Origin of the sequence: Nocardia sp. NPDC046763, assembly GCF_040645495.1 — a bacterium.
In the GTDB taxonomy this organism is placed as follows: Bacteria; Actinomycetota; Actinomycetes; order Mycobacteriales; family Mycobacteriaceae; genus Nocardia.
This window is the reverse complement of record NZ_JBEYYI010000022.1, coordinates 114,342-164,323: the sequence shown is the minus strand read 5'-3', so window position 1 is coordinate 164,323 and position 49,982 is coordinate 114,342. Positions and strand designations below refer to the sequence as shown.

The 49,982-nt window shown below is 69.2% G+C and carries 45 protein-coding genes and 2 pseudogenes (1 of these 47 only partly in view); 20 read left to right on the top strand and 27 right to left on the bottom strand.

The genetic code is table 11. From position 1 onward, the window contains the following. Positions 1-75: 75 nt before the first annotated feature. Entirely contained in the window at positions 76-690 is a 615-nt protein-coding gene (locus tag ABZ909_RS30545) for a TetR/AcrR family transcriptional regulator (protein WP_357006310.1), read from the bottom strand. 53 nt (positions 691-743) lie between these two features. Here ABZ909_RS30545 and ABZ909_RS30540 point away from each other — a divergent pair, with 53 nt between their 5' ends. Next, on the top strand, positions 744-1,592 hold the full coding sequence (locus ABZ909_RS30540) for an alpha/beta hydrolase (protein WP_357006308.1): 849 nt from the start codon (positions 744-746) through the stop codon (positions 1,590-1,592). Between the two features lie 61 nt (positions 1,593-1,653). Beyond that, complete coding sequence (locus ABZ909_RS30535; protein WP_357006307.1) at positions 1,654-2,571, top strand: alpha/beta hydrolase; 918 nt, start codon at positions 1,654-1,656, stop codon at positions 2,569-2,571. A 3-nt stretch (positions 2,572-2,574) separates the two neighbouring features. On the opposite strand, the gene ABZ909_RS30530 is transcribed toward ABZ909_RS30535, so the two are convergent. After that, positions 2,575-3,012, bottom strand: coding sequence for a hypothetical protein (locus ABZ909_RS30530; protein ID WP_357006305.1), 438 nt, complete (start codon positions 3,010-3,012; stop codon positions 2,575-2,577). A gap of 99 nt (positions 3,013-3,111) precedes the next feature. On the opposite strand from ABZ909_RS30530, the gene ABZ909_RS30525 reads away from it, so the two are divergent. Then, complete coding sequence (locus ABZ909_RS30525) at positions 3,112-5,415, top strand: LuxR C-terminal-related transcriptional regulator (RefSeq protein WP_357006303.1); 2,304 nt, start codon at positions 3,112-3,114, stop codon at positions 5,413-5,415. Positions 5,416-5,429: 14 nt separating this feature from the next. On the opposite strand, the gene ABZ909_RS30520 is transcribed toward ABZ909_RS30525, so the two are convergent. The 6 genes from ABZ909_RS30520 to ABZ909_RS30495 all read right to left on the bottom strand — a co-directional run bounded on the left by ABZ909_RS30520 (position 5,430) and on the right by ABZ909_RS30495 (position 13,037). Beyond that, a complete protein-coding gene (locus tag ABZ909_RS30520) occupies positions 5,430-5,951 on the bottom strand; it encodes a DinB family protein (protein ID WP_357006301.1) in 522 nt (173 codons plus the stop codon). A gap of 84 nt (positions 5,952-6,035) precedes the next feature. Continuing rightward, positions 6,036-6,890 carry an alpha/beta fold hydrolase gene (locus ABZ909_RS30515; RefSeq protein ID WP_357006299.1) on the bottom strand — a complete coding sequence of 285 codons (855 nt, stop codon included), beginning with the start codon at positions 6,888-6,890 and terminating at the stop codon, positions 6,036-6,038. Continuing rightward, complete coding sequence (gene hsaA, locus ABZ909_RS30510) at positions 6,890-8,050, bottom strand: 3-hydroxy-9,10-secoandrosta-1,3,5(10)-triene-9,17-dione monooxygenase oxygenase subunit (RefSeq protein WP_357006297.1); 1,161 nt, start codon at positions 8,048-8,050, stop codon at positions 6,890-6,892. Before hsaA ends, ABZ909_RS30515 begins: the two co-directional genes overlap by 1 nt. A 129-nt stretch (positions 8,051-8,179) precedes the next feature. Then, positions 8,180-10,198, bottom strand: a complete 2,019-nt coding sequence (locus ABZ909_RS30505) for an alpha/beta-hydrolase family protein (RefSeq protein ID WP_357006295.1) — start codon at positions 10,196-10,198, stop codon at positions 8,180-8,182. A gap of 276 nt (positions 10,199-10,474) precedes the next feature. Continuing rightward, the gene (locus tag ABZ909_RS30500) at positions 10,475-11,425 is read right to left on the bottom strand and encodes a LysR substrate-binding domain-containing protein (protein WP_357006292.1); all 951 of its coding nucleotides are present in this window, start codon (positions 11,423-11,425) and stop codon (positions 10,475-10,477) included. Between the two features lie 103 nt (positions 11,426-11,528). Continuing rightward, the gene (locus ABZ909_RS30495) at positions 11,529-13,037 is read right to left on the bottom strand and encodes an FAD-dependent oxidoreductase (RefSeq protein WP_357006289.1); all 1,509 of its coding nucleotides are present in this window, start codon (positions 13,035-13,037) and stop codon (positions 11,529-11,531) included. A 166-nt stretch (positions 13,038-13,203) separates the two neighbouring features. Here ABZ909_RS30495 and ABZ909_RS30490 point away from each other — a divergent pair, with 166 nt between their 5' ends. The 5 genes from ABZ909_RS30490 (at position 13,204) to xylB (ending at position 20,304) form a co-directional block, all read left to right on the top strand. Then, positions 13,204-15,594, top strand: coding sequence for a PEP-utilizing enzyme (locus ABZ909_RS30490; protein ID WP_357006287.1), 2,391 nt, complete (start codon positions 13,204-13,206; stop codon positions 15,592-15,594). A gap of 168 nt (positions 15,595-15,762) precedes the next feature. Then, entirely contained in the window at positions 15,763-16,677 is a 915-nt protein-coding gene (locus ABZ909_RS30485) for a tyrosine-protein phosphatase (protein WP_357006285.1), read from the top strand. A gap of 98 nt (positions 16,678-16,775) precedes the next feature. Next, positions 16,776-17,783: a glycoside hydrolase family 172 protein gene (locus ABZ909_RS30480; protein ID WP_357006284.1), complete on the top strand. Its 1,008-nt coding sequence runs from the start codon at positions 16,776-16,778 to the stop codon at positions 17,781-17,783. Positions 17,784-17,887: 104 nt separating this feature from the next. Continuing rightward, a complete protein-coding gene (locus tag ABZ909_RS30475) occupies positions 17,888-18,898 on the top strand; it encodes a zinc-dependent alcohol dehydrogenase family protein (RefSeq protein ID WP_357006282.1) in 1,011 nt (336 codons plus the stop codon). Positions 18,899-18,915: 17 nt separating this feature from the next. Then, entirely contained in the window at positions 18,916-20,304 is a 1,389-nt protein-coding gene (xylB, locus tag ABZ909_RS30470) for a xylulokinase (protein WP_357006280.1), read from the top strand. Here the strand turns inward: xylB and ABZ909_RS30465 are convergent. Continuing rightward, the gene (locus ABZ909_RS30465) at positions 20,295-20,465 is read right to left on the bottom strand and encodes a ribbon-helix-helix domain-containing protein (protein ID WP_357006278.1); all 171 of its coding nucleotides are present in this window, start codon (positions 20,463-20,465) and stop codon (positions 20,295-20,297) included. The two genes, xylB and ABZ909_RS30465, sit on opposite strands and share 10 nt — an antisense overlap. A 122-nt stretch (positions 20,466-20,587) precedes the next feature. Here ABZ909_RS30465 and ABZ909_RS30460 point away from each other — a divergent pair. Further along, positions 20,588-20,713: pseudogene (locus ABZ909_RS30460) on the top strand (PLP-dependent transferase); the annotation flags it as partial. Positions 20,714-20,717: 4 nt separating this feature from the next. Here the strand turns inward: ABZ909_RS30460 and ABZ909_RS30455 are convergent. From ABZ909_RS30455 to ABZ909_RS30440, 4 genes are all read right to left on the bottom strand, one after another. Next, positions 20,718-21,377, bottom strand: a complete 660-nt coding sequence (locus tag ABZ909_RS30455) for a TMEM175 family protein (protein ID WP_357006276.1) — start codon at positions 21,375-21,377, stop codon at positions 20,718-20,720. A gap of 34 nt (positions 21,378-21,411) precedes the next feature. After that, positions 21,412-22,887 (bottom strand): FGGY-family carbohydrate kinase, encoded by a 1,476-nt coding sequence (locus ABZ909_RS30450; RefSeq protein WP_357006274.1) that lies wholly within the window; start codon positions 22,885-22,887, stop codon positions 21,412-21,414. A gap of 1 nt (position 22,888) precedes the next feature. Further along, complete coding sequence (locus tag ABZ909_RS30445; protein WP_357006271.1) at positions 22,889-24,307, bottom strand: L-fucose/L-arabinose isomerase family protein; 1,419 nt, start codon at positions 24,305-24,307, stop codon at positions 22,889-22,891. A gap of 111 nt (positions 24,308-24,418) precedes the next feature. Continuing rightward, positions 24,419-25,258, bottom strand: a complete 840-nt coding sequence (locus ABZ909_RS30440; protein WP_357006269.1) for a glycosyl hydrolase family 32 — start codon at positions 25,256-25,258, stop codon at positions 24,419-24,421. 126 nt (positions 25,259-25,384) lie between these two features. Between ABZ909_RS30440 and ABZ909_RS30435 the strand changes: the two are divergent. Then, positions 25,385-26,402 (top strand): annotated as a pseudogene (locus ABZ909_RS30435) (winged helix DNA-binding domain-containing protein). A gap of 54 nt (positions 26,403-26,456) precedes the next feature. Here ABZ909_RS30435 and ABZ909_RS30430 read toward each other — a convergent pair. The 3 genes from ABZ909_RS30430 to ABZ909_RS30420 are packed head-to-tail and all read right to left on the bottom strand — an operon-like array spanning position 26,457 to position 29,857. Continuing rightward, the gene (locus tag ABZ909_RS30430) at positions 26,457-27,200 is read right to left on the bottom strand and encodes a succinate dehydrogenase/fumarate reductase iron-sulfur subunit (protein ID WP_357006266.1); all 744 of its coding nucleotides are present in this window, start codon (positions 27,198-27,200) and stop codon (positions 26,457-26,459) included. Positions 27,201-27,215: 15 nt separating this feature from the next. Next, complete coding sequence (locus ABZ909_RS30425) at positions 27,216-29,174, bottom strand: fumarate reductase/succinate dehydrogenase flavoprotein subunit (RefSeq protein WP_357006264.1); 1,959 nt, start codon at positions 29,172-29,174, stop codon at positions 27,216-27,218. Between the two features lie 2 nt (positions 29,175-29,176). Continuing rightward, the gene (locus tag ABZ909_RS30420; RefSeq protein WP_357006261.1) at positions 29,177-29,857 is read right to left on the bottom strand and encodes a succinate dehydrogenase cytochrome b subunit; all 681 of its coding nucleotides are present in this window, start codon (positions 29,855-29,857) and stop codon (positions 29,177-29,179) included. Between the two features lie 108 nt (positions 29,858-29,965). Between ABZ909_RS30420 and ABZ909_RS30415 the strand changes: the two genes are divergently transcribed. The 5 genes from ABZ909_RS30415 (at position 29,966) to ABZ909_RS30395 (ending at position 34,417) form a co-directional block, all read left to right on the top strand. After that, on the top strand, positions 29,966-30,139 hold the full coding sequence (locus ABZ909_RS30415; RefSeq protein WP_357006258.1) for a hypothetical protein: 174 nt from the start codon (positions 29,966-29,968) through the stop codon (positions 30,137-30,139). 208 nt (positions 30,140-30,347) lie between these two features. After that, positions 30,348-30,590, top strand: a complete 243-nt coding sequence (locus tag ABZ909_RS30410; RefSeq protein WP_357006256.1) for a ferredoxin — start codon at positions 30,348-30,350, stop codon at positions 30,588-30,590. Then, positions 30,587-31,978: an FAD-dependent oxidoreductase gene (locus ABZ909_RS30405; RefSeq protein ID WP_357006253.1), complete on the top strand. Its 1,392-nt coding sequence runs from the start codon at positions 30,587-30,589 to the stop codon at positions 31,976-31,978. The genes ABZ909_RS30410 and ABZ909_RS30405 overlap by 4 nt, the downstream gene beginning before the upstream one ends. 14 nt (positions 31,979-31,992) lie before the next feature. Beyond that, positions 31,993-33,264 carry a cytochrome P450 gene (locus tag ABZ909_RS30400; RefSeq protein ID WP_357006250.1) on the top strand — a complete coding sequence of 424 codons (1,272 nt, stop codon included), beginning with the start codon at positions 31,993-31,995 and terminating at the stop codon, positions 33,262-33,264. Positions 33,265-33,445: 181 nt separating this feature from the next. Then, positions 33,446-34,417 (top strand): LysR substrate-binding domain-containing protein, encoded by a 972-nt coding sequence (locus tag ABZ909_RS30395; protein WP_357006247.1) that lies wholly within the window; start codon positions 33,446-33,448, stop codon positions 34,415-34,417. A gap of 22 nt (positions 34,418-34,439) precedes the next feature. On the opposite strand, the gene ABZ909_RS30390 is transcribed toward ABZ909_RS30395, so the two are convergent. Continuing rightward, on the bottom strand, positions 34,440-35,204 hold the full coding sequence (locus tag ABZ909_RS30390) for a tyrosine-protein phosphatase (protein WP_357006246.1): 765 nt from the start codon (positions 35,202-35,204) through the stop codon (positions 34,440-34,442). Positions 35,205-35,211: 7 nt separating this feature from the next. Further along, positions 35,212-37,392 carry a pyruvate, phosphate dikinase gene (locus ABZ909_RS30385; protein WP_357006244.1) on the bottom strand — a complete coding sequence of 727 codons (2,181 nt, stop codon included), beginning with the start codon at positions 37,390-37,392 and terminating at the stop codon, positions 35,212-35,214. 408 nt (positions 37,393-37,800) lie between these two features. Here ABZ909_RS30385 and ABZ909_RS30380 point away from each other — a divergent pair, with 408 nt between their 5' ends. After that, positions 37,801-39,411, top strand: coding sequence for a FadD3 family acyl-CoA ligase (locus ABZ909_RS30380; RefSeq protein WP_357006242.1), 1,611 nt, complete (start codon positions 37,801-37,803; stop codon positions 39,409-39,411). Positions 39,412-39,433: 22 nt separating this feature from the next. On the opposite strand, the gene ABZ909_RS30375 is transcribed toward ABZ909_RS30380, so the two are convergent. The 7 genes from ABZ909_RS30375 to ABZ909_RS30345 form a co-directional block, all read right to left on the bottom strand. Then, entirely contained in the window at positions 39,434-40,036 is a 603-nt protein-coding gene (locus tag ABZ909_RS30375; protein ID WP_357006239.1) for a Dabb family protein, read from the bottom strand. Then, entirely contained in the window at positions 40,033-40,359 is a 327-nt protein-coding gene (locus tag ABZ909_RS30370; RefSeq protein ID WP_357006236.1) for a hypothetical protein, read from the bottom strand. The genes ABZ909_RS30375 and ABZ909_RS30370 overlap by 4 nt, the downstream gene beginning before the upstream one ends. Continuing rightward, positions 40,356-41,258: an LLM class F420-dependent oxidoreductase gene (locus ABZ909_RS30365; protein WP_357006233.1), complete on the bottom strand. Its 903-nt coding sequence runs from the start codon at positions 41,256-41,258 to the stop codon at positions 40,356-40,358. Before ABZ909_RS30365 ends, ABZ909_RS30370 begins: the two co-directional genes overlap by 4 nt. Before the next feature lie 387 nt (positions 41,259-41,645). Then, on the bottom strand, positions 41,646-42,461 hold the full coding sequence (locus ABZ909_RS30360) for an SDR family NAD(P)-dependent oxidoreductase (RefSeq protein WP_357006230.1): 816 nt from the start codon (positions 42,459-42,461) through the stop codon (positions 41,646-41,648). A 29-nt stretch (positions 42,462-42,490) separates the two neighbouring features. Then, positions 42,491-43,222: a glucose 1-dehydrogenase gene (locus tag ABZ909_RS30355; protein WP_354834892.1), complete on the bottom strand. Its 732-nt coding sequence runs from the start codon at positions 43,220-43,222 to the stop codon at positions 42,491-42,493. Between the two features lies 1 nt (position 43,223). Further along, positions 43,224-44,903: a 3-oxosteroid 1-dehydrogenase gene (kstD, locus tag ABZ909_RS30350; protein ID WP_357006227.1), complete on the bottom strand. Its 1,680-nt coding sequence runs from the start codon at positions 44,901-44,903 to the stop codon at positions 43,224-43,226. Between the two features lie 12 nt (positions 44,904-44,915). Continuing rightward, on the bottom strand, positions 44,916-45,680 hold the full coding sequence (locus tag ABZ909_RS30345) for a glucose 1-dehydrogenase (RefSeq protein WP_357006224.1): 765 nt from the start codon (positions 45,678-45,680) through the stop codon (positions 44,916-44,918). Between the two features lie 167 nt (positions 45,681-45,847). On the opposite strand from ABZ909_RS30345, the gene ABZ909_RS30340 reads away from it, so the two are divergent. The 4 genes from ABZ909_RS30340 to ABZ909_RS30325 all read left to right on the top strand — a co-directional run bounded on the left by ABZ909_RS30340 (position 45,848) and on the right by ABZ909_RS30325 (position 49,274). Beyond that, complete coding sequence (locus tag ABZ909_RS30340; RefSeq protein ID WP_357006221.1) at positions 45,848-46,975, top strand: LLM class flavin-dependent oxidoreductase; 1,128 nt, start codon at positions 45,848-45,850, stop codon at positions 46,973-46,975. 36 nt (positions 46,976-47,011) lie between these two features. Next, positions 47,012-47,767, top strand: a complete 756-nt coding sequence (locus ABZ909_RS30335; protein WP_357006218.1) for a glucose 1-dehydrogenase — start codon at positions 47,012-47,014, stop codon at positions 47,765-47,767. Positions 47,768-47,793: 26 nt separating this feature from the next. Beyond that, on the top strand, positions 47,794-48,747 hold the full coding sequence (locus ABZ909_RS30330; protein ID WP_357006215.1) for an alpha/beta hydrolase: 954 nt from the start codon (positions 47,794-47,796) through the stop codon (positions 48,745-48,747). Between the two features lie 74 nt (positions 48,748-48,821). Continuing rightward, entirely contained in the window at positions 48,822-49,274 is a 453-nt protein-coding gene (locus ABZ909_RS30325; RefSeq protein WP_357006212.1) for a DUF4189 domain-containing protein, read from the top strand. Between the two features lie 16 nt (positions 49,275-49,290). On the opposite strand, the gene ABZ909_RS30320 is transcribed toward ABZ909_RS30325, so the two are convergent. Further along, a complete protein-coding gene (locus ABZ909_RS30320; RefSeq protein WP_357006209.1) occupies positions 49,291-49,659 on the bottom strand; it encodes a DUF5313 family protein in 369 nt (122 codons plus the stop codon). Continuing rightward, positions 49,656-49,982, bottom strand: partial view of a MarR family transcriptional regulator gene (locus ABZ909_RS30315; RefSeq protein WP_357006335.1) — the 3' portion only. 159 nt of this gene lie beyond the right edge of the window; only the last 327 of its 486 coding nucleotides appear in the window; its start codon lies beyond the right edge, outside the window; the stop codon is at positions 49,656-49,658. Before ABZ909_RS30315 ends, ABZ909_RS30320 begins: the two co-directional genes overlap by 4 nt.

The window sequence follows — 49,982 nt, the reverse complement described above, 5'->3', positions numbered from 1 at the left end:
AATTCGGCGATACCGCATGCGTTGAGTGTCACCCCCGTCGAATTCATGCTTTGATTTTACCGCCGAATGGACATGCTAGGAACCCGAAATGTCCAGTATCCCTTGCCTTTTCACAATTTCGGACACACGAGCACCCATCGCTTTACCGGCCGCCAAAATCGGCTCTGTCGATCGCAGGGTCCGACTGAGAATGAAAGCTCCTTCCAGCGCACCGAGAATCGCAATCAGCAATTCCCGGGCGTCGGCCGCGTCCAGGCCACGGCGGATGAAATAGCCTGTGCCCTCGTCGATCCAGGAGTTTATGACTTCCGCTGCCACGTCACGGATTCCGGGTTCACTGTCGGCCACTTCCCCGGCCACGGTGCCGACCGGGCACATGTTCATCCAGCCGGCCTGCTCGATGGTTTCCGCGGCGGCGGTGAAGGCGGCCGGGACGGCTTCGCGGAGGTCGTCGTGGGCGTCCATCAGGAGCGGTAGCAGCTGGATGTAGGCGGCGCCCGAGACGCGCAGGGCCTCGGCGGCGATGGCCGACTTCCCGGCGGGGAAGTGGTGGTAGAGCGAGCCCATCGGGGCGCCCGACGCCGAGGTGATCTGTTTGACGGTGATCGCGCTGTAGCCCTGGACGCGCATGAGCTCGGCGACGGCGGTGACCAGGCGATCCCGGGTGGTGGTTGACAGCTTCTCGCTCACCCGTCCAGACTAGAGCAAACACACTAGAGCATGTGCTCTAGAGGGGAGATATCATGCCGACTGTCGAGCTGAGTGCGGGACGGGTGCACTACGCCGAGCGGGGCGAGGGGCCACCGGTGGTGTTGTTGCACGGGCTGCTGATGAACCACACGGTGTGGGACGAGGTGATCGGCAAGCTGCCCGAGGGCTTCCGTTACCTGTTGCCGGATCTGCCGCTCGGGTCGCATCCGGAGCCTTTGCGCGAGGGCGCGGATCTGACCATGCGCGGGCTCAATCAGCTGATCGCGGATTTCCTGGCCGCCCTGGACCTGCGCGACGTCACCCTGGTGCACAGCGACTGGGGCGGCGGGCTCTTCCTCACCGCCTACGGCCTCGACGAGCGCGTCGGCCGGTTGATCGTGCTGCCCTGCGAGGCCTTCGCCAACTTCCCGCCCGGCCTGCCCGGCAAGACCGCCATCGTGGGTGCGGCGCTGCCCGGTGGAATCACGCTGGCGCTCAGGCAGTTACGCGTCCGGTGGCTGCGCTCCTCACCGCTGCTGTTCGGCTGGATGGCGCGCTACCCGCTCAGCGACGAGATCATCCGCGGCTGGACCGATCCCGGCCTGCGGGACAAGCGGATTCAGCGCGATCTGCTCGCCTACGCCCGATCCCGCCGCAACAAGGCCGAGCTCATCGCGAATACCGAAGCGCTGCACGACTTTCCGGGTGAGGCGCTGATCCTGTGGTCGTCGGCCGGCAAGGTGATGCCGCGCGAGCACGGCCGGCGTCTGGCCGAGCTGATTCCCAAGGCTCGCCTGGTCGAGATCGACGACGCCTACGTCCTGTCGATGCTGGATCAGCCGGATGCCGTCGCCGCCGCCATGTCCGCCTTCCTCACCGGCGCGGTCATCGAACACAGCTGAGGGCATTGGTCCGATTCGGTATGGTCGAGGCCGCAGTCGGACTACCGCACGGGAGGCGCTGATGCCCAGCTTGCTCAGTCGGGCGGTGCCCGCGTATCTGCGGGTCGTCCGGGCCAATCGGCCGTTCATCAGCGCCGAAGGTGCGCGCGAGCACATTCGGGAACGCAGCCTCCGGCCCCAGGCCTACGGCCCGCCGCGCCTGTTGCGTTCGGATGTGACCATCGAGGTGCGCCGGGAGAACGGCTGGCCGATCTACACCCTCACGCCCCGATCCGGCCACGCCCGAGGCAATGTCGTGTACTGCCACGGCGGTGGCTGGGTCAATGAGGTCGCCCGGCAGCATTGGCAGCTGGCCGCGGATGTCGCGGCCGAGGCGGGCACGACGGTGACGGTGCCGATCTATCCGCTCATCCCCTATGGCACCGCCGACCAGGTGATCCCGGCCTTCGCGAACCTTGTTCGCGCCAATCGGGACCAGTACGGCGAGGTCTGCCTGGCGGGAGATTCGGCGGGCGGCCAGATCGCGTTGTCCACGGCGGTCCTGCTCCGCGACGAGCAGCAACCGGCTGCGCCTCGGACAGTGTTGATTTCACCCGCCCTGGACCTGAGCCTGAGCAATCCGGAGATCCTCACCATCCAGTCCGAGGATCCCTGGCTCGGACGCGATGGCGGCCTGGTTCTGGGCGACCACTGGCGCGGCTCGCTCTCGATCACCGACCCGCTGGTCAGCCCGCTGTTCGCCGACTTCACCGGTCTCGGCCCACTCACCGTCTTCTGCGGCACCCGCGACATCCTCCTGCCCGACACCCGGATCATGGTGGGCAAGGCCCGGGCCGCCGGTGTCGAGGTCGACTATCACGAGGCGCCCGAACTGGTCCACGTCTATCCCCTGACGCCGACTCCCGAAGGCAGCGAGGCGCGCATGCTGATCATCGACGCCCTGCGCGGCGCACTGACCCCGGCAACCTCCCCAGCCTGAACCTCAGCCGGGTTTCCCTGTCCCGGGCGCGTTTTCGGCCAACCACCGTCGTGCCCTGGCCACCGAGGCGCGCGAAAGCCAGGCGTCCTGCACGACCTCGGTGAGCTCCCGCAGGCTCAGTTCGGGAATTCGACTGCCGCGCACCAGGACCGAGAGATGCCCCTGGAAGTGCGGGGTGGTGAAGAACGGTGAATCCGGGTCCTGGGTGAGGGCCAGTTTGTCGTCCTCCGACGGCACCCAGAAGATGATGACGTCGTCGTACCGCTCTCCCGTCCCCGGGTCGGCGGCGTCCGGGCGCGGGGTCCGGAAGTAGACGAAGGACTTGCGGCCGACCTGGTAGACGGGGTTACCCGCGGGCCCGTGCTCGACGGTGACGTGCGGCATACCGGTCGCCAATTCGTGGACGTCCGCCAGGCGGGCTCGGCGCGTTCGGCTCGGCACCCGGTCGAGTGTATCGCCGCACACATCTGGAACGGCCGCGAGCTGCGTTTATGCGTACCTGCTGGCACAGAATGCGGCAAATCACATAGGTTTAACGCCATGGCGCGGCGTGTCAATGGAAACCTCCCCGAAGAGGTAACTAGCTTCGTCGGCCGCCGCGAAGAGCTGGCTACTTCGAAGCGCCTGCTGCCCACCACCCGGGTGCTCACTCTGCTGGGTCCCGGCGGCATGGGGAAGACCCGCCTGTCACGACAGATCGGGCACCTCGTCGCACGCGCGTTCCCCGACGGCGCGTGGCTGGTCGAGCTGGCCGATGTGCAGGATCCGGCGCTGGTCACGCTGAGCGTCGCCGAGGCGTTGAATCTGCGCGACGAATCCACCGCTCCCCTGCCCCGGCTCACCGAATTCCTGGCCGACAAGCGGCTGCTGCTCATTCTGGACAACTGTGAGCATCTGATCGAGGCGTGCGCCGCGCTGGTCGGCCGGATCATCGCCACCACACCGGATGTGCGGGTGCTGGCCACCAGCCGCGAGGTGCTCGGGATACCGGGCGAACAGGTCATGCCGGTGCCGCCGCTGACCGTGGCCCAGACCGCCGGCGAGGACAGCGACGCGCTGCAGCTGTTCATCGAGCGCGCCAGCGCCGCCAACCCGGGCTTCCAGGCCACCCCCGGCAACCGGCCGGTGCTGGCGGAGATCTGCCGCCGCCTCGAGGGCATGCCGCTCGCGCTGGAGCTGGCGGCGTTGCGGCTGCGCATGTTCACGCCGGAGCAGATTCTGGACCGCCTCGACGACACCATGGGGCTGCTCAGCGCCGGTCCGCGCACCGCTCCGCAGCGCCAGCAGACCATCGAGGGCGCGATCCGCTGGAGCTACGACCTCTGTACCGCGGCGGAACAGGCGCTGTGGGAACAGCTTTCGGTGTTCGCCGGCGGTTTCGACATCGATGCCGCGGAGGCGGTGTGCGAGCTGGGGTCCGCGTCGCTGATGGAGGCGCTGACCGGGCTGGTGGACAAGTCGGTGGTGATGCTGCGCTTCGACGGGGATGTCGCCCGGTACTCGATGCTGGAGCCGATCCGTCAGTTCGCCGCCGACCGGCTCGCCGAACGCGGTACGGACCAGGAGGTTCGGGCGCGGCACCGCGAGCACTACCGGCAGCTGGCCATGCGCGGGCAGACCGCGTACTGGACCGCGGAGGACGTGGAGTGGTTCCGGGAGCTGAGCCGCGAGCACGCGAATCTGCGTGCCGCCCTGCGCTCGGGCCTGGAGGACGAACCGCTGCGCACCATGGCCACGGTGACCGTGCTGCGCCCGTTCTGGGAGCACAACCGCTTCCTGTCCGAGGGCTATCGCTGGCTCACGGATTCGCTGGCGCGCAACCCCGAGCGCACCGCCGAGCGCGCCAAGGCGTTGTCCTCGGCGGCCTCGCTGGCCGCGCTGCTCGGCGATCAGGAGTCCGCCGCGCGCCTGGTGGCCGAATGCATGGAATTGGCTGCCGCCCTGGGCGATACCGACATCATGGCCGAGGTGGCGCTGGATCGGTCACTGCTGGCCTTCGCCGCCAGCGACCGCGAGCGTTCCCTGGAGCTGGGCCGCAGCGCCATCGAGCTCGCGGCCACGCACGGCCAGAACGCCATCGAAATGGACTCGCACGCCTTCTCTTTCATGGCGGCCATGGTGCTGGAGGCGCCGGGCCGTACCGAATTGGCCGAGCGCTTCCTGGAACTCACCACCGACAGCGGTTCGCACCTGCTGGGCGGGCTGGCGCTGTGGACGGTCGGGATCGACCACTGGCGGCGCGGCGAACTCGAGGCCGCCGCCGAATTCCACGGCCGCGCCATCGAGGAGCTGGCCCTGTTCGAGCGCTGTATCTGGCTGTCGTCGGCCTTCGAGGGGCTGGCCTGGACGGTCTCCGCGGACGGCGACCACGAGCGGGCCGCCCGCCTGCTGGGCGCGGCGGAATCCCTGCAGCGCAGCACGATTCGACTGGCCCACACCATCACCATCGCGGTCGGCGAGAAGGAGCGGCTCAAGGTCCGGGACGCGCTGGGCGAGGAGGCGTTCCGCACCGCGTTCGGCGCGGGCGCGAGCCTGCCGCTGGAGGAGGCCATCGACTACGCGCTCGGCCGCACCGCAGCCGCGCCGGAACCCGTCGCGCCGCCGCCCGCCTTGAAGCGCGCTCGGCGCGCGGCCACCGCGACCCTGTCCGAAACCAATGTGCTGACCCGTCGGCAGAAGGATGTGGCCCGCCTGGTCGCGGCCGGTCACAGCAACAAGCGGATCGCCGCCGACCTGGTCATCTCGGTCCGCACGGCCGAGACCCACGTCGAGCACATCCTCACCAAGCTCGGGCTCACCTCCCGGACGCAGCTGGCCGCCTGGGCGCACGAACACAATCTGTAGATCCGGCGGCGGCCTCAATAGCCGGTGGCGCCGTCGATGCGTTCGCGCAGCAGGTCGGCGTGGCCGTCGTGGCGGCCGTACTCCTCGATCATGTGCAGATAGATCCAGCGCAGGGAGAGGTCGGCGCCGGTACGGGGGTGCACGGCGGTGTGGTCCAGCGGCAGGTCCGCAATGGCCTTGTCGCACACGGCGATTTCCGCGAGGAAGCGGGCGTAGTCGGCTTCGGCCTGCTCGGCGACGAGGTCGTCGAAGTCGCCGCCCTGGCCCGGACCGCTGGAGTAGAGGTAGCCGACCGGCTCCCCCGCGGCCCGCTTGCGGAACCAGCCGCGTTCCACCTCGGTCATGTGCCGGATCAGGCCGAGCAGGGACATGGTGGACGGCGCCACGCTGCGCGTCGCGAGCTGGGCGCCGGTGAGCCCCTGGCATTTCCAGAGCAGGATCTCGCGGCCGCGGGTGAGCAGGGATTGCAGCATGGCCCGCTCGTCACCGACGAGCACCTGGGCGGACCGGGTGATATCCGGGGCTGTCCACGTCATGCTCGGACTGTAGCGCCGGGCCGAATCCGGTAAAACGAGTTCGGGGGTGGGAAATCCCACCCCCGAATCACCGGAAACGTCTTGCTACAGGCCGTTGTTCAGGAAGTCGACCACGGACCGCTCGAAGGCGTCCTTGCGCTCCACCATGACCCAGTGGCCGCAGCGGGCGAAGGTGCGCAGGTCCGCGTTCGGTAGCTGCCGGGCGGCGAAGAGCGAGCCCTCCACGGGGGTGACCCGGTCATCGCGGCCCCACAGGATGAGCACCTCCTGCGTGATGCCCTTCAACCGCGCCCACAGCGGGACCGGCTCGGCCAGCTTCGGGTTGTAGAAGGTGGCGTACGCGTCGCGCAGGGCGGCCTGGGCCTTGGGATCGGCCGCGGCCTTCAGGCGCTCGGCCACCAGTTCCTCGGTGAGCGTGGCCTGGTTGTAGACCATGGCCCGCAGGAAGCCCATGGCCTTCTCGTCGGTGGGGTTGGCGTTGAACTCCATGAGCCGCGTAATGCCCTCGGACAGTTCGGGTCCGAGCACGTTCACACCGACGCCGCCGGGCGCCATCAGCACCACGCGATCGACTCGGCCCGGGTGTTCGAGGGCGAGCAGGGTCGCGACGGTGCCGCCCATGGAATTGCCGAGCACATGCGCCTTCTCGATGCCCAGCTCGTCGAGCAGCCCGATCACCGCGTCGGCCGAGATGCGCAGGTAATTGCGCTCGTACACCTCCGGGCGGCCGCTCTCGCCGAAGCCCGGCTGATCCAGGACCAGGCAGCGGAAGTGCTGCGCCAGCACCGGCAGGTTGTCACCGAAGTTGGCCCAGCCGGACACGCCCGCACCGGAGCCGTGCAGCAGCACCAGCACCGGGCCCTCGCCGGCCTCGTGATAGCGGAGCTCGAGGCCGTCGACCGTCACCCAGCGGGTGGTGTTCTCCGCCGTCAGGGTCATCAGAGCATCCGATCCGCGACCTCGAGGCCCATGGCGCCCTTGCCGTACATGGCCAGCGCCCGCTCCACATCGTTGATCACGTGCACACTGCCGGCGTGCGCGTCACGCCAGTTGCGCTCGATGATGTTCGGGCGGCGGATGGCGTGGCCGCCGGAGTTCTTGAACAGCAGGTCGATCGCCTCGAGCGCGCGCTCGGTGCCGCGCACCTGATCGCGGCGGGTGGCCAGGCGCAGCTCGAACGGGATCTCCTCACCGGCCTGCGCGTAGCGCAGCTGCTCGCCCATATTGCGCTCCATCTGGAGCACGGCGGCGTCGATTTCCGAAGCGGCACGGGCGATCCGGACGTGGGCGAAGGGATCCTCCGATACCTTCTGCCCGCCGTAGGACAGCCGCACCCGCTCGCGCTGGCGCTCGATGTGCGCGTCGTACGCGCCCTGGGCCGCGCCGATGATCGGGGCGGTGATGGTGTTGGAGAACAGCGCACCGAACGAAATCTTGTACAGCGGAGAGGTATTCACCTGCTGGCCGGGGCCGACCAGGTTGGCCTGGTCCGCGGCCGAGTAGGCGCGGTGGGCCGGCACGAAGGCCTTCTCGATGACGATGTCGTTGGAACCGGTGCCGGACAGGCCCGACACGTTCCAGGTGTCCTCGATGCGGTAATCGGTGCGCGGCACCAGGACCGTGTAGTAGTCCATGCCGCTCTCGGTCGGCACCAGCGCGCCCAGGAACACCCACTGGCCGTGGTCGCAGCCCGAGGAGAAGGCCCAGCGGCCCGAGATCTCGTAGCCGCCCTCGACCTCGGTCAGCTTGCCGGTCGGCGCGTAGGAGGAGGACACCAGGGTGTCGGGGTCGGCAGCCCACACGTCCTGCTGGGCCTGGTCCTCGAACAGGGCCAGCTGCCAGGGGTGCGCGCCCAGCACCGAGGACACCCAGGCGGTCGACGGGCAGACGGTGGCGATGGTGCGGATCACCTCGTAGAAGGCGACCGGCGACTCCTCCATGCCGCCGAAGCGGGCCGGCTGGAGCATGCGGAACACGCCGGCCTCGGTGAGCTCGGCAATGCTGGCGTCGGGCACCCGCCGCTGCTCCTCGGCCTGAACCGCGCGTTCCCGGATCGCGGGCAGCAGATCGCGGACCCGATCGAGCACCTTGTTAGTCATGCGGGCGTTCCTCCTCGTGCCAGAGTTTCCTGCCCTCGAAGCTATGGCCAACGTGGTGTTTCGATCCGAAATAGTCCCGATGATCGGAACCCAGGTTCCGCTGGATACGGACCGATCGCTGTGTAGCGGCTATTTGTGGGCGTATTCCCAGGTGATGTCCTCGTCGAGGGCCTTGCGGATACTGCGTTCCAGGTCCGGGTTCCAGTCCTGCGGCTGGGCCACCGCGACCCAGCCGTCCAGGGGCAGATCGCCGTAGCGGTGGCCGTGGCCCGACGGGACGCCCTGGGCGTTCGCCAGGTCCGCACTGATCTGCCAGAAGGTGACGATCGGCCACCAGCGGATGGACTTGGAGACGTCCGCACCGCGCGGTTCCTTCAGCCAATCCGGTTGTGTGAAGAGCAGATCCGGCGACCACCAGACGATCGGGTCGGAGGCGTGCTGCAGATACACCACGCGCGGGTCGAACCACTGCCGGTCCGGTCGGCCCAGTTCCGGTGCGGTGGCGGCGAAGCGGACGATCAGGCCGTCGGCGTAGACGGGCAGGATCTCCGGCGTTCCCGGATCACGGCGCTGCACGAGCTGACTCCAGATCCGGTTGGAGTTGGGCGGACCGACCCACAGCACGCCGTCGACCATGGTGCGGATGTCGTCGAGTCCGGTGAAGGCGCCCTCGGAGCCCTGCGAGCCCAGACTCTCTCCGTACACCAGCAGTTTCGGGCGCCGGCCGGGCGGCAGCTGCGCCCAGCGCTCATGGACGGCGTGGATCACCGCATTCCCGGACTCGGTGGCCTTCTGGCGGTCGGAGAGGAACGACAGCACGCTCGGCAGGTAGGAGTACTGGGTGGCGGCGATGGCGGTGTCACCGCCGTACATGTACTCGATGGACGCGGCGGTGGTGGAGTCCACCCAGCCGGTTCCGGTGGTGGTGACCACGACCAGCACCTTGCGCTCGAAGGCGTGGGTGCGATCCAGTTCCCGCACCACCAGATCGGCGATGTCCTGCTGCGTGTTCGCCGAGTCCAGGCCCGCGTACACCCGAATCGGTTCGCGCGCGGGCTTTCCCGTGACCTGGGCGATCCGGTCGGCGGTCGGCGCGGTGGCGACGAACCAGCGGCCCTCCGACCCGAGCGTATCCCAGGGCGCCAGTGACTGTGGGCTGCCGGACCTTTCGGGCAGCTGCGGCTGAACGACGCTCGGCGAGGTCTTGCCATTGCGCAGGCTGAACGCCGAATTCGCCACGGAGAAGAAGGCTTTCGCCAGCACACCCTGGAACAGCAGCACCGCGACCACCGCGACCACGATCACCGCGCCCGGGTAGGCGATGTTCCGCGGCACCCGCCATTCGATGTTGAGCAACCGCACGATCAGCCGGATCAGCCACCGCACCAGGCGATACGCCGCGATCACCAGCCCGAGGGTCACCGCCGCCACCAGTTCGGCGCGCAGGTAGCTGGAGGTGGTGGTGGGCGTCATCCCCATCAGCAGTTCGAGATCGCGCTGCCAGCGCGCCGACCGCGCCAGCACCAGGGCGGCGCCGACGATGGTCCCGACCAGGATCGCGGCCTTGCCGACCGCCCGCGTCGTCTCGCTCGGATGCCACAGCTTGGCCAGGCCCTCCGCCGACTCCGGCAGCCGGGGCCGCACCCACTTCTTGAAGGCCCACTCCAGCACGCAACCCAGGCCGTACCCGATGGCCGCGCTGATCCCGCAGACCAGGCCCTCGAACAGCCAGGTCCGCGGCAGCAGTGAGGGCGACACCGCCCAGAGGAAGAAGATCCAGGCCACCACCAGCCCGGGATAATTCGGATTGACGGCCCGTTCCGCACGATCCGCGATCGCCCACACACGTGAACGCAGTGATGCAGGCCGTGCGGCGGCTGCGGCCTGCCCGTCCGTCTCACCCGTGTCGGTCGACTCGCCAGTCGCGGTCACCTCTTCGCGCCCGGTCGTCCCATCGGGCTCGGTCGCCTCGTCACATTCGGTCGTCTCATCGGGCTCGGTCGTCTCATCGGGCTCCGTCGTCTCATCGGGCTCGGTCGCAGGCTGAGATACGGTCACAGCCTGGGGTTCGGTCGCTTCGTCGCGCCCGGTCGCCGCCGCGCGGGCGTCGTCCCCGTGCTCGTCACCCTGCTGTTCGTCCGCCGTCATGCCCCCGAGTCTGATCGCCCGATTGCGGCCGCACCAGCGACACGCGTGGCGATGGGCGCCGACACCGCCCGGACGACGGGGGCTCAGTCCGTCGCCGGGCGGTGCCGGCCATCCGAGATCGCCTCATCGGGTAAATGAGGCTGTCGCGAACCTTGGGCGGGCTCGCTTGTGGACGCCGCGATCCCCCGTCGACCGCCCACGCGGAAACACATTAGGGCGCAGGGGAAGCGGTGAGAAACAGCTATTTCCCAGCCATTGACAAGCCCCGGTTGTCAATCACAGATGCTGCGGCAGGGTGCAGTCGTCGAGATCGGGTTGTTCCAGGCCCGCGACCAGGTCGGGGTTGGCGTCGCGAACGCGGCGCGCGATGTTCACGAACGAGCGCACCAGCGGCGTCTCGTGGTCCACGCGCCAGCCGACCGTCACCTCGTTGGGCGGGGCGTCGGCGACCGGCAGCACCCGGACCCGGGGAAAGGGCATCCACCGCGCCGACGCCACCGTCAGCACGACGCCGACCCCCACCGCGACCTTGTGCAGCTCCTCGAGCAGTGAACTCGACCGGGACACCACCGGGGCGGGCCGCCCGTCGCGGTGATCGTGCAACTCCCAGAAGGCATTCCACTCCGGATCGGTGGTGGCCGCCCCGAGCAGCGGCTCGTCGAGCAGATCCCGCACCCGCACCTCGGGGAGTTCCGCCAGCCGGTGTGCGGCGGGGACCAGCGCCACCAGCGGCTCGGCGAACAGGGGCTCGAAGCGGATTCCGGCCGCGCGGAACGGGAGTCGCACGAAGGCCACGTCCACGGTCCCGTTCTCCAGTCCGGCCGCGGGCTCCTCGTAGGTGAACTGCCGCATGTCGACCGTCACCCCGGGATGCTGTTCACGAAAGGCCGCGAGGATCGGTTCGGTGAGGGTGAGCGCCGCGCCCTCCAGATACCCGAGCACCAGCCGATCCGACTCCCGCCGCTGCGCCACCCGCGCGCGCTCGACCGCCATTTCCAGTGTGGTCAAGGCACTTCGGACACCGTCGAGGAGGGCCGCCCCCGCCGCGGTGAGCTCGACGCTGCGGGTGGTCCGCGTGAACAGCACCAGATCCAGCGCCTTCTCCAGCTGCCGGATCTGCGCGCTCAGCCCCTGCTGCGCCACATGCAACCGCTGCGCGGCGCGCGTGAAGCTCAGCTCCTCCGCCACCGCAACGAAATACCGCAGCTGCCGCGTGTGAATTTCCATAGCGGGCGAGTCTAGAACCCGGTCCCGCCGGCAAAACGGCCATCGCCCAACACAACTCGCCGGAAGCGGCGGCGGCCGAGTCCGATAGCCCAGGTCCTCGGCATCACGCGCGCCGGGCGGCCGCGGTGCCCGCGCGGCGGCCGAAGAAGGTGCCGTCGCCGAGTGAGGTGCCGGAGATGTAGCCGAAACCGTGCAGGCCGTTGGCGGCTCGACCGGCGGCGTAGAGGCCCGGGATGGGGCGGCCGCCGAGGTCGAGGACGTGGCCGTCCAGGTCGGTGTGGAGGCCGCCGAGGGTGAAGACGGACGCGCCGGTGCCACGGCGGTCACCGGCTTCCGACGGCGGGCGCACGCCGGCCTTGACGTCGATGGCGGCGAACGGCGGGGTCAGTTCGCGCAGCCAGCGGGGCGACTTGTGATGGTCGAGATCGGTTCCCTGCCGGGCGAATTCGTTGTAGCGGGTGATGGCCGCGGTCAGCGAGCCCGCCGGCAGGCCGGTCAGCTCTTCCAGTTCGGCGGGGGTCTCGGCGACGTGGGTGGGCCGCACACCCCAGCGCTGCTGCTCGGGGACGTCCTCGAAGCCGTCCTCGTCGACGACGACCCAGACCGCGGTGTCGTCGCCCGCCCAGCTGCCGCCCATGTTCTGGCGGTAGAGCGCGTGCTGGCCGATGCGGCCGGGATAGGTGTCCTCGTTGATGAAGCGACGGCCGAGGGCATTGACCACCAGCCCGCGCGCGGCCAGCCCGGGAATGAGGGACATGCCGACCTGACCGGCGGACATGTGGCGCACGGCCGCGCCCAGCGCCTGGGCCATGCGGATACCGGAACCGTCGTCGGTGCCCGCGCTGACCTTGGTGTGGCCCAGCAGTTGCGGCGCGTGGGCGGCGAGCATGTCGTCGTTGTCGACGAAACCGCCTGTGGTGAGCACGATTCCACGACGGGCACGGATGGTGATCTCCTTGCCGTACTGCCGCGCGACCGCTCCGACCACGACACCCTCGCCGTCCACGATCAGGGTGCCGACATGGGTGTCGAACAATGCGGTGGCGCCGGCGGATTCGGCCGCGCCGGCCAGGCGCTCCATGAGCAGCTTGCCGCCGAAGTCATTGGCGGTGGGCCGGTGCCCGCGTGGGGCCGGATACGCCAGTTCCGCGAAGGGCCAGCTGTTCTCACCCAGCCACATGAGCCCGTCGTCGGTGGGCGGCACCCAGGTGGGGGCGTCCCACATGGTCGGCTTGAACGGCACGCCGCGGTCGACCAGCCAATGGAAGTGCTCGACGCTGCCCGCGCAGTACTCGTCGATCTTGGCCGCGTCCGCGCCCGCGCCGAGCGCCGCCTTCAGGAAGGCGGCCATCGCCTCGGGGGTGTCGTCGTAGCCGCAGCCCACCTGGATCGGGGTGCCGCCGCCCAGATAGATCTCGCCGCCCGACATCGCCGACGCGCCGCCCGGACCGCCGGACCTGTCCACCACCAGTACCCGGGCGCCCGCGTAGGCGGCCTCGTAGGCCGCCGAGGCGCCCGCCGCGCCGTACCCGACGACCAGCACATCGGTCTCGATGTCGTAGTGGCTCACCTCGTCGGCCGCCCGCGGCGTGACCGGATTCCGCACTGTCATGCCTCGACGGTGCCCGCTCCGACCACCGTCACTTAGCGCCCCATCTTGCTGAGCGATTCGCCGATCCCGTTGACCGGGACTGTGACCCGTCACCACCCGCCGCACTGGGGATGGTGTGTGAACGGCGTCACTGTGGTTGGGGATGCCTGCATGAGGAGGAGAGTCAATGCGGATTCTGGTCACCGGTGTCACCGAGCCGAGCGGCCGTGCCGTGGCGCGCATGCTGCTGGCGGCCGGCCACGAGGTGGTCGGCCTGGACCGGCAGCAGCACCGCTACGTGGACCCGCGGGTCGAGGTGATCGTCGGCGACCTGTCCGACGCCCAGGTCTGCGCGCGGGCCGTGGCCGGGGTGGACACGATCGTGCACCTGGCGGGTCCCGCGGTGGCGGCAATCGCCCAGGCGGCCGAGAACTCCGGTGCGCGCCTCGTGGTTCCCGTTGCGGCGGGCGGCGATTCGAGCGTCGAGAAGATCGTGACCGGCTCCGGCGCGGACGCGCTCATCGTGCGCACCGCGCTGGTGACCGGCCGGCGCATCGACCGCGGCAGCTGGCGCGCGCTGGAGACCCTGACCGGTGGCGGCAAGGGCAGCATCCAGGTGCTGCACTACGACGACCTGGAGCGCTTCCTGGTGCTGGCGGCGCTGTCGCAGCGCGGCGGCGTGGTCGAGCTGGCCGCGCCCGGCAACGTGTCGAGCGCCGAGGTGAAGCGCATCCTCGCCGACGCGGGCGCGAAATACGGTGCGTGGCTGCCGAAGTCGTCGGCATCGCAGGCCCCGGTGGACGCGAGCGCCGCCCGCGAGGACTGGGGCTTCCGCTACGGCTGGACCGCCACCGAGGTGATCGCCGACGTGGCGCGCGGCCTGTACGGCCGCAAGAGCGGCGGCTCCGGCATCCGCGATCGCCGCGGCGCGATTCCGCTGCCCACCCACGTGGTGCCCCAGAACGCCCCCACCTCCGACGGCTACGCGCTGAAATCGGCTGCGCCCGAAGGCCTGCAGGGCGAATTCGACGACATGGTCGACGACCGCATCCCGGTCTACACCGCCACCAACACCTCCGAGGCGCTGCCCGGCCCGCTCACCCCGCTGACCATCGATCTGCAGGCGGGCGCCATCCGGCTCGGCAGCGAGGCCATGGGCCACATGATCGCCATCGAGGGAATCGCGCTGGAGCACTGGGTATCCCGCGTGACCAGCGTGCTCGGCCACAGCGTGTACATCAACGCCTCCATCGGCGTCTTCTCCGCGCAGAACATGCCCGGCTGGGACGAGGAGAGCGTGCGCCGCGACGTCTACGGCACCATCGGCGATGTCGAACTGCACCCCAAGGGCCGTCCGGCCATGCCGACCGGCCTGGCCGCCCGCGCCGGCACCTTCAAGGCCATGGGCCGGGTCGCGGCCACCGCCCTCGGCTACAGCAAGACCGCCGAGCACATCAATGCCGCCTCGCACGCGGAAGCGCTGACCCGCGACCAGATCTCGGAGCTCACCGACGAGCAGCTGCACGCCCGCGCCCTGCTCTGGCGCGACCGCCTCAACCAGGCGTGGCAGGCGGCCTCCATCGGCGTCATGATGACCGGTGCGGCCACCGCCGCCCACAAGGGCGAGGTCAAGATCGACCTGAACCGCCTGGAGTCGGCCAAGACCATGCTCGCCGTCGAGCGGCTGGCGGCCCTGTGCCGCAAGGACGCCGGACTGCAGGCGCTGGCCAAGACCGGTGACGTGGCCGCCGCCCGCGAGAAGTCGCCGGAGTTCTCGCAGGCCCTCGACCAGGAGCTGGCCCGGATCGGTCACCGTGGCCCGGGCGAGTGCGAGCTCATCAACGCCACCTTCGGCGACCGCCCCGAGCTGTTGGTCACCGCCGCCGGGCGGGCCGCGGAAATGCCCGCGCCGCACCGCGAACCGGTGCCGGAGCCGACCAGCCGCACCGCCAAGATGGCCGTCGGCGCGACCGTCTACCGCGAGCGCGCCCGCGACGCCGTCGTGCGGGTCACCAACTGCCTGCGCCTGGCCACCCAGGAGCGGGCCGCGCGCCTGGTGCGCGCGGGCAAGCTCACCGAGATCGAGGATTCGGCGTTCCTGAACCTCGACGAAATCCTCTGGGCCCCGGCCGATCTGCAGGAGCGGGTGGCGCGCCGCCGCGCCGAGCGCACCCGATTCCAGGCCATCCGGATGCCCGATGTGGTCAACGGTCCGTGGGAGCCGGAGGAGATCTCCGGCGCGATCGCGGTGGGCGACACCATCTCCGGCCTGGGAGTGAGCCCCGGCGTGGTGGAGGGCACCGTCAAGCGCGTGCTGACCCTCGACGACGACATCGAGCCGGGCGACATCCTGGTGGCCGCGGTCACCGACACCGGCCACACCGCCATGTTCGGCTACGCGGGCGCGGTGGTCACCGATATCGGCGGCTCGGCCTCGCACGCCGCCATCGTGGCCCGCGAGTTCGGCGTCCCCTGCGTCGTCGACACCAAGACCGCCAGCACGGCGCTCCAGGACGGCCAGCGCGTCCGCGTCGACGGCGCCGCCGGAACCATCACGCTGCTGGCCGACGCGCAATAGCCCGGCCGGCAACCGAACCGTGCCTCGGGCGCGCTCCCGCGCTCGTGCCCGAGGCCGGTCGGTCATGCCCGGACCCGCGCGCCCCGCGCCGTATCCGGCAGCCGAGCGCGCGTCAGAAGCCCGGACCGGGACACCCCACCCCTGGTCCGTGATCGAAAGGAACCCCAAATGACGATCTCGCGCGCCGTACGCGGCACTCTCACCGGTGTAGCCGCCGCGCTCATCGCCATCACCCCGATCGCCGTCACCCCGGCGCTGGCGGCGCCCGTCCCGGTGCTACAGACGCCCAAGGGCGCGTCGCTGGACCTACCGTCCGCACCGAATGCCCGGGACCTGAGTGGCATCCCGACCCAGGGCGGCGACGGCAAGGTCAAGGACGGTTCGGTCTTCCGCTCCGACGCGCTGAACAAGCTGAGCGACGCCGAGCAGCAGCAGCTGGTGTCGGCGGGCATCGTCGAGATCATCGACTTCCGCAGCCCGACCGAGCGCGGCCAGAACCCGGACAAGCTGCCGTCCTCCATCCCGGAGAAGTCGCTGCCGGTCTACGACCCGAACAACGACTTCTACCTGTTCTTCGCCAAGGCCGTGCAGGGCGGCCCGGCCGTGCAGCAGCAGCTGCTCGGTGACGGCAAGGCCCATCAGTACATGGTCGACTACTACAAGTGGATGGTCACCGACCCGACCGCGCGCTCGCAGTTCAGCGCCGCGGTCAAGGAGATCGCCAATGCCAACGGCCCGGTGCTGTTCCACTGCACCGCCGGTAAGGACCGCACCGGCTGGATGTCGGCCATCCTGCTGAGCGCCCTGGGCGCGCCGAAGGGCCAGATCTACAACGACTACCTGGCGTCCAACGACAACCTGGCCGCGTCGAACAAGGCCACGCTGGACGGCCTGGTCGCCAAGGGCCTGGTCACCGATCCGTCGCTGTTCGAGCCGGTGCTCGGCGTGGACCGCGACTACCTGGACGCCTCGTTCGACGCGGTCCAGCAGAGCTTCGGCTCCTTCGACAACTTCCTGTCGCAGGGCCTGGGCGTCGACGACGCGACCGTCGCCGCGCTGAAGTCGAAACTGGTCGGTAAGTAAGCAGTTCCGGAATGCCGGCGCCGTGGTGGGACGGCGTCGGCATTCGCTTGTCCGCTACATGTCCGCTTCATAATCGTCATCGACATGCGAAAATTCGCATGGTGCACGAGATCTGGCAGCTGGACGGGCGGCGCACCCGCTCGGTGAGCGCGGAGAACCCCACCGGCGAGGCCGGCGGGGGCGGGCGCGCCATCTCCGGAACCGGGGCATTCGCGGCCGCGGGGCTGGGACGCGGGTGGAAGGTGTCGCCGTCCATCGATCTGCCGCCCGGCGAAACCGCCACGCTCGCCGACCTTTCCGGGCCCGGCGTGATCCGGCACGTGTGGCTCACCACCGATCGCGCACTGCTGCGCGACTTCACCCTCCGGATGTATTGGGACGGTTCACCCGAACCGGGCGTCGCGGTGCCGCTGGGCGACTTCTTCTGCAACGGCTGGGATCAGCTGGCGCTGATCAATTCCGCCATGGTGGTGGTCGCGCCCGCCGGCGGGCTGAACAGCTACTGGCCCATGCCCTTCCACGCTCACGCGCTCATCACCCTGCACAACGGGTCCGAGCGGGCCGCGCCGGTGTACTACCAGATCACCTATCTGGAGGAGGAGTTACCCGGCGCCGCCGGGTATCTGCATGCCCGGTGGCGCTGCTCCGATCCGCTGGGTACCCCGGCGGAACATCCGATCGTCGAGATCGACGGCGGTCCCGGACGGTATGCCGGAACGTATCTGGCCGTGCAGCCGCGGGCGGCGGGCTGGTGGGGCGAGGGCGAGCTGAAGTTCTATCTCGACGACGACACCGAATTCCCCACCCTGTGCGGGACCGGCACAGAGGACTATTTCGGCGGGGCCTGGAATTTCGACCTCGAGGGCGCTTATCGCCCCTACTCCACCCCCTATCTGGGCATGCCACAGGTGTTGCCGCCACATCGAATCTACGAACCGCACCAGCGATTCGGCATGTACCGCTGGCACATTCCCGACCCCATCTGTTTCGACCACGGCCTGCGCGCCACCGTGCAGGCGCTGGGCTGGCGCGAGGACGGCCACTACCTACCGCTGGACCAGGCGCATGTGGCCTCCACCGCCTTCTGGTATCACGCCCTCCCCTGATCCCCCGCGTATCGCCGGTAACGATTGCGGGAAAACAGAAAGATTGCGATTGCTATTGCGTAAAACGCGTCGGTCGGGTGGCACGCGGGTGCATGGTTATTGCTATGCGCGCTTTGGTGGTCGAGAAGCCCGGACAGTTCTCGGTCGAATCCGTGCCCGATCCGACACCGGGCACCGGTGAGGTGGTGATCCGGGTGGATGCGGTCGGGATATGCGGTACCGATATCCATATCGTGGAGGGCGAATTCCCGCCCACGCCCTATCCGATCGTGCCCGGCCACGAATTCGCCGGGGAGGTGGTGGCGCTCGGCGCGGACGCGGCCGGGGTGCGGGCCGGTGACCGGGTGGCGGTCGATCCCTCGCTGTTCTGCGGGCACTGCCACTACTGCGCGATCGGGCGCGGCAATCTCTGCGAGAACTGGGGCGCCATCGGCGATACCGTGGACGGCGCCATGGCCGAGTACGTGAAAGTGCCCGCCGCCAACTGTTATCGGCTGCCCGGGCATGTGCCGCCCGCGCACGGCGCACTGGTGGAACCACTCTCGTGCGCGGTGCACGGATTCGATGTGCTGCCACGGCGACTCGGGTCGCACTACCTGATCTACGGCGCGGGCACCATGGGGCTGCTCATGCTGCAGCTGGCCATCGCGGCGGGCGCGGCGTCGGTGTCGATGGTGGACACCAATGCCGACCGGCTGTCCATCGCGCGCACACTCGGCGCGGACGCCGCCACCGTGTCCGCCGAGGACATGGACCGGCCCGAGGGCTGGGAGATCGTGATCGATTGCAGCGGAACGGTGGCCGCGATCGAGGACGGCTTGTCCCGGGTGCGGCGCGGCGGCACCTATCAACAGTTCGGGGTGGCCCCGGCGGCCGCGCGGGCGAGCATCTCGCCGTTCCGCGTCTACAACGACGAGATCACCATCGTCGGATCCATGGCCGTGCTGCACAGTTTCGGGCGGGCCGTGGACCTGCTCGGGGAGGGCGTCATCGACGCCGACACCGTGATCACCCACGACTTCGCGCTCGACGAATTCGGCGATGCCCTGCGAACCTTCCGCGCGGGCACCGGACGCAAGATCCAGCTGCACCCCGGACGGGCGGCGGCACGATAGAGGGTGGTGACTGGCCAATGACGGTCGTTGCCGGAGTGGACTCGTCCACTCGGTCCTGCAAGATCGTGGTGTGCGATGCCGATACCGGAACGATATTGCGGCACCGCCAGATTCCGCACTACGACGGGACCGAGGTGCCGCCGCTCATGTGGTGGGAGGCGCTACGGGCGGCCTGTGATCGCATGATGCGCGGTGTGGAGGCCATCGCGGTGGCCGGGCAGCAGCACGGGCTGGTGGCGCTGGACGCGGCGGGGCATCCGGTGCGAGATGCGTTGCTATGGAACGACACCCGGTCCGCGGAGGCGGCAACACAGCTGGTGGACGAGCTGGGCGGGCCGCAGGCGTGGGCGGACGCGGTGGGGAGTGTGCCGCTGGCCGCGCACACGGTGGCCAAGCTGCGCTGGTTCGCCGATCACGAACCCGAGCTGGCCGACCGGACGGTCCGGGTCCTGCTGCCACACGACTATCTGACCTGGCAGCTGCGCGGCGGTGATCCGGCCACCGAGCCGACCACCGATCGGGGTGACGCCTCCGGCACCGGGTACTGGTCACCGGCCGCGGGCGCCTACCGGCCGGACCTGCTGGCGCTGGCCTTCCGCGGCCGCAGTCCCGCGCTGCCGCGGGTGCTGGCGCCCGCCGAGATCGCCGGGCACACGCCGGGCGGGCGGCTGGTAGCGGCCGGCACCGGCGACAATGCCGCCGCCGCACTGGGTTTGGGCATCGGGGACGGGGACGTGGTGGTCTCGCTCGGGACCAGCGGAACCGTCTTCACCCGCGCCGCGCACCCCAGCGCCGATCCCTCCGGCGCGGTGAACGGGTTCGCCGACGCCACCGGGGCGTTCCTGCCGCTGGTGTGCACGCTCAATGCCGCCCGGGTGCTGGACGCGACCGCGGTGCTGCTGGGCACCGATGTGTCCGGCCTGGAGGTGCTGGCCGCGCAGTCGCCCGCGGGCGCGGACGGTCTCACCCTGCTCCCCTATCTCGCGGGTGAGCGGACCCCGAATCTGCCGTATGCCACCGGCAGCCTGCACGGCCTGCGATCGCACACCATGCGTCCGCACCATCTGGCCCGCGCCGCCATCGAGGGCATGCTCTGCAATATCGCCGAGGCCCTGGACCGCCTGCCGACGGTGCCGCATCGAATCCTGTTGATCGGCGGGGCATCCCGCTCCCGGCTCATCGCGCACGCCGCCGCCACCATCTTCGGCCGCACCGTCACGGTGCCCGACCCGAGCGAATACGTCGCCCTCGGCGCGGCCCGCCAGGCCGCCTGGGCCCTGCGCGGCGGTCCCCGACCACCCCGCTGGCCCAGCCCCGCGGGCACCGAATTCCATGCTCTGGCAGTGGGAATCGGCGCCGCTATTCGCCAGCGCTACACCGAGATACGGGACACCTACTACCCGTAGACGACCGGGCCATCGGACAGATAGTCGTCCCAGGTCTTGTGCCGGGTGATGTAGTTCCGGATGGCGTCCCGGGCAATGTCGTGTTTCGACCGCCCTTCCATCGCCGCCTGCGCACTCAGCGCAGCTTCTTCGTCCTCGCTGAGCCGCAAAGTCCATGCCACCGCGAATTCATATCACCCCCGCGCAACCCTGTCTGCCGAACGGTTGACCAGTTGGCAACCATCACAGGACCGGGGGGTGCTCCGGCGCTGGTCCGGGAGCCACGGTTGCGCTCACGGCGAGACAGCTGACCCCCGAGGAGCAGCTCGCGGCGGGCGTCACCCCCGGCCTGGTCCGTCTGGCCGTGGGGATCGAGGGCATCGACGACATCCTCGCCGATCTACGCGCGGGATTCGCCGCCGCGCGGTAGCCCCTCAGAAACGATCGAGCGGGCGAATCGGCGGGGAGACAGCCGAATTCACCTGGAGGGCGATTATCAGGCCGATGCTGAGGTAGGTGCTGATCGGGCAGAGGGCCACCGCCGCCGCATACAGCAGTTGCACGATGCCGATGCGGCGGCGGATGGCCGTCAGGTCTTCGGGCGCGGTGTGCTCGGCGAGCAGACCGGCGCGGCACGCGTAGCGGAGCGCGGCGAGCTGGACCAGGCCTAGGTACAGCAGGTCGGCCCAGTACACCAGCAGGGCCAGGCGGGACTGGGGGAAGGCGGCCAGCAGAGCGGTGGCGAAGGGCACCAGGCAGATTCCGAACAGGAACATGAGATGGATCCAGGTCAGCGAGCGGTCCGCCCGGTCCATGAGGTTGAGCTGGGTCTGCTGGCCGATCCAGAACATGCCGAGGGTAAGGAATCCGAGCAGGCAGATGAGGAACTGCGGACCCACGTGGGTCAGGGCATGCCAGACCGGTTGCTCGTCGGAGACCGCGCCCGCGCTCCACAGCGAGCGCTCGTGCCACGCCTCGCCCGCGGGCACGTGCAGATCCAGCACCAGCAATGTCATTGCCACAGCGAAGATTCCGTCGCTGAGCGCCCCCAGGCGGCCGAGGTCCTGCGCCGCGATGCGGTGATACCGAGTCATCCACCCGCCCTTCCCCGCCGGACCCTAGCGGATGTCACGGGACGGCGCGGTGCTGCTCCCGGGCGAGGAAGTGGGCGGTGGCCCTGGTCGCGTCGTAGAGGGATCGGTAGTGGCGGTAGTACGGGGCATAGTGGACGGTGGCCGGCGGGTCGGGTTCGATCGTCGTGATGATCGGGTTCCAGGCGGCGGTGTCCAGGCCCAGGGATTCGGCGGCGAGCAGGGCGTCGCCCAGGGCCGCGCCGACCGTGTCGGCCGGAAGCTGCTGGGGCAGGCCGGTGATGTCGGAGACTATGCGGGTCCACAGCCCGCCCTTGGTGCCGCCGCCCACGGCCACCAGCCGGGTGGCGGGAGCGCCCGCGGCGGACATGGCTTCGAGGTTGTGGCGCACGCCGTAGCCGATGCCCTCGAGGACCGCGCGATAGAGGTCGGCGCGCTGGTGGGTGACGGTGAGACCGGCGATCACGCCGCGGGCGTCCGGATCGAACAGGGGCGTGCGCTCGCCTGCGAAGTAGGGCAGCACCAGCAGGCCGCGGCTGCCGGGCGGAACGTGGGCGGCCTCGTCGAGGAGTTCGGTGAAATCGCTGCCGGTGAGGGTGCGCAGCCAGTCGGTGATCGCGCCGGAGGTGGCCATGCCGGCGGCGGACGTGTACGTGCCGGGCCAGGTTCCGCAGGTGGTCCACAGGCCGGGCTGGGGGCGGGGGTCGGCCAGCACCTGGGTGAGGAACATGGTGGTGCCGTACATGATCATGCAGTCGCCGGGGGCGCGGACGCCGACACCGGCGGCCTCGGCCCAGGCATCTATGGTGCCGGTGGTGACCGGTAGCCCGGCGGGCAGGCCGGTGGCCGCGGCCGCCTCGGCGGTGACCCGGCCGATTATCTCGGTGGGCCAGGCCAATTCGGGTAGTCGCAGGCCGGGTGCGACGGATTCGGCCCAGTCTGCGGCCCAGTCGCGGGCCATCAGGTCGTACATGGGCACGCACTGGCTGGCGGATTGATGGTCCAGGACGTAGCGGCCGGTGAGGCGATGGACCAGAAACGAGCTCGCCATCAACAGCATCCGGGTGGCCTGCCACACCTGCGGCTCGTGACGGATGAGCCAGCGCAGCTTCGGCCCGACCGCCTGACTGGTGAGGGGCGAGCCGCAGCGCTCCAGCACGGTCTCCGCGCCCAATTCCGCGTTCAGTTCCTCGATTTCGTCTCCGGCGCGAGTGTCGACCCCGTAGAGGATGGCCGGCCGCAAGGGGCGGCCCGCGGCGTCGGCGGGCAGCAGGCAGGGCCCGATGCCGCTCACCGCGAGCCCCTCGAGGGGTTCGCCGTCGGCGGCCGCCACCAGTTCCCGGGCGATGGCCGCGAAGTCGGCCCACCACACCGTCTCCGCGTCGTGCTCCACCCAGCCCGGGCGCGGCGTCGAAACCCGGTGTGGTCGTTCGGCTCTCATCGCGACCGTGCCTGCGTGGTCGACCAGGACGCCCTTGGATCCGGAGGTGCCGATATCGATGCCGAGGAGCATGTCAGCTCGCCCGGCTGAATTCGTCGAGCGTGACGTCGAGCAGTTCGCAGGCCGCGCGCACGGTGGCGCGCTGGTCGCCCGGCACGGCGTGAATGTGATTGGCGCCGAAGCGGGACAGGAAGTCCCCCGCGTCGGCGTCCAGGCGGGCGAAGGCGTGCGGCCACTCCCAGGTGGACTGTTTCATGAGCGATTCGTTGGTGGCCGGGTCGTAGGTCTCGAACTCGCCGAGCATCAGCTGCATGCGGTAGGCGCCGTCGCGACGGGTGAGCCGGGCCAGCGTCATCTGCCCGGGCGCGGCCAGGTGATGCACCGACGCGCCGCCGGCCGGGAAGAAGAACACCTCCGGATACAGGTGCACCCGGGCCAGATTCTCGGCCGGATCGTCGCTGCGCGCCGCGCACCAGGTGGCGTGCTGGCCGGAATTGCAGAGATCCCAGATGTCGCGGTCGGCGTGATAGTGGCGGACATCGGCGAAGAGCACCGGCGTGCCCGCGATCTGCTTGAGCAGCTGCATGGTGAGCGCCCCGTCCATATCCGCCTCGGTGGCGCACACGTGCGGCTGTTTGGGCCCGTTCCAGTCGTAGGGGTCGTTGAGGAACGCCTCGGTGATGTCCATAGTGGCGAAGTACTGGGTGAGCTCCGGCTGTCCCTTGATGCCGGAGAAGTCCAGCCGCCATTCCGCGATCAGATCCCGCATGGCCAGGTACGAGCGCAGCTGCCGCTCCAGCAGCTCCGGCGTCAGCTTGCCGCCGTCGTAGTGGACCCCGGCGGCATTGCGCTCCAGCCATTCTCGCGCCGCCCGGGCCTCACCGGCGTCGGCGAGCTCGGCCCGGCGCACAATCTCCCACTGGTCGATCTCCTCGACATCGATGCCGAACATCCGCTGCCACTGATCGGTATTGGCGACCGCGGTGTTCATGCCCATGGGCCGCCCGCCGATGCGCCCGAAGGTGCTGCCGCGCAGGCTCGCAACCGCCGCCGCGGCGCGGGCGCGCTCCCCGATGGCCGCGATCAGGTCCGGATCGGCGGGATCGCCCCACAGCCGGGCGTGCGCGCGGCCGATCTGGTCCAGCGCGCCGCCCGCCGCCAGCATGCCCACCATGCCCGGCTGCGCCGGATCGATATTGGACAGCAGCAGCAGCGGACCGCGCAGCGCGCCCGCGGCCAGCATGGTGAAGTGCGGGAACGCCCACACCGCGTAGTGCAGCACGGTCAGGTCCACCCCGGCCGCCTCCACCTGCCGGGCCACCGCCACCGCCTGATCGTTGCCGCCGATGGGTTGCACACCGCGAATCACGGTGTGCCCGGCCGCGGTCAGCTCGGTGACGAGCCTGTCCTCCGCGGTCCGGATGAATCCGACGATGCCGCCGTGCACATAGTCGCGGCCGTCGGAAAGACTGATCACGCCGATACGGGCCATACTGCCTGCCTCCCCGCGCTGGGTGGACTCTCGACTCCGTTCAGAATTCCAGTTCAAACCGCACGCCACGCCCGAAATCGGATTTTCGGGGCCGACGCGGGCCGGGCTGTCTCAGCGCGGGAAGTGCAAGCGAGCCAGCGCGACTCCGCCCTGCTCCCAGCCCGCGTGGGTGATCCAGAGGGCGTCCTCGTGGGTGATCACCTCGGCTGCGTGGGCGGGTACGTGCCCCACGCGGCCGGATATCTCGAAGTGAAAAGGGTTGTCGCCGCGGAAGATCTCGGTGCCGACATAGCCGGGGCGCGGACCGATCAGCAGATACCAGGCGCCGGCGTGGCGGACCACGAACGGCGATTCGGTATTGCCGGCACCGGTTCCTGTCGCCGGGTCGGTGTAGGCGATGTGGCGCTCACTCCAGTGCAGCAGGTCCGGGCTGGTGCGGTAGGCGACGACGTGGTTGCCGCCGGCGGGGGTGCTGGTGGCGCAGTAGTACATGACCCACTGCCCGGGCACGCGCAGCACCATGGGGTCGCGGGCGTCGTAGCCGTCGCGGAAGACCGGGCCGCCCGGATGCCGGGTCCAGTGGAACAGGTCGGTGGAGATGGCCAGGCCCATACCCGTTGCGGTGCGGTCGGCCCCGCCGCCGTCGTAGAACATGAAGTAGGTGTCGCCGTCACGCACCACGAAGGGGGACCACAGGTGGGTCTCACCGCGCTCGCGGTCCACCGTCAGGGCGGCGGGATGCTTGGTCCACGGGCCGTGCGGGTGGCCGGCGGTGGCGTGCGCGAATTCGGTCTCGTCGAAGGGGTCGGCGGGCTCGGGATGGGTGATGCCGAACAGATGCCAGCGCCCGCCGGTGTCCTGGATCAGGGTGTGATCGTTGATATACCAGCGCTGATCCGGCTCGCTGGGGTCGTAGATATGCCGGAACTCCCCCGCCGTCACCGTGTCCATGCGCGTCCTCCATATAGGACCTGAGCTGTCCTAGTTCCGTTCGACAATGGACCCGTGCCGGAACTCTCGCTGCGAACCCTAAACCGCACGCTGCTGCTGCGTCAGAAGTTGAACGAACGCGTCGCCATGCCCGCCGCCGAGCTGGTCCGGCGTCTGGTCGCGGTGCAGGCGCAGGAACCGAACTGGCCGTATGTGGGGCTGTGGTCGCGCCTCACCGATTTCCGCCATGAGGATCTGACCGCTCTGCTGCATGATCGAACCGTGGTGCGCGCCAACACGATTCGCCGGACCGTCCACCTGACCGACGCCCAGGACTACCGCTGGCTGTACCCGACGGTCCGGCCGGCGGTCGAACCCACACTCCGCACGGTCTACCTCCGGGATGCGGTCGAGGGTCTCGATATCGCCGAATTGGCCTCGGCCGGAACGGAACTGCTGACCGGCACCACCATTTCCCGCCGTGACCTCGGCAAGCGGCTGTCCGAACGCTTCCCGGGCCGTGAACCGCGCGCTGGTCCACGCGCTCGGCATCATCCACCCGCTGGTGCACGATCCCGCCGCGGGTGTGTGGGGAGCGTGGCGCGGCCGTTCGGTCTCGGTGTCGCCGGCCGAGGAGGCGATCGGCGCGCCCCTGGCCGATGGTCCGCGCCCGGAAACCCTCGTCCGCCGCTATCTGGCCGCCTATGGCCCGGCCACCGCCGCCGACATCCAGGAGTTCGCGGGCGTCACCCGGCTGGCGGCGGTGATCGCTCGCCTGCGCCCGGAACTCCGTGTCCTGCACGATGACTCGGGCCGCGAACTCTTCGACCTCCCGGACGCCCCGATCGCCGACCCCGGCCTGCCCGCGCCGATCCGCTTCCTCCCCGCTTTCGACAATGCCTGCCTGGACCACCGCGACCGCAGCCGCATCATCAGCGACGCCGACCGCGCCCGCATCGTCAAGATCGCCTCGGGCGGCGTGCCCATGTACCTGGTCGACGGATTCGTCCACGGCCGTTGGGATCTGGACGGTTCCACGATTCGGATCACGCCCTGGCATCCCCTCACCCGTGCCACCGAGGCCGCCGTCCGCGACGAGGCCGAACGCCTGCTCCCGCTCGTCGTACCCGGTGAAGCAGGCAGGATCATGATCGAAACGCACTGATCGGATCCCTCTCCCGCGTCGCTCAGACCTCTCTCCCGGGTGGCCGCCCCGGGGTCAGCGGGCCTTTCTCGCGACACGGAGGAAGTCCTTGTTCAGGCGGCCGATCACGTCCTGCGGGATTTCCTTCGGGCAGGCGAGGGTGCATTCGCCGGTGTTGGTGCAGCCGCCGAAGCCCGCATCGTCGTGGGCTTCGAGCATGTCGACGACACGGGAGTAGCGCTCCGGCTGACCCTGCGGCAGGAGACCGAGGTGGGTGACCTTGGCGGCGGTGAAGAGCATGGCCGAACCATTGGGGCAGGCGGCCACGCACGCACCGCAGCCGATGCATTCGGCGGCCTGGAAGGCCAGGTCCGCATCGGGTTTCGGCACCGGGATCGAGTGGGCCTCGGGTGCGGCGCCGGTCGGCGCGGTGATGTAGCCGCCCGCCCGGATGATCCGGTCGAAGGCCGAGCGGTCGACCATCAGGTCCTTGATGACGGGAAAAGCCTTGGCCCGCCACGGTTCCACGGTGATCGTGTCGCCGTCGGAGAACTTCCGCATATGGAGCTGGCAGGTGGTGGTGGCCTGCTCCGGGCCGTGCGGAGTGCCGTCGATGACCAGCGAGCACGCGCCGCAGATGCCCTCGCGGCAGTCGTGGTCGAAGGCGATGGGCTCCTCACCGGCGCCGGTGAGCCGTTCGTTGAGGACGTCGAGCATCTCCAGGAACGACGCGTCGGGCGAGACCTCCACGCCGTAGTCGACCATCCCGCCCTTGTCCCGGGAGTTCCGCTGCCGCCAGATACGCAGGGTGAGTTTCACTGTCGATTCCCCTCTCTACCTGTAGGACCGCGTGCTGGGCTGGACGAACTCGTAACTCAGCGCTTCCCGGTGCAGCGTCGGCGGCTCGCCGCCGTGCAGCGTCGGCGGCTCGCCGCCGTGCCATTCCCACGCGGCGACATAGGAGAAGTTCGCGTCGTCGCGGCGGGCCTCACCGTCCTCCGTCTGCGACTCGGCCCGGAAGTGGCCGCCCGCCGATTCGGTGCGGTGCAGGGCGTCGATGACCATGAGCTCGGCCAGCTCCAGGAAGTCGGCCACCCGGCCCGCGCGCTCCAGCGACTGGTTCAGGTCATCCCCGGAGCCCGGCACATTGACGCGCTCCCAGAACTCCGCGCGCAATGCGGGAATCAGGGCCAGCGCCTTGCGCAGTCCCGCCTCGGTCCGTTCCATGCCGCAGTACTCCCACATGAGGTGGCCGAGCTCACGGTGGAAGGAGTCGACGGTGCGGTCGCCCCGGATCGACAGGAGTCTGTCGATCATCGTGGTGACCCGGGCCTCGGCGGCCGCGATCGCGGCGGCCGGCACCTCCCCGACCGGACCGCGGGCGAGATAGTCCCCGAGGGTGGCAGGCAGGACGAAATACCCATCGGCCAGGCCCTGCATGAGCGCCGAGGCCCCGAGCCGGTTGGCGCCGTGGTCGGAGAAATTGGCCTCCCCGATCACGAACAGTCCCGGAATGGTGGATTGCAGGTCGTAGTCCACCCACAACCCACCCATGGTGTAGTGCACGGCGGGGTAGATGCGCATGGGCATCTCGTATGGATTCTCGCCCGTGATCCGCTCGTACATCGTGAAAAGGTTGCCGTACTTGGCTTTCACCGCATCGACGCCGAGCCGCCCGATGGCGTCGGCGAAATCGAGATAGACGCCGAGCCCGCCCGGCCCGACCCCGCGCCCTTCGTCGCAGACGTTCTTGGCCGCGCGGGAGGCAATGTCGCGCGGCACCAGATTGCCGAACGCCGGATAGCTGCGTTCCAGGTAGTAGTCGCGCTCGTCCTCCGGCACATCGGCGGGCTTGCGGTGGTCCCCAACGTTTTTGGGCACCCACACCCGGCCGTCGTTGCGCAGCGACTCCGACATGAGCGTCAGCTTCGACTGATGCTCACCCGACACCGGGATGCAGGTCGGATGGATCTGTGTGAAGCAGGGATTGGCGAAGTACGCGCCGTGCTTGTGCGCCCGCCACGAGGCCGTGACATTCGAGCCCATGGCATTGGTCGACAGGAAGTAGACGTTGCCGTACCCGCCGGAGGCCAGCACCACCGCGTCGGCCGTGTAGGACCGGATCGCCCCGGTGACCAGGTCGCGCACGACCACGCCCCGCGCCCCTCCCGCCACCATGATCAGGTCGAGCATCTCGTGCCGCGCATGCAGTTCCACGGTGCCCGCGTCGACCTGCCGCAGCAGTGCCTGATAGGCGCCCAGCAGCAGCTGCTGCCCCGTCTGCCCGCGGGCGTAGAAGGTGCGCGAGACCTGCGCGCCGCCGAAGGACCGATTGTCGAGCAGGCCGCCGTACTCCCGCGCGAACGGAACACCCTGGGCCACACACTGATCGATGATCTGCGTCGAGATCTCCGCCAGCCGGTGCACATTCGACTCACGGGACCGGTAGTCGCCGCCTTTGACCGTGTCGTAGAACAGCCGGTGCACGCTGTCGCCGTCATTGCGGTAGTTCTTGGCGGCATTGATCCCGCCCTGCGCGGCGATCGAGTGCGCCCGGCGCGGCGAGTCCTGGAAACAGAACTGGATCACGCGATAACCCTGCTCCCCCAGCGTGGCGCCCGCCGAGCCGCCGGCCAGCCCGGTACCGATGACGATGACCGTCTTCTTGCGCTTGTTCGCCGGATTGACCAGCTTGGCCTCGAACTTGCGGGTGGTCCAGCGCTCGGCGATCGGCCCGCCCGGCGCTCTGGTGTCGGCGATCGGCTCGCCGATGCGGAAAAGACTGTCATTCATGGCTATTTCACCCATCCGAAGGAGACGGCGATCGGGACGGCCAGGAAACCGGCGACCAGCAGGGTCGAGACGGCGGCCGCGAGCAGGTCGTAGCCGCGAGCCCCGGCCAGACCCAGGGTCCGGGCGGCACTGCGGATTCCGTGCCGCAGGTGCAGACCCACCAAGACCACGGCGACGACGTAGAGGAGCGTGACGTACCAGTGGGACGGCGCGAAATCGGCGACGACCTTCTCATAGGGAGTCGCGGTGTGGCCCACGGGATTCACCGCGCCGAAGGTCAGATCGAGCAGATGCCAGACCAGATACAGCGCGATGATCACCCCACCCCACCGCATGGTGTGAACGGCATAACCGTGCGCATGCGACTTCTTCTTCGCCGCGTACCCGACCGGCCTGGCGCGGCGCGCGGTCCGGGCGAGCGAGACCGCCGACCACATGTGCAGGATCACGCTCACACCGAGCACGACCTCCGCGACCGACAACAGGCCCCGCCGGGGTACCGCGGGCTCACCAACCGTGCGCAGCCAATCGGCGTAGTGGTTGAAATCGGACGCCCCCAGGAACACTTTGAGATTCCCGGCCATGTGGGCGATGAGGAAGAGCACCAGAATGCCCCCGGTCACCGCCATCACAGCCTTCTTGCCCACCGTCGTCCGGTAGAGCTCAGGTATTACGACAGCCACCAGCGGAAACTACGTCCGGCCCGCGCACCCGGTCCAAGTCCGCAATGATCTGGTCTCCATAACCGTGGTCTATGCACCGAGCTGCGCCCGGAATTACTACTGCGAGTAGTGAATTCGGTCGTGAAGGATGTCACACGGCGATGCCGCGCCCGAAGCGGCATGCTCACCGACCGATTGTTCCCGTTGCTCGTCATCACCGGCGAACAGGATGGCGATGGTGTGCAGGTCATCATCGCCCAGCCTGGCGATCCAGTTGTCCCGGTGATTGCGGCCGGTGAATGACCGGACCGTCGACATCGGGTCCTACGAATCCTTCGTATCGGGTGCAACGAATCCTTTGTGAGGTGCCCGCCCAGTGCCGGCGCTTCGGGGCGTGATCGTCTGCTGGAAGTTCACGTCGACCCTTGCGGGCGTACGCGCGTTTCCGGCCCGCAGCGGTTTCGCAGGTAGTGACCACATCGGGACACGGTTCGGATGAGGAGCTGAGGGAATGCGCATCGTGATTGATCTGAATCGGTGTCAGGGATATGCGCAATGTGTTCCGCTGGCGCCGGATGTGCTCGAACTGCTGGGTGAGGAGGCGCTGGCGTATGACCCCAACCCCGATGACGCGCAGCGCCAGCGGGTGTTGCGGGCGGCGGCGGCGTGCCCGGTCCAGGCGATCGTCGTGGAGACCTATACCCCTGACGGGCCTGAGCCTGTTACCCCCGACGGCCCGGAGCCGGTCGCATGAGCACCGCGTCGCTGGCCGCGGACCTGGTCAGGACGTTTCGGGCCGAGGGCCGGATCGTGATCGTGGGGGCGTCGCTGGCCGGGCTTCGCGCCGCGGAGGCCCTGCGGGACAAGGGCTTCCGCGGGCCTTTGACCCTGGTCGGTGACGAGGCGCACGAACCGTACGACCGCCCGCCATTGTCCAAGCAGGTCCTGAAGGGCTGGGTTCGCGCCGATCACACCAAGCTTCCCCGCATGCGGGCCATCGACGCGGAGTGGCGGCTGGGTGTGGCCGCGACCGGTTTGGACCGGGTGAACAAACAGGTTTTGCTGGCCACCGGAGACGCGGTGCCCTACGACCGACTGCTCATCGCCACCGGTGTTCGGGCACGGCCGTGGTTCAACCCGGCCGAGGGCGCCCTGCAGGGGGTGTTCACGCTTCGCACCTGCGAAGACGCGACTCGGCTGCAGGCAGCACTACAGGCGGGCCCGAAACGGGTTCTCATTGTCGGCTCGGGGTTTGTCGGCTCCGAGATGGCTTCGGTGTGCTGCGATCTGGGATTGCCGGTGACCGTCGCCGAACGCGGAGGCGGGCCGTTGGTGGGGCCGCTGGGCGGGGTGATCGGCGATATCGCCGCCCGGATGCAGCGCGGCGCCGGAGTCGACCTGCGCACCGGCGTGTCGGTGGAATCCCTCGATGGCGATGCCGGCGGGCATGTGCGCCGGGCCCAGCTGTCGGATGGGACCACGCTCGATGTCGATGTGGTGGTGGCGTCGCTGGGGTCGATCCGCAATGTCGAGTGGCTGGCAGGTGCCGGGCTGGCCGCCGGTTTCTGGGGAGTCGGTTGCGATGCGGGCTGTCGCGCGTTCGACATCAACGGGGTGGTGACCGACAACATTTTCGTGGCCGGGGATGTCGCGCGTCAGCCACACGTGCTGTACGAGTATCAGTTCATCTCGATGGAGCACTGGGACAACGCCGTGTGCGGGGCGCAGGTGGCCGCGAACAACATGATCAGCCTGGAGACCGAGCGGCGACCGCATTTGCCGCTGCCTTCGTTCTGGTCGGGCCAATTCGGGGTGAACATCAAGGGTGTGGGGGTGTGCTCGTTCGGCGATGAGATCGCGTTCACCCAGGGGTCTCCCGAGGACTATCGCTTCGCCGCAGCTTACGGCCGCCGCGGCCGCATCGTCGGGGCGGTGACGTTCGATCATGGCAAGTGGCTGCCGTACTACGCGGCGATGATCGAGCGCTCGGCACCGTTCCCGCCACCGCCGCCGGGCTATGACCGATCCCCCGACCCGGCACCGATGCCGGCCCGCTTCCCTGACCCGCGAGTGCCGACCGAGATTCCCGATGTGGTGCTGACCGGTCACGACCCCACCTCACGGGGCGCCGAGTTCCACTGACCAAGGGAGCCAGCATGACTGCAGCGATGGCCTGGGCGGAGGCGATGAAATACGAACACCGCGCCGACCCGTACCCGTTCTTCGACCAACTGCGCCAGACCCCCGTCGCGCGAGTGGCCGACAACCTGTATGTGGTGACCGGCTACCAGGAACTGCTGACGCTGGCGCATGACCCCCGGGTCAGCTCCGATATCAGCCGCAGCCCCCTGGCAGCGGCCCTGGCGTCGGGCACGGACCCTGAGCCCGGCGCCGAGGACATGCAGGCGTACGGCCGCCGGCCGAGCATCATCGTCTCCGATCCCCCCGAGCACGATCGGGCGCGCCGGCAGGTGATGCGCCACTTCAACTCAACGCATTCACCCGATGTCATCCCCGGCATGGAGCCCGACATCGTGCGACTGTGCAACCAACTGCTCGACGGCATCGAGGCCGACGGCAGGACCAGGATGGATGTGGTCGACGATTACGCCTACCCGGTGCCGGTGATGGTGATCTGCAAGATCCTCGGAGTCCCGCTCGCAGACGAGCCCATGTTCCATGCCTGGATCCACGACATGCTGACCGGCATCGATCTGGGCCCGGATGCGGCCACCGAGCAGGGCAAGGCCCGCGCCGAGAAGTCCCGTGCCAGCCGTGACGCCCTCATGCGCTATCTGGCGGGCTTGATCGAGCAGCTCCAGCGCGAGCCCGGGCAGGGCTTGTTGTCCAAACTGATCCATGACGGCGGCCCCGATGGTCCGATGCCTGCCGAGCAAGTGTTGTCGAATGCGTTGCTGCTGCTTGTCGCCGGTCATGACTCGACGGTCAACACCATCTCCAACTGTGTGATGACGCTGCTGCGCAACCCCGGGTCCTACGACCAGGTGCGCAGCCGACCGGAGCTGCTCCCACGCGCGATCGAAGAGGTCCAGCGCCTGCAGGCGGCGGTTCAGTTCTTCCCCAGTCGCAGCACTACCGCCGATATCGACATCGCCGGCACCGTCATCCCGCAGGGGGCCGCGGTGTACTTGGTCTACGCCGCCGCCAACCGCGACCCGAACCGCTTTGCCAACCCGAACCGCTTCGATGTCCACCGCCCCGACAACGAGCATTTCGGCTGGGGCAGCGGCATCCACACCTGCCTGGGCGGTCCGCTCGCACGACTGGAAGTCAACCTGGCGCTGGAAACCTTCCTACGCCGCGTCGCCACACCGCGCCTGGTCGTCGATCCGCCACCGTATCGGCGAAGCCAAATCTTCCGCGGCCCACGACACCTGCTCGTCGACTTCGACCACATCACCGACTGAGCAGGACGCGACATCGAGGCGTCCTCACTCGTCAGGAGTCACTTGCGCGCGGCGGCGCGGTTCACAACTGCGAGTGGTGAATTCGGGGCGTGAAGGATGCCGCACGGGGAAGGCCGCACCTGGATGTGATCATTCCCTCGGGAATCGGAATGCCACGGTTCATAGTCCTAGGCTATCGGCTGTGCAGTTGCAGCAGTTGTCGTACTTCCTGGCTGTGGCGCAGGCCAGGCACTTCACCAGGGCCGCTGATGCGCTGGGCGTCGCCCAGCCCTCGCTGTCCAAGCAGATTCGAACGCTGGAAGCCGAGCTCGGGGCTTCGCTGTTCAGCCGCGCGCGGGGCAATATCGCGCTGACTCCGGCGGGTGAGGCGTTGTTGCCGTTGGCTACCCGGATTCTGGCCGATGTGGATACTGCGCGGCTGGAGGTGCAGGAGCTGGCGGGGCTGCGGCGCGGGCGGGTTCGGCTCGGGGCGACGCCGTCGCTGTGTTCGGGGCTGCTGGCCGATGCGCTGCGGCGGTATCACGACGCGTATCCGGGGATCAGGCTGCTGGTGGAGGAGGGCGGGTCGCGGGATCTGGTGCGGCAATTGACCAGGGGCGCACTCGATTCGGCGCTGGTGATCCTGCCGCTGGGCGAGGACACCCCGCTGGCCACCACGCCGATCCTGCGCGAGGATCTGGTGGTCACCGCCAGGGTCGACGACAGTTCGCTGCCCCAGCGTGCGCACCTGCGCATCACGGATCTGCGGGATCGGCCGCTGGTGATGTTCCGGCCGGGCTACGACCTGCGGGAGGCGACGATCGGGGCCTGCCGGGAGGCGGGGTTCGAACCCCGCTTCGCGGTCGAGGGCGGCGAGATGGATGCCGTGCTGCGGTTCGTGGAGGTGGGGCTCGGGATCGCGGTCGTCCCCAGCACGGTGCTGGCCGGACGGCCCGGGCTGCGCGGGATTCCGCTGTCGGGCGACGGCGGGCGCGAGTCCCACGGGCTGCACCGGACGGTCGCGCTCGCCCATCGCAAGGACGTCACACCCACGCACGCCGCCGGGGCATTCCGGGCGACGCTGGAGAGTTTCGTCCGGGAGGCCGCCGCGAGCGGCGGCCTCCCGGCGGGGGTCCGCTCGCTGCTGCCGGAGACGTCAGCGGCCGGGACCTGAGGTAGCGACCGGGACCAGATGCCTAGGCGACGACCAGAACCTCGTGGAGCCGCTGGAGCTCGGACTCCGAAAGTCCGTTGGCGAGTAGCCAGTTGGCGGCCCCGCCGTGCTCGGCATGCAGGTTCTTCAGGAACCCGAGCATGACCTCCGGGGAGACGGCCAGGATGCCGGTATTGGTCTGCGGCAGGCCCTCATAGGACGGGAGCGCGTCGAGACGGTCGCGGACCTTCTGAATGCGCTCGTTGGTGAGGGCGTAGTCGTGGGCGATCGCCTCGGCGGGGACCCCGACCGCGTCCAGCAGCACCGCGGCGAGCACGCCGGTGCGGTCTTTGCCTGCGGCGCAATGGAACAGCACCGAGTGGCGGTCCGGATCGATGATGAGCCGCACCGCCTCGACGATGTGCTCACCACTGCCGCCGAGCAGCTGACCGTACAGCTCGGTCAGGTCGACTCGGGTCTTGTCGGGGACCAGATCCCGTGCGGCCAGGGAGGATTGCGGCGACTTGCGGATCGGCAGGTTGGCGATGCGCAGGCCGGAGTCGGCGATCAGCCCGTAGCCCTCGCGCTCCACCTCGTCGGGCAGCCGCAGGTCGATGACCGTGCGCAGGCCCAGCTTCTCGACCAGATGCGACAGGTCGTCGCAGGTGGCCTGCTGCAGGGTGGAGGAGCGCAGGACGACGCCGAAACGCGTGGTGCCGCCGCCGGTTACGGGGAGCCCGCCCAGGTCGCGCACATTGTCGATCTGGGCGAAGTCGATCCAGCGGGCGGGCATGGAATCAGTGGTCATGACGGGCTCAGTGGGCACGGCCGGCCGCCGCCTCTTCCGCGCGGGTCAGGCCGCACAGGCCGATCAGGTCTTCGTGCAGCTCGAACCAGACGGTGTGGTAGCTGTCCATGATGGGCCGGGCCACGTAGGTGTGGTCGCCCTCGGCGATGCGCTCGACAGCGCGGTCGAGGCGGTCCAGGTAGCGGGACAGACGCGGGGCGAGCCCGCCCAGGCGGCCGATGAGCGGGCGCAGGCTCTGGTGAGTCTCGTCGAGCCGGCCCAGCACCGAGGCGTCGTACTCGGCGTCGGCGTGATCGTTGACCGTGGCCGGGTCCCTCATCTGCCAGTCGGTGATGATGACCTTGAGGTCCCCATTGAAGACGCAGAACTCGTCGTAGGCGGCGGTCATGGCGGCCGCGTCGACGGTCTCGCGTTCCTCGGCCAGCAGCTGCTCCAGGCGCGGGCGGCCCTCGGGGGTGATGCGGAAACCGGCCGGGGTGGTGGCGCAGTAGCCCGCGGTCACCAAACCCTCGCAGCAGGAGGCGATCTCGGCGGTATCGGCGAACAGGCTGGCGGCCAGATTGTCGGCGTTCACCCGGCCCTTGATGCCGACCAGCCGCAGCACGGCCAGCTCGGTGACGGGAGCGTTCACGGAAACCTCTTCCTGCTCGGCGTTCTCGGTTACGGCCGCGGCGTCTTCCGATGCGACAGACCGATTTTCGAGGCGGTCGGCGAGCTGCTCGCCGGCCACGCCCGCCCACTGGGCAAGCTGACGCACATCGTCGAGGACGGCCTGCTCGACCGGCTTGGCGACGACCTCGCCGGGCAGCACCAGGCCGGCCCCGCCGTCGACGGTGACGAACTTGCCGGTCAGCGCGGCGACCACGCCAGGCCCGCAGCCGACCACGCACGGGCGACCGAGTTCCCGGCTGACCAGCGCGGCATGCGAAGTGGTGCCGCCCAATTCGGTGACGATGGCCCGCGCGGCGATCATGCCGTGCAGATCGTCGGGGCTGGTGGTGGGGCGCACCAGGATGACATCCTCGCCGGCCTCGGCGCGCGCCTCGGCCTCGTCGGGATCGGTCACGACGACGCCGGAAGCCAGACCGGGACAGGCGGATTCGCCGCGGGCGAGAGGCTCCTGACCGCCGGCGTCGCCGGAGGCGGGGCGCAGCACCTCGCGCACCTGGTCTGCGGTGATCCGGTCCAGGGCCTCGTCGGCGCTGATCAGCCCCTCCTCGACCATGGCGACCGCGGTGCGCATCGCGGCCCGCGCCGAGCGCTTGGCCGGACGCGACTGCAGCAGCCACAGCGTGCCGGCTTCGACGGTGAACTCCACGTCCTGCAGATCGCGGCCGTCACGTTCGAGCAGCTGGGCGGCGGCGATCAGACGCTCGTGCACCGCGGGCTGGGTGGCGGCCAGCTCGTCGAGCGGGCGCGGGGTCAGGCGGCCGGACACCACGTCCTCGCCCTGCCCGCCGACCAGCCACTCGCCGTACACAGGACCGTCGCCGGTATTGGGGTTGCGGCTGAAAAGCACACCGGTGCCGGACAATTCGTCGAGATTGCCGAACACCATGGCCTGCACGGTGACCGCGGTGCCCAGCGTATCGGGTACGCCGCGGTTGGCGCGATAGGTCTTGGCGCGCGCGGAATCCCAGGACCGGAATACGGCCTTGATCGCACCGCGCAGCTGGTCCCACGGATCGGCCGGAACCGCGCCGTTCGCGTCACCGAGCACGGTCTCGCGGTACTGGTGCACGAAGCGCTGCCGGGTGTCCTGCGCGTAGGTCGGATTGCTGGTCTCCACGGCCAGCGCCTGCTGCACCGCGTCGGTCATGCCCAGGTTCAGGACGGTATCCATCATGCCGGGCATGGAGATGGCCGCACCCGAACGCACCGACACCAGCAGCGGGCGCTCCGCCGACCCGAAGCGCCGGCCGGTGCCGCGCTCGATCATGGCGATGCCGTCGAGCACCTGTGTCCAGATCTCATCGGCGATGGCGCCGCGCCGCGTGTAGTCGGCCCAGCCGTCGGTGGTGATGACGAACGCGGGCGGCACCGGCAGGCCGAGGGCCCGCATGTGGTCGATGCTCCACGCCTTGCCGCCGATCTTCTCTCGAGACAGTCCGCACGCGCCGTCGAGTTCGACAACGGTCGCGCCCGCCGCAAGGTCCAGACGCTGCGCAAGCTCCGTTCCGGCCGTCATGTCACTCCTTCGAGGTCCTGGATTCATTCGCACTCCAGCGCTCCGCCGCTGCTCGAGCGGCCTGCCGGGCAATATCCATCCCGTCCCCCCTACGGGACCACTTCAACGAGCGTGCCGGGTGAGCGCGCCCACACCCAACTCCCATCCCGATCAGCGGAATGAAACGAGCCGTTCCGCCTCCCCGAGACTTCAGCGCACGGCCTAGGAGCCGTTGCCGGTTTCGCATGCGTGCCGGCGGTCAGGAGCGGCGCCGATTTTGGGCGTACCCGGGGAGTTACCCCGGTCGGCGCGAAATCAGTTGTCGCGTTGGGCAACGGTGCGGCCCACGAAGGTCACGGCACGCCCGGTCAGCGGGATGGCACGCTGAAAACAGGCCTTCGAGGGCTGGGCGTGGGGCAGGATGGGCGGATGGATCGGCGGCACTCGGGCGGCAGCCCCGCGGCCGGGCCCGTGACGACCATTCCGGCGCTGGTGGCGGACCGGGCGCGGCGCTATCCGGAGGCGGTGGCCATTGCCGGGCCGGCGGGGCGGCTGACATTCGCCGAACTCGCCGAGGACGTCGCCGCGGTGACCCGGGCGGCGATGGCGTCGGGGCTCGAACCCGGTGACCGGGTTGGCATGTGGGCCCCCAACAGCGTGCGCTGGATCGTGACCGCTCTCGGAATGCTCGGCGCGGGCGCGACTCTGGTGCCGATCAGCACCCGGCTGCGCGGCGCGGAGACCGCGGATGTACTGGCCCGCAGCCACGCCAAGGCGGTGTGCACGGTCCAGGAGTTCCTGGGCGCGGACTATCCGACCATGCTGGCCGAATCCGCCCGTCCCCTACCGGATCTGGAACATGTCATCCTGCTCGACGACGCCCGCGGCGAGAGCGCGGCGAACTGGGACATCAGCTCCTGGGCGGGATTTCTGGCCCCCGGCACCGTGATCGAGCCGCAGTCCGCGGTCGAGCGCGCCGCCCAGGTAGATCCGGAGTCGGTGTCCGACATCCTTTTCACCTCCGGCACCACCGGCGCGCCCAAGGGGGTGCTCGCCACGCACCGGCAGACCCTCGAGGTGTTCGCGCAATGGGCCGACGCGGTGACGCTGCGCCCGCGCGACCGGTATCTGCTGGTGAACCCGTTCTCGCACACCTTCGGGTACAAGGCCGGCATCCTGGCCTGCCTGCTGCGCACCGCCACCATGGTCCCGATGGAGCGCTTCGACACCGCCCGGGCGCTGCAGCTCATCGAGAGCGAGCGGATCACCGTGCTGGCCGGGCCGCCAACGCTTTTCACCGACCTGCTGGCTGCCGATCACGACCACTACCTGCTGGGGTCGCTGCGCCTGGCCGGGACCGGCGGCGCGACCATCCCCACCGAACTGGTGCGGCGCATTCGCGAGGATCTGCGCGTCCCCTACGTCTTCACCGCCTACGGCCTCACCGAATCCATCGGCGTCGTCTCCATCTGCCCGCCCGACGCTCCGACCGAACTGGTGGCGGGCACGGTCGGAAAGAGCCTGTCCGGCAGTGAGATCCGCATCCTCGACCACGACGGCACACCGGTGACACCGGGCGAACCCGGCGAGATCACCGTCAAGGGCCCGAATGTCATGCTCGGCTACCTCGACGACCCCGAGGCCACCGCCGCCGCCATCGACGCGGACGGCTACCTGCACACCGGCGATGTAGGCACCCTCGACCACGACGGCTACCTGCGCATCACCGACCGGCTCAAGGACATGTTCATCGTCGGCGGCTTCAACGCTTATCCGGCCGAGATCGAGCGAGTCCTGCTGCAGCATCCGGATATTCGCGATGTCGCGGTGATCGGCATCCCCGACGACCGGCTCGGCGAGGTCGGCCGCGCCGTCGTGGTGCCCGCCGACGGGGCCGCGACCGATCCGGCCGCCCTCATCGAGTGGTCGCGCTCACGCCTGGCCGGCTACAAGGTGCCGCGGGAGATCGTCTTCGCCGACGACCTCCCGCGCAATGCCGGCGGCAAGGTGCTCAAACAGCAGCTGCGCGACCCCGGCTGATCGGTTCGGCAGCACCGCACGCTCAATTCCCCAGCACCGGGCCGTCGGCCCAGCGGTACAGGTGCGCGATCGCCGGTTCCACGATGGAATCCGGGATCTCGCCGTCGAACCAGCGATCCACGTGCGTCCAGTGGTAGGGATGCAGCAGGTAGTCACCATTGAGCCCGTCCGGGTCGGCGAACTCCTGCTCCCACACATGGGTCCAGCGACCGGGGCCCGGCACCCGGCTCAGCGACCAGGACCGGATGGCCGAGATATGCGCGGGCATGGCCATCAGATCGGATTCGAAGCGCGCCACCGTATCCGGAGCCGTGCCGGGCCGCACCGTGAGCAGCAGGGTGCGTTTGATGCGACGCGACGAATCCAGCCGCACCAGGCGGGCGTTCACCGGGGCCAGCGGCACCACATCGGCGGCGGCGGACAGGCCGGGCAGGACCGTCGCGGGCGCCGAGTCGGCGGCCAGGTCCCAGACCGCGCCGAGTCCGCCCGTACTGCCGGGCAGATCGACACCGGCCGAACAGTGCGTGACCCCGGGTGTCGCGGTCGCCACCGTGGCCTGCGCGGCGAGCTGCCCGTCCGCGTCGTCTCCGGCGGGCGGGGCGGTGAGAATCACCCAGCGGCTCATGACAGTTCCTCCTGTACCGCCAGGACGTGCCGCTCCCGCGTCAGCGCGACGGCGTCGGTGTCCGACCAGAAGGCCGAGACGGCGGGATCTGCGGCGGCCGCACCCCGCATGCCGTAGAAGTCGTAGATGCCACGCAGTTCCCAGATGATCTGCACGGCAATCGAATCCGCGCCGGTGTGCTCGCGCAGCACCTGGGGCGATCGCAGTCCGCGGGCGGTGGCCCCGGGCAGATAATCGCTGCGCCAGCGGGTCAGCCAGTCCTCGGCGCGGTCTGCGGGCAGGACGATGCGGTCGACAACGCGGACAGCCGTCGCGGGGTTCACAGCTTCGCCTCCACCTCGTTGCGATACCGATCCACATAGGCCACAAGGTTTTCCACGCCGTTGAGCAGGGACTCCGGGCCGAACATGGGCGGGGTCAGCACGACGCGGCTCGCACCCGCCGCGACGTAGGGGCGCACGTAGCCGGGGTCGAACTCGCGCGTGAAATCGAAGGAGCCCGGCCAGATGGTCATCTCGACCGCGTCCTCGGCACGTCCTGCCTCCCGCGACAATTCACGAATCCGATCCGCGCCGCGCGCGAAATCCTCCGACGAGATGGTGTACGGGAACCAGCCGTCTCCGACCCGGGCCGCGCGCCGCACCGCCGGAGCACTGTTGCCGCCCAGCACGATCGGGATCGACCGTTCGGGCTGCGGCAGGCAGAACTGCTTCTCGAACGACACATGCTTGCCCTGATAGGCGGCCGGGGACTCCGTCCACAGCGCCCGCATGGCCCCGATGCAGTCGTCCAGGCGTCCGCCGCGATCCTCGAACGGCACCCCGATCGCCGCGTATTCCTCTTTCTGCCAGCCGATTCCGAGCCCGAGCAGCAACCGCCCGCCCGACTGCCGATCGATGGTGGCCGCCCGCTTCGCCAGCACCACCGGGCTGTGCAGCGGCGCCACCACCATGGCGGTGCCCAGCTTCAGGGTGCTCGACGCCGCCGCCACGAACGCCAGCGTCTCCAGCGGATCCGTCATCGGCACCCCGAGATCCCCGCCCGGCATCCGCCCATCGGGCGAATACGGATACAGCGGCTCGTAATCCTGGGCCACCACAACGTGTTCCACGGTCCAGATCGACTCCAGCCCGCATTCCTCCGCCGCCGCCGCGAACTCCCGCAGAAATCCGCCCGAGGTCACGAGACCCTCGAGATATGGCATGAGCATGCCGATGCGCATCGGCCGCCTCCGTCCTTCCGGGTACGACCCGCCACTGGGCCACCCCTCGATCGTGGCGTGTTAGCGGGGTCACAAATCAGTCCGGTCCCGGTCACCGAGACCCACGAAATCCCAGGTCAGAGCGGTCAATTCAGGCAACGGCAGCTGGCCCCGCACCGTACGGCGCAGGGCTGAAGCGGGCGCGGCCGGACAGGGCCGGCCGACGCGGCGGCGGGCCGCGGCGGCAATGGCGAACTGCTCGCCGCTATCGCTCGGAGGTCGGCGACAAACCGCCCGGCGCAGGGCCGAGCAGCCGGGCCGATCGGCAGCGGACAACGGCACCACTCACCATCCCTCGGTCCGTGCGCCGGTGCGGAACGCACCGGCGCACGGGAGCTCCGAGAGTGGTCAGATTTCCTTGCGCATCTGGGCGGTGAGGGGCTTCATGTAGCCCGAGCCGAGCAGGCGGCGCATGATGTTCATGGCCTTGGCGTCCTTGCCGATCAGGATGAGCGGCTTGTTCTTCCGGATGCCGTTGACGATGGTCCTGGCGCAGTCCTCGGGGCTGGTCTGGGCCAGGCGGTCGAAGTTGGCGGCCAGGTCGTCGCGGTCGCGGGTGGCGGCGGCGCGGGCCTTCCAGGCGATCTCGGTCTTGATCATGCCGGGGTGGATGCTGGAGACGCCCACGTTGTGGCCGGCGATGATCATCTCCTGGCGCAGGGCGTCGCTGATGGCGTGCATGGCGTACTTGGAGGAGCTGTAGCCGCCCTGGCTGGGGCAGGCCACCAGGCCGAACATGCTGGAGACATTGGCGATGTGCCCGTCACCGGAGGCGATCACGTGCGGCAGGAACGCCTTCACGCCGTGCAGGGTGCCCCAGTAGTTGATGCCGAAGATCCACTCCAGGTCTTCCCAGGAGACTTCCTCGATATTGGCGGTCAGCGAGACGCCCGCATTGTTGATGACGACATTGACCTTGCCGAAATCCGCGACCACCTCATCGGCGTGCGCGTATACGGCCGCCCGATCGGTCACATCCAGCTTGTAGGCACGGGCCTTGGCGCCCTCCTTCTCGCACAGCGCCACGGTCTCCGCGACATTGTCGAGATTGCGCCCGGACAGGGCCAGCTGCGCCCCGTTCCGGGCCAGCTCCAGGGCCAGCGCCCGGCCGATGCCCGCTCCCGCACCGGTGATTACGGCGACTTTGCCGTGGAAGTCCTTCATGGGTGTTTCCTTGTCTCGCAGCGGAGTTGTTACTGGGTGGTGAAGCCGCCGTCCGCGATGAATTCCGCGCCGGTGCTGTAGGAGGAGTCGTCGGAGATGAGGAACAGCACCATGTTGGCGAGTTCCTCGGGGGTGGCCGGGCGGGCGATGGGCTGATTGGCCGCGATGTTCGCCGACCGCTCGGAGGCCGCGACCATCTCGGTCGCCACGATGCCCGGGTGCACAGAGTTGACGCGGACATTGTCGGCCGCGAATTCCTGTGCGGCCGTTTTGGTCATGCCGCGCACGGCCCACTTGGAGGCCACGTAACCCAGGATGTTGGAGTAGCCGATCAGGCCACCGGTCGAGGAGATGTTCACAATGGAACCCACCCCGGCCCGGCGCATGGACCCGATCACAGCCTTCATACCCAGGAACACCCCGACCTGGTTGACGTCGATCACCTTGCGGTAGTCGGCCTCCGAGAGCTTCTCGATCGGGTCGACGTGCACGATGCCCGCATTGTTGACCAGGCCCGAGACCGGGCCGAACGCGGCCTCGGTCTGCGCGACCACGTCGTTCCAGGCCGCCTCGTCGGTCACGTCGAGCGGGAAGAACCGTGCGGCGTCACCGATTTCGGCCGCGACGGCCTCGCCGGCCTCGGTGAGCACGTCGGTGATCACCACCCGCGCGCCCTCGGCTGCGAGCTTGCGGGCGAAGGCCGCCCCCATGCCGCGCGCACCGCCGGTGACGACGACGACCTTCGAATCAACCCGTCCCATGTCAGTTCTCCTGTGCCGCTTCGGATTCCGCGTCGGCCAGGTGATTGGCCGCGATATAGCCGAACACCATGGCGGGTCCGATGGTGGCGCCCGCGCCGGCGTAGTCGTTGCCCATGACGGCGGCGGAGTTGTTGCCCGCCGCGTACAGGCCGTGGATGACCTCGCCCTGGTCGTTCAGCACCCGGGCGTGCTCGTCGGTGACCAGGCCGCCCTTGGTGCCCAGGTCGCCCGGCACCATCTCGACCGCGTAGAACGGGCCGCGCTCGAGCGGGGCCAGGGTCGGGTTGGGCTGGACGGTCGGGTCGCCGTAGTAGCGGTCGTAGGCCGAGTCGCCGCGCAGGAAGTCCTCGTCACGGCCCTTGCGAGCGAAAACGTTGAAGCGCTCGACGGTCGCCGCCAACTTGTTCGCCGGGATGCCCAGTTTGTCCGCCAGCTCGGCCAGGGTGTCAGCCTGCTTGATGATTCCCGCGTCGAAGTACTTCTGGGGCAGCGGCCGCTTGGGGAAGTTGCCCAGGAACAGGTACCGGTCGCGGAAGTTCTGGTCGAAGATGAAGTGCGCTGGAATACTGCCCGGCACCTTCTTCTCCTCCTCGTACATGGTGTGCACGACGTTCACATACGGCGCGGACTCGTTGACGAAGCGCTCGCCCTTGGCATTGACCACGATCGCGCCCGGCTGCGAGCGCTCGGCCAGCATGAAGAACGGCGGGCCGTCGGGGTTGCGCACGGACGGACCCCACCAGGCGTCGTCCATGAGATCCACTGCGGCGCCGGCCTTCTGGCCCGCCACGATGCCCTCGCCGACATTCTCGGTCGCGCCGACGGTCCAGCCGGTGTTCTGTGGCCCGTCGATGTACTGCTTGCGCATCTCCAGGTTGTGCTCGAAGCCGCCCGCCGCCAGCACCACGCCGCGGCGCGCCTTGATGGTGACCGGACGGCCCTCGTGCTCGGCGCGAAGGCCGACCACGGTGTCGCCCTCGACGATCAGGTCGGTGAGCGGCGTGTTCAGCCACACCGGCACGCCCGCGTCGCGCAGCGACAGCCACAGCCGGGCCGCCAGGGCCTTACCCAGGCTGAGCGGCTTGGCGCCCTTGATCAGGTTGAGCGCGGTCTGCGCACCGACCTTCATGGCGGTCTTCTTGCCGGTCCAGGTGCGCGCGATCATGTTCAGGTCGTGGAAGTCCTTGACCGTGATGGCGATGCCCTTGGGTGCGGACATGGTCGGCTGGTTGATCTTGTGCAGATCCCCGCCGAGCAGGCGGCCGTCGATCGGCTTGGGCTCGATGCTGCGGCCCTGTGCCAGACCGCCCGGGAACTCCGGGTGGTAGTCGGAGTAGCCGCGGTCGTAGGCGAAGTCCCAGTGCTTGGAGCGAGCGCCGATGTAGCGGAACATCTCCGGACCCTGCTCCAGGAACGCGCGCTGCTTGGCCTCCGGAACCCGGTCGCCGACAACGGCTTTCAGGTAGGTCCGGGCCAGCTCGGGGCTGTCCGGCACACCCGCGGCCTGCAGCACCGGGTTGTTGGGCACCCAGATGCCGCCGCCGGAGCGCGCGGTGGACCCGCCGAACAGGCGACTCTTCTCGATGAGGGTCACCGACAGGCCCCGGTAGGCGGCGGTCAGCGCGGCGGTCATGCCCGCCGCGCCGGAACCCACCACAACGACGTCGAATTCGAATTCCATGAATCTCGTTCCTTAGTAGCCGCAGCTGGTCAGCATGCCGCCGTCGACGACGAATTCGCCTCCGGTGCAATAGCTCGAGGCGTCCGAGGCCAGGAACAGGGCCACCTCGGAGACCTCGACCGGCTGACCCCAGCGCGGAATGGGCAATTCGGAGAAGAAGGTGTTGCCGTCCACCCCGGACGCGCCCGCGACGGACGCGGTCATGGGGGTGGCGATGCCGCCGGGATGAATCGAGTTCACCCGGATACCCGAGTGCCCCAGTTCCCGGGCGGCGGACTTGGTGAGCCCGCGCAGCGCGAATTTGCTCGCGCTGTAAGCGGAGAGACCGGCCGCACCGACGAAGCCCTCGACCGAGGACACGTTCACGATGGACCCGCCGCCGGCGGCGGTGAGCGCGGGCGCGGCCGTCTTGATGCCGAGGAAAGCGCCGGTGACGTTGATGTTCATGATGGTGTTGAACTCGTCCAGGCTCATCTCCACGATGCGCTTGAACCGCAGGATGCCGGCATTGTTGATGAGCACATCCAGCTTGCCGAACATGGTGGTCGCCACGGAAACCGCTGCCTGCCAGTCACTTTCACTGGTGATGTCGTGGTGCACGTAGTGGACGGCGGCGCCGAGTTCCGCGGCCAACGCCTTGCCCTCATCGTCCAGCACATCACCGAACACGACCTTGGCGCCCTCGGCCACGAAGCGGCGCACGTGCTCCGCTCCCATGCCCCGGGCGCCACCCGTCACCAGCGCCACCTTGCCGTCCAGCTGTCCCACCGATTCCATCCCTTCCGCTGCTCGTCAACCGACGCTAAGTCCCGATGCGGAACCCCGGCACGATGTGGTCCCGGCCACTGAGACAGACCCATGACCTGAGGCTATGGGTGCAGTTGTATTCCGGTTAGGCATAAGCGCCCGGACGGGTGACGAAGCGTCGCGGCAAGGAGCCCCGGATGAAGTTCTCGATGATCTTCGAAGCGCAGATGACCGACCCCACCGCCGCGCACGAGGCCCAGGTCCTGCGCGATTGCGTCGATCAGGCCGTGCTCGCGGATCAGCTCGGCTTCGACGCGGTGTGGGCGGTCGAGCACCACGGGCTCAAGTGGTACGCACACATGAGCGCGCCGGAGATCTTCCTGACCTGGGTGGCCGCCAAGACCTCGCGGGTGCGCATCGGGCACGGCGTGGTGTGCATGCCGTTCGGCTTCAATCATCCGGTGCGCGCCGCCGAACGCGCGGCCATGCTCGACGTGCTCTCCGGCGGCCGCCTGAACCTGGGGGCCGGCCGCGGTGCGACCGCGGTCGAAACCTCCATGTGCGGAGTCGATCCCGACCGCACCTATCAGGAGGTCGAGGAATCGCTGCGCATGATCGCGGCGGCCTGGCAGGACCCCGAGGGCGAATTCGAGTACCACGGCGAGCTTTTGGACATCGACCCCCACCACCTGCTGCCGCGCCCGGTGCAGCGCCCGCATCCCCCGCTGTTCATGGCCTGCACCAAGAAGGACACCCTGAAGCTGGCCGCCGAGTACGGAATCGGCGCGCTGGTCCTGGGTTTCGCGGGCATCGAGGAGATCGCCGAACTGCGGGGCATCTACGACGAGGCCATCGCGGCCCGCACCGGCGAACGCTTCGTCTCCACCGTGGTCAACGATCATTTCGCGGCGCTGTGCCCGACCATCGTCCTCGACGATCGGGAGAAGGCGCAGCAGATCGGCGCACGCGGCCAGCGCTTCTTCGCCCAGTCCATCAAGTACTACTACGGCGCGGGCCCGGTCCCCGACGAGGCCGTGGACCCGGCCGTCGACGAGATCGCCAAGATGAAGCAGGTCGCCGACGAACACGTCGCCTACCTGCACGAGGCCAAGATTCCGGTGAAGACCGGATCCACCGCCATCTTCAATACCGAGCACGCCTACGGCACCGCCGACGACGCCATCGCCTACGTCGAACGACTCCAGCAGGCCGGGGCCGACGAGATCCTGTGCCTGATCCAGATGGGCACCGTGCCCCAGGAGGCGTGCCTGGAAACCATCCGTCAGTGGGGCGAGAAGGTCATCCCCCACTTCCGTAACCAATAGACGACCGACAAGTAGATGACACAGAAAGAAGTCGAAATGGCTGATCTGACAGGAAAAGTCGCCCTTATCACCGGCGCCGCCCGCGGCCAGGGTGCGGCCGAGGCGCGACTTTTCGTGGAACGCGGCGCCAAGGTGGTCATCACCGACGTGCTCGAGACCGAGGGCAAGGAGCTCGCCGAATCCCTCGGCGACGCCGCACGTTTCGTGCGCCACGACGTCACCGACGCCGAAAGCTGGGACGCCGCGGTCAAGGTCGCCGTGGACACCTTCGGCAAGCTGGACGTGCTGGTGAACAATGCGGCCATCTACATCATGAAGCCGCTCACCGAGACCACCGCCGAAGAGCTGGAACGGATTCTGAAGGTCAACCTGGTCGGCGCCTTCCACGGCATCAAGGCCGTGCTGCCCGCCATGACCGCGGCCGGCGGCGGCTCCATCGTGAACATCTCCTCGCAGGCCGGGCTCGAGGGCCTGATGAACCACAGCGCCTACGGCTCCTCCAAGTGGGGCCTGCGCGGCCTGTCCAAGATCGCCGCCCTGGAGCTGGGCCCGGCCCAGATCCGGGTCAACTCCGTGCATCCCGGCCCCATCGCCACCCCGATGGTGCCCTACCTGACCACCGGCCCCGGCAGCTTCCCGACCCTGCCGCTGGAGCGCACCGGCGTGCCCGAGGAGGTCGCCGAACTGGTCGCCTTCCTCGCCTCCGACGCCTCCGCCTACGTCACCGGCGCCGAGGTGACCGTCGACGGCGGTCTCGCCGCGGGCAAGTTCATCCCGCGGAACATGCAGTAAGACAGCGCGATCCAGGAAGGCCCGCAATGACCCTGTCCCCCGAATGGCAGACCTTCGTCGACGCCGCCACCGCGGCGTTCCCGGCGCTGGGCACCGAGGTGCTCGACGCCGCCGAAGCGCGGGCCTTCCTGGCCGCCCGCCCCGCCGCCGCCGTCGAACCGATTCCCGTTGCGGGAGTGGAGGAATGGCTGGTGCCGGGGCCGGAAGACGCGCCGGAGGTGCCGGTGCGCCTGTATCGGCCGCTGGACGCCGAACCCGTTCCGGCCGTGGTGGTCTTCTACCACGGTGGCGGATTCGTGCTGTGCGGCCTGGACTCCCACGATCGATTCTGCCGCACCATGGCCAATGAGGCCGGGGTCATCGTGGTCTCGGTCGACTACCGCCGCGCCCCGGAGGCCCGCTTCCCGGCCGCGGCCGACGACGCCTACGCCGTCCTGTGCTGGGTCGCCGACCACGCCGAATCGCTCGGCGGGGATCCCGATCGCATCGCGGTGGCCGGGGACAGCGCGGGCGGCAATCTCGCCACCGTCGCCGCCCTCACCGCGCGCGACAACGGCGGTCCCGACATCGCCTTCCAGCTGCTCATGTACCCAATGCTGGACCCGAACTGCGATCGCCCGTCCTACACCGAGAACGCCGAGGGCTACTTCACCACCGCGGCACACATGCGGTGGTACTGGGAGCAGTACCTGGTCTCGGACACCGAGAAGTCCGAACCGTACGCCAATCCCACCATCGCGGACCTGACCGGACTCCCGCCCGCCCACATCGCCACCGCCGAATTCGATCCGCTGCGCGACGAGGGCGAGGCCTACGGGCAGCGGCTGCGCGAGGCGGGCGTCGAGACCGAGATCCACCGCTGGAACGGCACCGTGCACGGGTTCATGTCGATGGCCTTCCATCTGCGAGAAACCCAGCGCGCCAATGCGACCGCGTTCACCGCGCTGCGCCGGGCGCTGGCCCGCACACCCGTCGTCTGAAAATTCCCCGTTGGTTCACGGGCCGACCGGTTAGCATCACCTGCGTTCACATATCTGAAACGTCAGGAATTCTCTTGCCGGTCGCACGCCTTATTCCCTCGGCGACGAATCATGCCCGATTCGCCACGGGGGCAGCCGCTCTCACCGCGGCCATCACCCTCACCGCGGCCCTGGCGGGATCCGCCGGGGCCGCACCCCAATCCTTCGGCACACTCGCGCTGTCCCGGCTGAGGAACGCCGCGGTCGCCGACATCGGCACCAACAAGGTCACCGCCGACGCCGCCGCGATCCACGACTGCGCCAGCTACGACTGTGAGATCGTGCTCCGCTTCACCGGCGGCTGCGGCGCGGTCGCCCAGGGCGCGGACGGCACCTGGGGCTGGGCCCAGGGCGCAAGCCTCGACGAGGCCGAACAGAACGCCGTGACCGGGCTCGGCCAGAGCGCTCCCCCATTCCCCGACCTGGGCAGCGCGCAACCCCGCGCCGCCCACGTCGTTGCCAGCACCTGCACCGAAAGCGGGCAGTAGCACCGGTTTTCGAGGCTCAGTGCGGGTACTGGGCCTCGTACGCCGCCCGTTCGGCGGCCCGGCGGGCAGCCCGCACCGGATTCTCCAGGTCCTCGGGGAAGCCGTGCTTCACCAACCGGTGCGCCCGGTTCATCGGCATGTAGGCCACGATGTAGAACAGCGCCAGCAGCAGGCCCAGCAGGATCACCGCCAGCTTCAGCCACAGCTCACCCGGCAGCAGGAAGGCCAGCGCGAACACCGGGACCAGCGGCACCAGCTGCCGCACGATGTGCCGCGGCACCGCCCAGGGTCCGGTGAGGTCGTTGCGCACCCACTCGTGCAGATCTTCGGGCAGCACGTGCCCGCACGAATAGCCGAGCCACTGAACAGGGTTGGGGCGCTTCATTTCCGGTTTCCCTTCGTTGATCCGGCCTGCTCGCCATCCGCCAAGACCGACCGCCGCGCCGCGGTGTTGACCCGGTTCAGCACCTCGCGCAGCTCCTCGAGATCCGCCAGGCTCACCCCCAACCGAGCCACCACCGCCGGCGGAATCCTCTCCGCCTCCGTGCGCAATTCCCGCCCGGCGTCGGTCAGATCCACGACCAGATTGCGCTCGTCGTGGCTGTCGCGCCGGCGAGTGATGAGCCCGGCCGTCTCCAGCCGCTTCAGCAGCGGCGAGAGCGTCGGCGAGTCGAGTTGGATGGCCTCGCCGATGTCCTTGACCGACAT

Coding starts and splice junctions, on each gene's coding strand:
- ABZ909_RS30495 (WP_357006289.1), bottom strand. CDS start 13,037: ATGACAGTGCGGAATCCGGTCACGCCGCGGGCGGCCGACGAGGTGAGC.
- kstD (WP_357006227.1), bottom strand. CDS start 44,903: ATGGAATTCGAATTCGACGTCGTTGTGGTGGGTTCCGGCGCGGCGGGC.
- hsaA (WP_357006297.1), bottom strand. CDS start 8,050: ATGACTAACAAGGTGCTCGATCGGGTCCGCGATCTGCTGCCCGCGATC.
- ABZ909_RS30500 (WP_357006292.1), bottom strand. CDS start 11,425: ATGGAAATTCACACGCGGCAGCTGCGGTATTTCGTTGCGGTGGCGGAG.
- ABZ909_RS30425 (WP_357006264.1), bottom strand. CDS start 29,174: ATGAATGACAGTCTTTTCCGCATCGGCGAGCCGATCGCCGACACCAGA.
- ABZ909_RS30360 (WP_357006230.1), bottom strand. CDS start 42,461: ATGAAGGACTTCCACGGCAAAGTCGCCGTAATCACCGGTGCGGGAGCG.
- ABZ909_RS30335 (WP_357006218.1), top strand. CDS start 47,012: ATGGCTGATCTGACAGGAAAAGTCGCCCTTATCACCGGCGCCGCCCGC.
- ABZ909_RS30375 (WP_357006239.1), bottom strand. CDS start 40,036: ATGAGCCGCTGGGTGATTCTCACCGCCCCGCCCGCCGGAGACGACGCG.
- ABZ909_RS30525 (WP_357006303.1), top strand. CDS start 3,112: ATGGCGCGGCGTGTCAATGGAAACCTCCCCGAAGAGGTAACTAGCTTC.
- ABZ909_RS30410 (WP_357006256.1), top strand. CDS start 30,348: ATGCGCATCGTGATTGATCTGAATCGGTGTCAGGGATATGCGCAATGT.
- ABZ909_RS30445 (WP_357006271.1), bottom strand. CDS start 24,307: ATGGCCCGTATCGGCGTGATCAGTCTTTCCGACGGCCGCGACTATGTG.
- ABZ909_RS30490 (WP_357006287.1), top strand. CDS start 13,204: ATGCGGATTCTGGTCACCGGTGTCACCGAGCCGAGCGGCCGTGCCGTG.
- ABZ909_RS30480 (WP_357006284.1), top strand. CDS start 16,776: ATGGTGCACGAGATCTGGCAGCTGGACGGGCGGCGCACCCGCTCGGTG.
- ABZ909_RS30365 (WP_357006233.1), bottom strand. CDS start 41,258: ATGCGCATCGGCATGCTCATGCCATATCTCGAGGGTCTCGTGACCTCG.
- ABZ909_RS30535 (WP_357006307.1), top strand. CDS start 1,654: ATGCCCAGCTTGCTCAGTCGGGCGGTGCCCGCGTATCTGCGGGTCGTC.
- ABZ909_RS30515 (WP_357006299.1), bottom strand. CDS start 6,890: ATGACCCTGACGGCGGAGAACACCACCCGCTGGGTGACGGTCGACGGC.
- ABZ909_RS30340 (WP_357006221.1), top strand. CDS start 45,848: ATGAAGTTCTCGATGATCTTCGAAGCGCAGATGACCGACCCCACCGCC.
- ABZ909_RS30540 (WP_357006308.1), top strand. CDS start 744: ATGCCGACTGTCGAGCTGAGTGCGGGACGGGTGCACTACGCCGAGCGG.
- ABZ909_RS30345 (WP_357006224.1), bottom strand. CDS start 45,680: ATGGAATCGGTGGGACAGCTGGACGGCAAGGTGGCGCTGGTGACGGGT.
- ABZ909_RS30380 (WP_357006242.1), top strand. CDS start 37,801: ATGGATCGGCGGCACTCGGGCGGCAGCCCCGCGGCCGGGCCCGTGACG.
- ABZ909_RS30400 (WP_357006250.1), top strand. CDS start 31,993: ATGACTGCAGCGATGGCCTGGGCGGAGGCGATGAAATACGAACACCGC.
- ABZ909_RS30330 (WP_357006215.1), top strand. CDS start 47,794: ATGACCCTGTCCCCCGAATGGCAGACCTTCGTCGACGCCGCCACCGCG.
- ABZ909_RS30455 (WP_357006276.1), bottom strand. CDS start 21,377: ATGACTCGGTATCACCGCATCGCGGCGCAGGACCTCGGCCGCCTGGGG.
- ABZ909_RS30475 (WP_357006282.1), top strand. CDS start 17,888: ATGCGCGCTTTGGTGGTCGAGAAGCCCGGACAGTTCTCGGTCGAATCC.
- ABZ909_RS30520 (WP_357006301.1), bottom strand. CDS start 5,951: ATGACGTGGACAGCCCCGGATATCACCCGGTCCGCCCAGGTGCTCGTC.
- ABZ909_RS30390 (WP_357006246.1), bottom strand. CDS start 35,204: ATGACCACTGATTCCATGCCCGCCCGCTGGATCGACTTCGCCCAGATC.
- ABZ909_RS30405 (WP_357006253.1), top strand. CDS start 30,587: ATGAGCACCGCGTCGCTGGCCGCGGACCTGGTCAGGACGTTTCGGGCC.
- ABZ909_RS30440 (WP_357006269.1), bottom strand. CDS start 25,258: ATGGACACGGTGACGGCGGGGGAGTTCCGGCATATCTACGACCCCAGC.
- ABZ909_RS30355 (WP_354834892.1), bottom strand. CDS start 43,222: ATGGGACGGGTTGATTCGAAGGTCGTCGTCGTCACCGGCGGTGCGCGC.
- xylB (WP_357006280.1), top strand. CDS start 18,916: ATGACGGTCGTTGCCGGAGTGGACTCGTCCACTCGGTCCTGCAAGATC.
- ABZ909_RS30450 (WP_357006274.1), bottom strand. CDS start 22,887: ATGCTCCTCGGCATCGATATCGGCACCTCCGGATCCAAGGGCGTCCTG.
- ABZ909_RS30385 (WP_357006244.1), bottom strand. CDS start 37,392: ATGACGGCCGGAACGGAGCTTGCGCAGCGTCTGGACCTTGCGGCGGGC.
- ABZ909_RS30320 (WP_357006209.1), bottom strand. CDS start 49,659: ATGAAGCGCCCCAACCCTGTTCAGTGGCTCGGCTATTCGTGCGGGCAC.
- ABZ909_RS30505 (WP_357006295.1), bottom strand. CDS start 10,198: ATGACGGCGGACGAACAGCAGGGTGACGAGCACGGGGACGACGCCCGC.
- ABZ909_RS30485 (WP_357006285.1), top strand. CDS start 15,763: ATGACGATCTCGCGCGCCGTACGCGGCACTCTCACCGGTGTAGCCGCC.